The sequence below is a fragment of the Hydrotalea sp. GW822-HT8A01 genome (assembly GCF_058798575.1).
The window spans coordinates 1,945,172-2,002,842 of record NZ_CM179506.1; the positions used below are offsets into that span (position 1 = coordinate 1,945,172).

The 57,671-nt window shown below is 36.4% G+C and carries 59 protein-coding genes and 1 pseudogene (2 of these 60 running past the window's edge); 19 read left to right on the top strand and 41 right to left on the bottom strand.

Features of this window, described 5'->3' with window-relative positions:
• The 7 genes and pseudogenes from AC3QLY_RS08460 to AC3QLY_RS08490 form a co-directional block, all read right to left on the bottom strand.
• On the bottom strand, window positions 1-610 hold the 5' portion of the coding sequence (locus tag AC3QLY_RS08460) for a hypothetical protein (protein ID WP_492991281.1). 62 nt of this gene lie to the left of the window's left edge; only the first 610 of its 672 coding nucleotides appear in the window; it begins with the start codon at window positions 608-610; its stop codon lies off the left edge, out of view.
• A 13-nt stretch (window positions 611-623) separates the two neighbouring features.
• Window positions 624-824: pseudogene (locus AC3QLY_RS08465) on the bottom strand (ORF6N domain-containing protein); the annotation flags it as partial.
• The gene (locus tag AC3QLY_RS08470) at window positions 821-2,902 is read right to left on the bottom strand and encodes a type IA DNA topoisomerase (protein WP_492989657.1); all 2,082 of its coding nucleotides are present in this window, start codon (window positions 2,900-2,902) and stop codon (window positions 821-823) included. The pseudogene AC3QLY_RS08465 and the gene AC3QLY_RS08470, both read right to left, overlap by 4 nt.
• Before the next feature lie 19 nt (window positions 2,903-2,921).
• Complete coding sequence (locus tag AC3QLY_RS08475) at window positions 2,922-4,433, bottom strand: DUF3945 domain-containing protein (protein ID WP_492989658.1); 1,512 nt, start codon at window positions 4,431-4,433, stop codon at window positions 2,922-2,924.
• Window positions 4,434-4,518: 85 nt separating this feature from the next.
• Window positions 4,519-4,827: a helix-turn-helix domain-containing protein gene (locus AC3QLY_RS08480; protein WP_026769692.1), complete on the bottom strand. Its 309-nt coding sequence runs from the start codon at window positions 4,825-4,827 to the stop codon at window positions 4,519-4,521.
• A 15-nt stretch (window positions 4,828-4,842) separates the two neighbouring features.
• Window positions 4,843-5,193 carry a helix-turn-helix domain-containing protein gene (locus AC3QLY_RS08485; RefSeq protein ID WP_492989659.1) on the bottom strand — a complete coding sequence of 117 codons (351 nt, stop codon included), beginning with the start codon at window positions 5,191-5,193 and terminating at the stop codon, window positions 4,843-4,845.
• A gap of 261 nt (window positions 5,194-5,454) precedes the next feature.
• On the bottom strand, window positions 5,455-6,303 hold the full coding sequence (locus AC3QLY_RS08490) for an RteC domain-containing protein (protein ID WP_492989660.1): 849 nt from the start codon (window positions 6,301-6,303) through the stop codon (window positions 5,455-5,457).
• Between the two features lie 325 nt (window positions 6,304-6,628).
• Here AC3QLY_RS08490 and AC3QLY_RS08495 point away from each other — a divergent pair, with 325 nt between their 5' ends.
• From AC3QLY_RS08495 to AC3QLY_RS08520, 6 genes are all read left to right on the top strand, one after another.
• Entirely contained in the window at window positions 6,629-7,510 is an 882-nt protein-coding gene (locus AC3QLY_RS08495) for a hydroxypyruvate isomerase family protein (RefSeq protein WP_492989661.1), read from the top strand.
• A 130-nt stretch (window positions 7,511-7,640) separates the two neighbouring features.
• The gene (locus AC3QLY_RS08500) at window positions 7,641-9,320 is read left to right on the top strand and encodes a GMC oxidoreductase (RefSeq protein WP_218331524.1); all 1,680 of its coding nucleotides are present in this window, start codon (window positions 7,641-7,643) and stop codon (window positions 9,318-9,320) included.
• A 45-nt stretch (window positions 9,321-9,365) separates the two neighbouring features.
• Window positions 9,366-11,084 carry a GMC oxidoreductase gene (locus AC3QLY_RS08505; protein WP_218331522.1) on the top strand — a complete coding sequence of 573 codons (1,719 nt, stop codon included), beginning with the start codon at window positions 9,366-9,368 and terminating at the stop codon, window positions 11,082-11,084.
• 101 nt (window positions 11,085-11,185) lie between these two features.
• Entirely contained in the window at window positions 11,186-12,907 is a 1,722-nt protein-coding gene (locus AC3QLY_RS08510) for a GMC oxidoreductase (RefSeq protein WP_492989662.1), read from the top strand.
• Window positions 12,908-12,929: 22 nt separating this feature from the next.
• Entirely contained in the window at window positions 12,930-13,547 is a 618-nt protein-coding gene (locus AC3QLY_RS08515) for a gluconate 2-dehydrogenase subunit 3 family protein (RefSeq protein ID WP_075051622.1), read from the top strand.
• A 70-nt stretch (window positions 13,548-13,617) separates the two neighbouring features.
• Entirely contained in the window at window positions 13,618-14,502 is an 885-nt protein-coding gene (locus tag AC3QLY_RS08520; protein ID WP_075051623.1) for a sugar phosphate isomerase/epimerase family protein, read from the top strand.
• 124 nt (window positions 14,503-14,626) lie between these two features.
• Here the strand turns inward: AC3QLY_RS08520 and AC3QLY_RS08525 are convergent, their stop codons facing one another.
• Window positions 14,627-16,120: an IS1634 family transposase gene (locus tag AC3QLY_RS08525; protein WP_074419367.1), complete on the bottom strand. Its 1,494-nt coding sequence runs from the start codon at window positions 16,118-16,120 to the stop codon at window positions 14,627-14,629.
• Between the two features lie 69 nt (window positions 16,121-16,189).
• Between AC3QLY_RS08525 and AC3QLY_RS08530 the strand changes: the two genes are divergently transcribed.
• Both AC3QLY_RS08530 and AC3QLY_RS08535 read left to right on the top strand, forming a co-directional pair.
• Complete coding sequence (locus tag AC3QLY_RS08530) at window positions 16,190-16,405, top strand: hypothetical protein (protein WP_492989663.1); 216 nt, start codon at window positions 16,190-16,192, stop codon at window positions 16,403-16,405.
• Window positions 16,406-17,316: 911 nt separating this feature from the next.
• Window positions 17,317-17,622: a YtxH domain-containing protein gene (locus tag AC3QLY_RS08535; protein ID WP_074419310.1), complete on the top strand. Its 306-nt coding sequence runs from the start codon at window positions 17,317-17,319 to the stop codon at window positions 17,620-17,622.
• A gap of 98 nt (window positions 17,623-17,720) precedes the next feature.
• Here AC3QLY_RS08535 and AC3QLY_RS08540 read toward each other — a convergent pair whose 3' ends face one another.
• The 4 genes from AC3QLY_RS08540 to AC3QLY_RS08555 are packed head-to-tail and all read right to left on the bottom strand — an operon-like array spanning window position 17,721 to window position 20,756.
• Window positions 17,721-18,710 (bottom strand): potassium channel beta subunit family protein, encoded by a 990-nt coding sequence (locus AC3QLY_RS08540; protein WP_074419311.1) that lies wholly within the window; start codon window positions 18,708-18,710, stop codon window positions 17,721-17,723.
• 32 nt (window positions 18,711-18,742) lie between these two features.
• Window positions 18,743-19,321, bottom strand: a complete 579-nt coding sequence (gene lptC, locus AC3QLY_RS08545) for an LPS export ABC transporter periplasmic protein LptC (protein WP_074419312.1) — start codon at window positions 19,319-19,321, stop codon at window positions 18,743-18,745.
• A gap of 52 nt (window positions 19,322-19,373) precedes the next feature.
• Entirely contained in the window at window positions 19,374-20,102 is a 729-nt protein-coding gene (locus AC3QLY_RS08550; protein WP_074419313.1) for a type III pantothenate kinase, read from the bottom strand.
• A gap of 18 nt (window positions 20,103-20,120) precedes the next feature.
• On the bottom strand, window positions 20,121-20,756 hold the full coding sequence (locus AC3QLY_RS08555; RefSeq protein ID WP_074419314.1) for an LON peptidase substrate-binding domain-containing protein: 636 nt from the start codon (window positions 20,754-20,756) through the stop codon (window positions 20,121-20,123).
• A gap of 155 nt (window positions 20,757-20,911) precedes the next feature.
• Here AC3QLY_RS08555 and AC3QLY_RS08560 point away from each other — a divergent pair, with 155 nt between their 5' ends.
• A complete protein-coding gene (locus AC3QLY_RS08560) occupies window positions 20,912-21,784 on the top strand; it encodes a glycosyltransferase family protein (protein ID WP_492989664.1) in 873 nt (290 codons plus the stop codon).
• Here the strand turns inward: AC3QLY_RS08560 and AC3QLY_RS08565 are convergent.
• Window positions 21,766-22,971 carry an O-antigen ligase family protein gene (locus AC3QLY_RS08565; protein WP_143439116.1) on the bottom strand — a complete coding sequence of 402 codons (1,206 nt, stop codon included), beginning with the start codon at window positions 22,969-22,971 and terminating at the stop codon, window positions 21,766-21,768. The two genes, AC3QLY_RS08560 and AC3QLY_RS08565, sit on opposite strands and share 19 nt — an antisense overlap.
• Before the next feature lie 45 nt (window positions 22,972-23,016).
• Here AC3QLY_RS08565 and meaB point away from each other — a divergent pair, with 45 nt between their 5' ends.
• Both meaB and AC3QLY_RS08575 read left to right on the top strand, forming a co-directional pair.
• Entirely contained in the window at window positions 23,017-23,919 is a 903-nt protein-coding gene (meaB, locus tag AC3QLY_RS08570; RefSeq protein ID WP_074417668.1) for a methylmalonyl Co-A mutase-associated GTPase MeaB, read from the top strand.
• 19 nt (window positions 23,920-23,938) lie between these two features.
• Window positions 23,939-24,955 (top strand): glycosyltransferase family 9 protein, encoded by a 1,017-nt coding sequence (locus AC3QLY_RS08575; protein WP_074417667.1) that lies wholly within the window; start codon window positions 23,939-23,941, stop codon window positions 24,953-24,955.
• Between the two features lie 3 nt (window positions 24,956-24,958).
• Here the strand turns inward: AC3QLY_RS08575 and AC3QLY_RS08580 are convergent, their stop codons facing one another.
• On the bottom strand, window positions 24,959-25,795 hold the full coding sequence (locus tag AC3QLY_RS08580; protein ID WP_074417666.1) for an FkbM family methyltransferase: 837 nt from the start codon (window positions 25,793-25,795) through the stop codon (window positions 24,959-24,961).
• A gap of 55 nt (window positions 25,796-25,850) precedes the next feature.
• Here AC3QLY_RS08580 and AC3QLY_RS08585 point away from each other — a divergent pair, with 55 nt between their 5' ends.
• Complete coding sequence (locus AC3QLY_RS08585; RefSeq protein ID WP_074417665.1) at window positions 25,851-26,933, top strand: hypothetical protein; 1,083 nt, start codon at window positions 25,851-25,853, stop codon at window positions 26,931-26,933.
• Between the two features lie 89 nt (window positions 26,934-27,022).
• Window positions 27,023-27,277 carry a CDGSH iron-sulfur domain-containing protein gene (locus AC3QLY_RS08590; protein ID WP_074417664.1) on the top strand — a complete coding sequence of 85 codons (255 nt, stop codon included), beginning with the start codon at window positions 27,023-27,025 and terminating at the stop codon, window positions 27,275-27,277.
• Between the two features lie 2 nt (window positions 27,278-27,279).
• On the opposite strand, the gene AC3QLY_RS08595 is transcribed toward AC3QLY_RS08590, so the two are convergent.
• Window positions 27,280-27,546: a hypothetical protein gene (locus tag AC3QLY_RS08595; RefSeq protein ID WP_492989665.1), complete on the bottom strand. Its 267-nt coding sequence runs from the start codon at window positions 27,544-27,546 to the stop codon at window positions 27,280-27,282.
• Window positions 27,547-27,741: 195 nt separating this feature from the next.
• Here AC3QLY_RS08595 and AC3QLY_RS08600 point away from each other — a divergent pair, with 195 nt between their 5' ends.
• Window positions 27,742-28,632 (top strand): UDP-2,3-diacylglucosamine diphosphatase, encoded by an 891-nt coding sequence (locus AC3QLY_RS08600; RefSeq protein ID WP_492989666.1) that lies wholly within the window; start codon window positions 27,742-27,744, stop codon window positions 28,630-28,632.
• Window positions 28,633-28,648: 16 nt separating this feature from the next.
• Window positions 28,649-29,704, top strand: a complete 1,056-nt coding sequence (locus tag AC3QLY_RS08605; RefSeq protein WP_492989667.1) for a glycosyltransferase family protein — start codon at window positions 28,649-28,651, stop codon at window positions 29,702-29,704.
• Window positions 29,705-29,719: 15 nt separating this feature from the next.
• Here AC3QLY_RS08605 and AC3QLY_RS08610 read toward each other — a convergent pair whose 3' ends face one another.
• Genes AC3QLY_RS08610 through AC3QLY_RS08625 form a run of 4 tightly spaced genes read right to left on the bottom strand, consistent with a single transcriptional unit; the run spans window position 29,720 to window position 32,853 of the window.
• The gene (locus tag AC3QLY_RS08610) at window positions 29,720-30,640 is read right to left on the bottom strand and encodes a flavin reductase family protein (RefSeq protein ID WP_492989668.1); all 921 of its coding nucleotides are present in this window, start codon (window positions 30,638-30,640) and stop codon (window positions 29,720-29,722) included.
• Between the two features lie 40 nt (window positions 30,641-30,680).
• Window positions 30,681-31,697 (bottom strand): fumarylacetoacetate hydrolase family protein, encoded by a 1,017-nt coding sequence (locus AC3QLY_RS08615; protein WP_492989669.1) that lies wholly within the window; start codon window positions 31,695-31,697, stop codon window positions 30,681-30,683.
• 49 nt (window positions 31,698-31,746) lie between these two features.
• Window positions 31,747-32,064 (bottom strand): hypothetical protein, encoded by a 318-nt coding sequence (locus tag AC3QLY_RS08620; protein ID WP_074417660.1) that lies wholly within the window; start codon window positions 32,062-32,064, stop codon window positions 31,747-31,749.
• An 18-nt stretch (window positions 32,065-32,082) separates the two neighbouring features.
• Entirely contained in the window at window positions 32,083-32,853 is a 771-nt protein-coding gene (locus tag AC3QLY_RS08625; RefSeq protein WP_492989670.1) for a TIGR02757 family protein, read from the bottom strand.
• Window positions 32,854-33,078: 225 nt separating this feature from the next.
• On the opposite strand from AC3QLY_RS08625, the gene bglX reads away from it, so the two are divergent.
• Window positions 33,079-35,322: a beta-glucosidase BglX gene (gene bglX, locus AC3QLY_RS08630; protein ID WP_492989671.1), complete on the top strand. Its 2,244-nt coding sequence runs from the start codon at window positions 33,079-33,081 to the stop codon at window positions 35,320-35,322.
• 24 nt (window positions 35,323-35,346) lie between these two features.
• Here bglX and AC3QLY_RS08635 read toward each other — a convergent pair whose 3' ends face one another.
• The 6 genes from AC3QLY_RS08635 to AC3QLY_RS08660 all read right to left on the bottom strand — a co-directional run bounded on the left by AC3QLY_RS08635 (window position 35,347) and on the right by AC3QLY_RS08660 (window position 38,908).
• Window positions 35,347-35,607 (bottom strand): CBU_0592 family membrane protein, encoded by a 261-nt coding sequence (locus AC3QLY_RS08635; protein ID WP_492989672.1) that lies wholly within the window; start codon window positions 35,605-35,607, stop codon window positions 35,347-35,349.
• A gap of 28 nt (window positions 35,608-35,635) precedes the next feature.
• Window positions 35,636-36,775: a cystathionine gamma-synthase gene (locus tag AC3QLY_RS08640; RefSeq protein ID WP_492989673.1), complete on the bottom strand. Its 1,140-nt coding sequence runs from the start codon at window positions 36,773-36,775 to the stop codon at window positions 35,636-35,638.
• Between the two features lie 164 nt (window positions 36,776-36,939).
• Window positions 36,940-37,506: a DUF2911 domain-containing protein gene (locus AC3QLY_RS08645; protein ID WP_074417656.1), complete on the bottom strand. Its 567-nt coding sequence runs from the start codon at window positions 37,504-37,506 to the stop codon at window positions 36,940-36,942.
• A gap of 125 nt (window positions 37,507-37,631) precedes the next feature.
• A complete protein-coding gene (locus AC3QLY_RS08650; RefSeq protein WP_287101474.1) occupies window positions 37,632-38,231 on the bottom strand; it encodes an acyl carrier protein phosphodiesterase in 600 nt (199 codons plus the stop codon).
• A 268-nt stretch (window positions 38,232-38,499) separates the two neighbouring features.
• Window positions 38,500-38,655, bottom strand: coding sequence for a hypothetical protein (locus AC3QLY_RS08655; protein WP_176712974.1), 156 nt, complete (start codon window positions 38,653-38,655; stop codon window positions 38,500-38,502).
• Window positions 38,636-38,908, bottom strand: a complete 273-nt coding sequence (locus tag AC3QLY_RS08660) for a hypothetical protein (RefSeq protein ID WP_074417653.1) — start codon at window positions 38,906-38,908, stop codon at window positions 38,636-38,638. Before AC3QLY_RS08660 ends, AC3QLY_RS08655 begins: the two co-directional genes overlap by 20 nt.
• Before the next feature lie 332 nt (window positions 38,909-39,240).
• On the opposite strand from AC3QLY_RS08660, the gene AC3QLY_RS08665 reads away from it, so the two are divergent.
• The gene (locus AC3QLY_RS08665) at window positions 39,241-40,845 is read left to right on the top strand and encodes an NAD(P)/FAD-dependent oxidoreductase (RefSeq protein ID WP_287101477.1); all 1,605 of its coding nucleotides are present in this window, start codon (window positions 39,241-39,243) and stop codon (window positions 40,843-40,845) included.
• A 363-nt stretch (window positions 40,846-41,208) separates the two neighbouring features.
• A complete protein-coding gene (locus tag AC3QLY_RS08670; protein WP_074417651.1) occupies window positions 41,209-41,658 on the top strand; it encodes a hypothetical protein in 450 nt (149 codons plus the stop codon).
• Between the two features lie 20 nt (window positions 41,659-41,678).
• Here the strand turns inward: AC3QLY_RS08670 and AC3QLY_RS08675 are convergent, their stop codons facing one another.
• From AC3QLY_RS08675 to AC3QLY_RS08685, 3 genes are read right to left on the bottom strand one after another with little or no spacing between them, the layout of a single operon-like run.
• Window positions 41,679-42,467, bottom strand: a complete 789-nt coding sequence (locus AC3QLY_RS08675; protein ID WP_074417650.1) for a polysaccharide deacetylase family protein — start codon at window positions 42,465-42,467, stop codon at window positions 41,679-41,681.
• The gene (locus AC3QLY_RS08680) at window positions 42,464-43,696 is read right to left on the bottom strand and encodes a glycosyltransferase family 87 protein (protein ID WP_218332146.1); all 1,233 of its coding nucleotides are present in this window, start codon (window positions 43,694-43,696) and stop codon (window positions 42,464-42,466) included. Before AC3QLY_RS08680 ends, AC3QLY_RS08675 begins: the two co-directional genes overlap by 4 nt.
• A gap of 2 nt (window positions 43,697-43,698) precedes the next feature.
• Window positions 43,699-44,628, bottom strand: a complete 930-nt coding sequence (locus tag AC3QLY_RS08685) for a glycosyltransferase family 2 protein (RefSeq protein WP_074421178.1) — start codon at window positions 44,626-44,628, stop codon at window positions 43,699-43,701.
• A gap of 114 nt (window positions 44,629-44,742) precedes the next feature.
• Here AC3QLY_RS08685 and AC3QLY_RS08690 point away from each other — a divergent pair, with 114 nt between their 5' ends.
• Window positions 44,743-45,717 carry a deoxyhypusine synthase family protein gene (locus tag AC3QLY_RS08690; RefSeq protein WP_074421179.1) on the top strand — a complete coding sequence of 325 codons (975 nt, stop codon included), beginning with the start codon at window positions 44,743-44,745 and terminating at the stop codon, window positions 45,715-45,717.
• Window positions 45,718-45,923: 206 nt separating this feature from the next.
• Here the strand turns inward: AC3QLY_RS08690 and AC3QLY_RS08695 are convergent, their stop codons facing one another.
• From AC3QLY_RS08695 to AC3QLY_RS08755, 13 genes are all read right to left on the bottom strand, one after another.
• Window positions 45,924-47,156 (bottom strand): TlpA family protein disulfide reductase, encoded by a 1,233-nt coding sequence (locus AC3QLY_RS08695; RefSeq protein ID WP_074417647.1) that lies wholly within the window; start codon window positions 47,154-47,156, stop codon window positions 45,924-45,926.
• A gap of 214 nt (window positions 47,157-47,370) precedes the next feature.
• A complete protein-coding gene (locus AC3QLY_RS08700; RefSeq protein ID WP_141676732.1) occupies window positions 47,371-47,502 on the bottom strand; it encodes a bacteriocin in 132 nt (43 codons plus the stop codon).
• 310 nt (window positions 47,503-47,812) lie between these two features.
• Window positions 47,813-48,931 (bottom strand): TlpA family protein disulfide reductase, encoded by a 1,119-nt coding sequence (locus AC3QLY_RS08705; protein WP_179855950.1) that lies wholly within the window; start codon window positions 48,929-48,931, stop codon window positions 47,813-47,815.
• Window positions 48,932-49,167: 236 nt separating this feature from the next.
• A complete protein-coding gene (locus AC3QLY_RS08710; RefSeq protein ID WP_353744842.1) occupies window positions 49,168-49,314 on the bottom strand; it encodes a TIGR04149 family rSAM-modified RiPP in 147 nt (48 codons plus the stop codon).
• Window positions 49,315-49,431: 117 nt separating this feature from the next.
• Window positions 49,432-49,737, bottom strand: coding sequence for a beta-barrel domain-containing protein (locus tag AC3QLY_RS08715; RefSeq protein ID WP_081299090.1), 306 nt, complete (start codon window positions 49,735-49,737; stop codon window positions 49,432-49,434).
• Between the two features lie 235 nt (window positions 49,738-49,972).
• Entirely contained in the window at window positions 49,973-50,155 is a 183-nt protein-coding gene (locus AC3QLY_RS08720; protein WP_074417644.1) for a hypothetical protein, read from the bottom strand.
• Between the two features lie 27 nt (window positions 50,156-50,182).
• Complete coding sequence (locus AC3QLY_RS08725; RefSeq protein ID WP_074417643.1) at window positions 50,183-51,307, bottom strand: TlpA family protein disulfide reductase; 1,125 nt, start codon at window positions 51,305-51,307, stop codon at window positions 50,183-50,185.
• A 559-nt stretch (window positions 51,308-51,866) separates the two neighbouring features.
• Window positions 51,867-53,210, bottom strand: a complete 1,344-nt coding sequence (locus tag AC3QLY_RS08730; protein ID WP_287101475.1) for an HlyD family secretion protein — start codon at window positions 53,208-53,210, stop codon at window positions 51,867-51,869.
• Window positions 53,200-55,410 carry a peptidase domain-containing ABC transporter gene (locus tag AC3QLY_RS08735; RefSeq protein WP_074419587.1) on the bottom strand — a complete coding sequence of 737 codons (2,211 nt, stop codon included), beginning with the start codon at window positions 55,408-55,410 and terminating at the stop codon, window positions 53,200-53,202. Before AC3QLY_RS08735 ends, AC3QLY_RS08730 begins: the two co-directional genes overlap by 11 nt.
• A gap of 6 nt (window positions 55,411-55,416) precedes the next feature.
• On the bottom strand, window positions 55,417-55,929 hold the full coding sequence (locus AC3QLY_RS08740) for a hypothetical protein (RefSeq protein ID WP_143439162.1): 513 nt from the start codon (window positions 55,927-55,929) through the stop codon (window positions 55,417-55,419).
• Window positions 55,930-56,071: 142 nt separating this feature from the next.
• On the bottom strand, window positions 56,072-57,064 hold the full coding sequence (locus AC3QLY_RS08745) for a DUF6734 family protein (RefSeq protein ID WP_074419589.1): 993 nt from the start codon (window positions 57,062-57,064) through the stop codon (window positions 56,072-56,074).
• An 11-nt stretch (window positions 57,065-57,075) separates the two neighbouring features.
• A complete protein-coding gene (locus tag AC3QLY_RS08750) occupies window positions 57,076-57,444 on the bottom strand; it encodes a DUF4369 domain-containing protein (RefSeq protein WP_081298696.1) in 369 nt (122 codons plus the stop codon).
• A gap of 37 nt (window positions 57,445-57,481) precedes the next feature.
• A protein-coding gene (locus AC3QLY_RS08755) for a TlpA disulfide reductase family protein (RefSeq protein WP_081298697.1) crosses the window boundary here: on the bottom strand, window positions 57,482-57,671 show its 3' portion. Its footprint extends 962 nt past the window's final position; 190 of the gene's 1,152 nt are visible here — the last part of the coding sequence; the start codon falls outside the window, past its right edge; its stop codon occupies window positions 57,482-57,484.

The window sequence follows — 57,671 nt, forward strand, 5'->3', positions numbered from 1 at the left end:
ACCATTTTTTACCCAAATCTTTTAATGATGCTCCGATGTGATACAACTCTGTACTATCAACAATAAGAAAACGGTCGTGAGCATGGGCAAATGTATGAATTGATATAGCTGGGTATTGGCTGTTGTAGAGTTGCACATCGAGTTGTAACTGACTACTGATACTTTTGGTGTAGATAGTGGCTGATACGGTCAGCCCACGTTTTCCCAGCAGTGTAAGCACTGTATCGTCCACATAATTGTCAATAAGGATAATTGACCTTTGTGCGCTCCGTATAATATCCGAAACAAAAGTATAGGCATCAAATATTTGCCCGTCATAAAATACGCCCTTTTCGCTGTGTAGCTTCCCGCTTTCCAGTGCTTTAAATATTTCCTCAAACCTGCCGTCTGCCTCAATCTGTTTCAGTTCAATTTTATCCATGCGGGAAAACAGCCCGGCATTATCCAGTAATAGTTTTCGCATTTCAACAAAGGCGTTCATTATCTCAATGCTTACTTTTACGGCTGTATCGCTCCGTAATACTGCCGACAACATGGCTACGCCTTGTTCGGTAAACACGTAGGGCAAATAACGCCGTCCGCCAGCCACGTCCAGTGTTTGAGGTTCCAATTTGGAACCTCAAAGTTTCGCTTTCCTCATCGCTCAACTGAAAACAAAATGTTTCGGGAAAACGCTCAATATTCCTTTTCACGGCTTTGTTCAGTATTTTGGTTTCCACCTGATACAGTTGAGCCAGGTCTTTGTCAAACATGACCTGTTTGCCCCGAACCGCATAGATAAGGCTTTCTATATCCTTTTGGCTTATGATTATATTGTTGTTCATTTCTTTTTGCTTGTGGTATTATCAAATTCAAAAGAACTTTCGCCGTTATCTTTCAGTATGATGAAGGCATCGAATTTTTTGCCCGCTTTGCTTTTCATCCCTTTGATAAGACTGGTCTTTCGTTTGTTCACAAGATTTTCGATTTCGGTAATGCTCAATTGAACCCCGCACACATTACGGAATTGAAGCCAGTTGCAAGCCTCATCGGGGCATTTGACAACCTTATCCCGAATGAGCAGCTTACGGGCTTTGCATTTGGGGCAGGTCAGTTCAGGGTGATTATGGCTTGCAATGCTCATGCTCAACAATTCCTGTGTTACGGATGAAGCATAGGCTTGCATTGATTGATGAAAGCCCATTGCATCGGCTTCGTTATTCTCAATCTTTTGCAAAGCCAATTCCCATTCGGCAGTCATGGCAACATCGGCAATCCTTTTATCCTTTACGGCTTCGTAAACCTGCAATCCCTTTTCTGTGGGGACGAGGGATTTTTTATCACGCCTGATATAATCCCTTTTAAAAAGGGTTTCTATAATGGCAGCTCTTGTGGCTGGTGTACCAATGCCGATACCTTGCAGGGCTTTACGCTCATCTTCGTTCGCTATTTCCTTTCCTGCATTTTCCATTGCAGACAGCAAGTCCGCTTCCGTATAGAGTGCGGGCGGCTTGGTCTTTTTCTCCAACACTTCGGCACTTTTGATTTTCAGTTCATCGCCTGTTTTTAGTTCCGGCAATTCCTGTACTGGCTCGCTATCTTCATCACTAAAATTTCTTTTGATGCCACGCCAGCCTGCTTCAATAATTTTACTGCCTTTCACCAGAAAATCATAGTGCAACGCCTGTAATGTAACGTCTGTTATTTCTTTGGTACAGGCTTGCGATAAGGCTTCCACCAAACGCAGGGCAATCATATCATAGATAGCTTCTTCATTCAAAGGCAATGTTGAGGGGATTGTTTCGGTGATGAGTAACCCGTGATGGTCGGTCACTTTTACATCATTCACGATGCGCTTATTGAAACGACCCCATTTCAATTTTCCAACCGCTTCTTTACAGGATGCCCTTGTTTCCAATGACCTTACCAAAGCGGGGATTTCTGCCCAAATATCTTCGGGAATATATTTGCTCCCGGTACGAGGGTAGGTAATCAATTTCTTTTCGTACAGGCTCTGGGCAATGTTCAGTGTTTCTTCGGCAGTTAGAAACAATCTTTTGTTCGCTTCCTTTTGCAGTCCCGTTAAGTCGAAAAGTAAGGGCGGTTGCTCTGTAACGGTTTTTGTTTCTACCGCGGTAACGGTAGCAGTTCCGGCACGCTCTATGGATTTGAGTGTATCGTCTGCCAGTTTCTTATCTTCCCATTTGGTTTTGGAAAGGCTCTTGAAGTCCGTAAACTCTTTGCGGTGTTCTAACTGTATTTGCCAATACTTTTTGACAGTAAAGTTTTTGTTTTCCAAATAACGTTTACAGATAAGCGCAAGCGTGGGTGTTTGCACACGCCCCAGCGAATACACACCATGCCCTGCAATACTCAATGCCTGCGAAGCATTGATACCCACCAACCAATCGGCTTGGCTTCGCCCTTGTCCGGCACGGTACAGCCCGTCAAAATCGCTTCCGGGTTTCAGATTGTCGAAACCCTGCTTAATGGCTTTTTCGGTCAATGAACTTATCCATAAACGCTGAAAGGGCTTGCTGCATTTCAGGTACTCATAAATGTACCTGAAGATGAGTTCGCCCTCACGTCCGGCATCGGTAGCAACGATAATACTATCCGAGCGACCAATAACCTGTTCAATAACTTTCAACTGCTTTACCGCTCCGCTATCGGGAACGTATGTCTTTTCCTTTCTTACTTTCCGTACCGTCAGTAAAAAAGGATTGGGCAATATGGGTAGGGCTTCCCTTTGGAAGCCCGATAACCCATAGTCTTCCGGCATTGCCAGTCCGACCAAATGCCCGAATGCCCACGTAACCTGATAACCATTGCCTGTTATGTAGCCATCCTTTTTATCGGTGGCTCCCAACAGGGCAGCTATTTCACGGGCTACGCTTGGTTTTTCTGCAATAATTGCTTTCATATCTTTTTCTTTTGAGTGATTACCTTCTTACACCTCTGGATTTATTTTCTTTCGGTGGCTGTTGCTGTTCCTGCTGCTGTTTGTTAACAGGAGCGTTCTGTTGGGATTTTAAAGGCTCGTTGATGTTCTTGGTAGCCTCGTTGGTTTTCCCCTCGGAATTGACGGCTACCTGCGTTTTGTGGGTATCTGCGGGAACAATCTTGTCTTTTAGTTTGTCCGGGTTTCTGAAATTGAAATCATACTTGCCCGTTTCGGCATTCAGTGTAACGTAGCCCTTATAAGGCTGTCCTTTTCCATCAATGAAATCAGAAACATAAATTGTCTTGCCCTCCGTGAGCTTTTTGTACTGCTCATCGTTAAATTCCTTGCCTCTGTATAGTCGTGGATTGTCCTGCGATTGTGCCTGCTGCCGGTTTTGGGATAGCTTGTAGTTTTCGCCTCTTTCAAAAAGGTATTCAGGGAAACGCTTGTCGGCATTGTATTGAATATCGCTGCTGAACGTTTTTCCTTTTTGCGAAACCATGCCCTCTATGTAAATGGATTTGCCCTCATATAAAGTTTGCTTTTGTTCAGCACTAAGTTTTACCCCTCCAATGTCGTCAGGTACTTTTATCCAATCCTGTCGCAAGGCGATAACTTCCTTTGTCAGTTTATCAATGCTGATAATGGACGGTATCTTTTCTCCGGTCTTGGGATAGGTCAGTTCTACCACACGCCCCATGTTCCCGGTTTTGAGCAGGTTATCTTTATCCTCTTTGGTAAATTCATGTCCGAAAAAAGGCGTGTGCAGGTTGGATTCGTGACGAACACCGTACATCACAAATACAGGCATCCCGTTTTCTCCGCTTTGAAGTCCCAACCTTGCTTCCGAACGGATGACGGCAGAACCGAAATTGATGCTCACGGGATATACCTTATTGGTCTTATAGCCCTTTAACAGCATTTCCAGCGTATTGTCTTTTTCCAAACGCTCTTTGGTAATACCGATTTGCGCCAGCGTTTTCCAATCAATATCATCTGCTTTAAAACGATGGTCGTTTGTTTGAGGCGTCGCCTGTGTCGCTTCGGGTTTTGCCTGCGGTGTTTGTGTTGTTTCCATATCTTTTTTGTTTTCTTGCTGTGGTTCCTTTGGCTCTTTCACTTCATGCTTTGCCATGATTGCCTCGCCCTCTTTGGTAGGGGCATTCACCTGTTGCTGCATTTTCTGCGCTGTTTCAACGGCATCCTGTGCGGGAACTTTGAAAAATGAAAAACGGGTGGGGTCTTTGAGCTGTCGCCAAAAGTTGGAGAAGAAGTTGGAAAAAAAATCGCCGCTCTTATCAACCCGCATAAATGCGTTTTGATTTTTCTTGTTGGCATCAATGGTTTTCAATTCGCCGTTTTCGTCAACACCAGTAACCGCTTGGATGGTCTTTTTTTCTTTGTCCATCACCAGCAAAACATCCGAAAGCTGTTCAGGGGATTGCTGTGGATTTTGTTGTGTGCTTTGCTGCGGTTCTTGCCCGGCTGTTTCTGTTATTTGCTCACTCATAATATTGATATTTTAAATGTTACCGTCCGAAAATAATTGAAGCGGGTACGGCTACGCCGTACCTGTCTTTCCATGGCACTGTTTGTCACTCGTTGTCCTTTGTGCGTTGGAGGGGAGCATTCACGCTATCCCTTATAAATTGGTGTACGTCAGATAATTTGTAGTACAATTTTCCGCTGATAGTATAGTACGGCAACTTGCCGGATGAGCGGTAACGCTGTAAAGAGCGGTGGCTGATTTTCAGCATTTGCAAGAGGTCTTGGTTATCCAAAAGTTCTTCGCCGTCTATGGTATTGCGTTGCTTCTGTATATCTATGATGTGTTGTTTCAAAATATCGAAACGTTCCATGATACGCTCCATCCACGCAAAAAATTCCATTCTGTCTATGTTCATACTGGCACGTTTTAATTATTTCCCCGACTTTATCGTTCTTCCTTTTTCGATGTAGCTTTTGCCCTTAGCCATGAGTTCCTGCATATATTCCTCGCTGGTCTGTACGGCATGGGCGTTGAGCATATCCTTTATTGCTCCTATGGTATAGTAGTATTGCCCGTACATTTTGGAATAGGCTATTTCACCTTTGGTACGCATACGCCAAAGGGTCTTTTCACTGATGTGGAGGTATTGGCAGACTTCGTGGTTATTGAGCCAAAGACTATCATAACTGGTATTATCCATTTTCAGGATGTACTCGCTAATGGATTTGATGCGCTCGTTCAGCTGCTTCCATGTTTCTTCTTCTATGGTAATTATATTCATTGCACAGTTGTTTAATATTCACTGTACAAAATTGGAGCGTTTGGCTGGGGCTGTCTTCCGATACGTGTCTATCAAAAAGGCACTTTTTTCATTTTTTTTGCAATTGCAGTAAAGTGCTGATGTGTAACGGTTTCTTGCTTTTTACTATGTACGTTGGGCATTTCAAAGGGTGAATTTGTCTATACACACATATAGGAAAACGGGCAAAAAAAAGACAGCACCCATGATGCTGTCCTTATTCCTTAAATTAAAAACAGAAGATTAAGCGGTATCTTCTTTATCCATATATTCCTCTAAACTGTATTTCAGTTGGTCTAAAAATAAAGTACGTGAGCCTGCACGGGTCTTCATACGATGGAAGCTATTATGAATGTCGCTAAGTGAAACACGGAACAGGATTTGAAACACCATACTGATTTTGCGAATGCCCAATTTGCCATGTGAAACAGCATCGGCAGCATGAAGTGCATAAATCAATTCAATGAGGGCATTCTTTGGCTGTGTCCAAAAAATATCCTTTGTATCGCTGTTCTGCAATAGTACATCCGGGCTTTGTTCAGGGCTTAGTTTTGTCGTGAGGTAGTTATAGATTAATTCATTGGCTACGATTTTTGCCACCTTGTAATCAAAGTACGTTGAGAACTGCGGGTCAATTTCAAAAACAAAACTGTTCAATCCATCATTGTAATTGATATTCCCCAGCATATAATAATTTTCGTCCCGGTCAGTCCTGCCAGAGCGATAATACCTGTAAAAATCCGAATTGCATATATGCTCTTTATATTCCTGTTTTAGTTCCCGGAGCTGCAAGGCAAAATAGCATTGATGCAAATTCCCGTTATCTGCGGGGCAAGCTGTTTCAATACGGTAAACCTTGTTATAGTAAATCAGTTTTCCGAGAATGTTCGGCTTAATCAATTTGAAAAAATGGATTTCTTCGGCTTTACTGGCAAAGCCCTCTTTCAATACATCTTCTTTGACGGTACGCAGTAGTTCCTGAAGATAGATTGTCATTCTATAAGCCTCATCAATAAAGCTGGATGCTTCAGCAGATAATTTTCTTTCCTGCTTCTGAATTTCGGCAACGATGGTTTGTAATGGATGTTTCATAGTTACGTTCGTTTTATCAGGCTGTATTTATCCAAATACAAATGTTAGCCTTAACTATGAATTTATTCCATGAGATATGCCGAAGTCAGGTGAAATTTTTTATATTTGCTATTGATTTACAAGGAAATTGAAAGAAAATGAATGCAATAAGCACCATTACTAAATCGTTACCAGCAACGATTTCCCGCCTCGTAAACTACTCATTATAAGCAATCTTTTACTTTTCTAAGTTTTTTCTATAAAAAAAATCAAAAAAATAAAACAATGATCGTCGCACAATCATAGTAGCACTTCTCATTTTTTCCTTATCCCTTAAAATAGCAGCATGTATAACAGGCGCAAAGCAATTCAAACATTATTTACCGGAACGGCAACTGTTGCCGCTGCTCCTTTTTTATTACAAATGAAATCAAATACTGCTTTTGATATTGCTTCCTCATCATTAAAAGGCAATATCAATCATGCCGTGTGCAGGTGGACGTATCAATACTTGCCTTTAGATACTTTGTGTACTACTGCCAAACAAATTGGTATTAAAGGCATTGATTTGGTGGGGCCTGCCGATTGGCCGGTTTTAAAAAAGTATGGCCTTACTTCTTCTATGTGTAATGGCGCAGAACTTAACCTTACCGATGGATGGGCCGATACTAAATTTCATGCAGCTTTAATTTCCCGTTATAAAGAACATATTGCACTGGTTGCTAAAGCTGGATATAAAAATTTAATTTGTTTTAGTGGTAGCAGAAGAGGTATGGATGATGAAACAGGCTGGAACAATTGTGTACAGGGTTTGAAACAAATTATGGGCGATGCAGAGAAAAACAATGTAACCATTGTAATGGAATTGCTGAACAGCAAAATAGATCATAAGGATTATATGTGCGACCACACCAAATGGGGGGTAGAATTGTGTAAAAGAATAGGTTCTCCTAATTTTAAATTGCTGTACGATATCTATCACATGCAGATAGATGAAGGCGATGTGATAAGAACCATTCAGGAGTATCATCCCTACATTGCACACTACCATACCGGCGGTGTTCCGGGCAGGCACGAAATTAATGACACACAGGAATTGTATTATCCGGCTATTATGAAAGCCATTGTTGCCACAGGCTTTAACGATTTTGTGGCACAGGAGTTTATACCTACCGGTAATGATCAAATTGAATCACTAAAAAAAGCCGTTGTTATTTGCGATGTGTAAACGTTTGCATTAAAATATTGGTAAAAAGGAACAACGGTTCACATAGGGCGCAGAAAAAGAATAGCTTTAGCAATAAATGAATTTGGACAAATAATATTGATTTTTCACATTATAATTTATACATTTTATTATGGCTGACAATTATTTTGATGCAATTGTAATCGGATCGGGTATTAGTGGCGGATGGGCTGCTAAAGAATTAACCGAAAAAGGTTTAAAAGTGTTGATGTTGGAACGTGGCAAAAACATTGAGCACATTAAAGATTATGTAAACGCTAATAAAGATCCCTGGGAGTTTCCGCACCGGGGAAGGCCTACTCAGCAAATGATTAAAGATCATCCTGTTTTAAAACGCGATTATGTACTGAATGAATTTAATGTTGACTGGTGGGTAAATGAACAGGAATCACCCTATACAGAAGTGAAGCGTTTTGACTGGTTCAGAGGCTATCATGTAGGCGGTCGTTCCTTATTGTGGGGCCGACAAAGCTATCGCTGGAGCGATTTTGATTATGAAGCCAATGCCAAAGATGGGATTGCGATTGACTGGCCGGTGCGTTATAAAGAAATTGCCCCCTGGTATGATTATGTTGAAAAATTTGCAGGCATTAGTGGCAACAGAGACGGTCTTGCGCAGTTGCCGGATGGGGAATTTATGCCCCCCATGGAAATGACCTGTGTAGAAAAAGATGTTGCTGCCCGCATTAAAGACCATTACAAAGGTGCTCGTAATATGATTATTGGGCGCACGGCCAATATTACCGTGCCACATGAAGGCAGAACCAATTGCCAATACAGAAACAAATGCTGGCTGGGATGCCCATTCGGCGCCTATTTCAGTACACAGTCGGCCACCTTGCCGGCTGCGCAAAAAACAGGCAACCTCACATTAAGACCCTGGAGTATTGTTACAAAAATTCTATACGATAAAGATACCAAAAAAGCCACCGGTGTTGAAGTATTAGATGCAGTGAACAATCAAACCTATGAATATAAATCTAAAATTGTATTTCTGAATGCCTCTACCTTAAACAGCGCCTGGGTACTCATGAATTCTGCAACCGATATTTGGCCCGATGGTTTGGGTAGCAGTAGTGGAGAACTGGGTCATAATTTAATGGATCACCATTTAGGCGTAGGTGCATCGGGTATTGTAGAAGGGTATGAAGATAAATACATCTATGGCCGAAGAGCCAATGGCATTTACATACCTCGTTACAGAAATTTATTTGGTGATAAACGTGATTATTTAAGAGGTTTTGGTTACCAGGGCGGCGGAAGCCGTGAAGGCTGGAGCCGTAATATTCCGGAATTAAGTATTGGTGCTGCTTTTAAAGAGGCATTAACTGAACCCGGTACATGGACAATGGGCATGGGTGGCTTCGGTGAAATTTTACCTTACCATGAAAACAAAGTAACATTAGATAAAAATAAAAAAGATAAATGGGGTTTACCGGTATTGGCTATTGATTGCGAATTGAAAGAGAATGAATTGAAGATGCGTAAAGACATGCTGAATGATGCAGTTGAAATGTTAGAAGCTGCCGGCGTTAAAAATGTACAGGGCTGGGATGGTGATGGCACACCCGGAAGAGGCATCCATGAGATGGGTACCGCCCGTATGGGTAACGATCCTAAAACTTCTGTGTTGAACAAATACAACCAGGTTTGGGATGCGAAAAATGTATTTGTTACCGATGGTTCTTTTATGGTATCTGCAGCTTGTGTAAATCCTTCTTTGTCGTACATGGCATTTACAGCTCGTGCTGCCAATTATGCAGTAGAAGAATTGAAAAAAGGAAATATTTAATAATCTGTTGAAGTTATATTTTTCAACTTTTTAAACAGTTATCACATGCCGGGCAATCAACCCAATATCGCAACAAAAGCAACAGAGGCCAATACATATGATGCCATTGTAATTGGCTCAGGTATTAGTGGTGGATGGGCTGCTAAAGAGTTAACTGAAAAAGGATTGAAAATCATTATGCTGGAACGTGGCCGCAATTTTGAGCATATTAAAGATTATAAAACTGCGCAATGGGATCCTTGGGATTTTCCGCATCGCGGAAGGACCACCGAAGCACAACGTAACGCCTACCCCGTTATACATCGCGGATGGGCAGCTAATGAAGCAGTGATGGATTATTGGGCCAATGAACAGGATTGCCCCTATACCGAAATAAAACCATTTACCTGGTGGCGTTCTTACCAGTTAGGTGGTCGCTCCATATTGTGGGGCCGCCAAAGCTATCGCTGGAGTGATTTTGATTTTGAAGCCAATGCCAAAGACGGGATTGCGATTGACTGGCCGGTTCGTTACAAAGAAATTGCACCCTGGTACGATTATGTTGAAAAATTTACCGGCATCAGTGGTTCTTTGGAAGGGCTTCAGCAATTACCCGATGGGCAATATTTACCTCCTATACCGCTAAACTGTGTAGAAAAAGAAGTGGCTGCCCGTTTAAAAAAACAATACAACAATCAACGCCATTTATTTATAGGCAGGGTGGCCAATATTACAAAGCCTATTCAAAGCCGCACCAATTGCCAGTTTAGAAATCGTTGTTGGGAAGGATGCCCTTTTGGCGGATACTTTAGTACACAATCATCTACTCTTCCGGCAGCTATGGCAACCGGCAAACTAACGGTACGCCCTTTTAGTATTGTTACCCGGATTATTTACGATAAAAATACCCAAAAAGCCACCGGTGTAGAAGTATTAGATGCCGAAACCAATCAAACCTATACCTATTATGCAAAAATTGTGTTTCTCAATGCATCTGCCTTAAATTCTGCCTGGGTATTAATGAATTCTGCAGCCGATATCTGGCCCGATGGCTTAGGTAGTAGTAGTGGCGAATTAGGGCATAATATCATGGATCATCATTACAACTGCGGCGCATCGGGTGTTATGCCGGGATTTGAAGATGTTTATTATGATGGGGGCAGAAGGCCTACCGGTTTCTATATTCCCCGTTTTGCAAATTTGTTTAATGACAAACGAAACTACCTGCGTGGTTTTGGATACCAGGGTGGTGCCAGCCGCGAAGGCTGGAGCCGGGAAGTGGCTGAATTAAACATCGGTGCCAATTTTAAAGAGGCATTAACACAACCGGGTACCTGGACTATTGGCGCTACTGCTTTTGGTGAAATTTTACCCTATCATGAAAATAAAATAACCTTAGATCCCAACAAAAAAGACAAATGGGGTTTACCTGTTTTAGCAATGGATGCTGAAATTAAAGACAATGAAAAAGCCATGCGAAAAGATATGGTAAACGAAATGGCACAAATGTTAACAGCAGTAGGTGCTACGCAGGTAACTACCTGGGACAATGGCCATGCCATGGGCCACGGTATACATGAAATGGGTACTGCCCGTATGGGTAACGATCCTAAAACTTCAGTATTAAATAAATACAATCAGGTTTGGGATGCCAAAAACGTATTTGTTACCGATGGTTCTTTCATGGTTTCTTCTGCCTGTGTTAATCCATCGCTAACGTATATGGCCTTTACGGCAAGGGCTGTTGATTTTGCTGTAAATGAACTTAAAAAAAACAATATTTAAATTCGGGAATGAATGGTGCTGAATAATGATAAGAACGTACAAGTGAGTGACACAACCGGTGTTGCACAAAGTATTAATAGCCGGTAACAAAAAAATAAAATATGCCACAGGATACATCAAATATTCATTTGAATACAACAGGTAAACAAAACAATACCTACGATGCTATTGTAATTGGCTCTGGTATTAGTGGTGGATGGGCTGCTAAAGAATTAACAGAAAAAGGATTGAAAACACTTTTGTTAGAAAGAGGTAGAGATGTGGTACATATTAAAGATTATCCCACCGCTACATTAAATCCATGGGATTTTACGCACCGGGGTCGCATGCCTTTAAATGTAACCACTGAAAATCCGGTAGTTGCCCGCTGTTATGCATTTGGGGAAGCTTCGCAACATTTTTTTGTAAAAGATACCGAACATCCTTATGTTCAGGAAAAACCATTTGATTGGATTAGAGGGTATCAGGTAGGTGGAAAAAGTTTATTGTGGGCAAGGCAAACCCAACGTTGGAGCCGATTCGATTTTGAAGGTCCGGAGCGGGATGCTTTTGCCGTTCCCTGGCCTTTTACTTATAATGAAATTGCGCCATGGTATTCGCATGTAGAAAAATTTGCCGGTATCAGTGGTAATAAAGATGGGCTGGAAACATTGCCGGATGGAGAGTTTTTGCCACCCTGGGATTTGAACTGTGTGGAGAAAACCATTCAACAGCGCATTATGCAGCAATATAAAAATCGCTATGTAGTGCAAGGCAGGTGTGCGCATTTAACCAAACCCAATCCCATTCATGTGGAACAGGGGCGTACGCAATGCCAGGCCCGTAGTTTGTGTGAACGTGGTTGTCCGTTTGGCGGTTATTTCAGTTCAAATGCTAGTACCATTCCCTGGGCACAAAAAACAGGTAATCTTACATTAATGCCCGAAAGTGTTGTTCACTCTATTATTTATGATGAAAAACTACAGAAAGCCACCGGCGTTAGAGTAATTAATGCTGTTACAAAAGAAGCAACGGAATATTATGCCAAAATTATTTTTGTAAATGCATCTACCATCAATACCAATTTAATTTTATTGAATTCTGTTTCCAATCGTTTTCCAAATGGATTGGGTAACGATAGTGGATTGCTGGGCAAATTTATTGCCTTTCACAATTACAGAGGGCACGTTACAGCTTCGTTTGATGGACCGCAGGATAAATATTATTATGGGCGCAGGCCAACACAAGCCATGATGCCTAATTTTAGAAATGTATACCATCAGGAAACTGATTTTTTAAGAGGCTATATGGTGCACTACAGTGCAGGCCGGGCAAGGGCTTCAGCCGATGGTATCGGCGCTGCATTCAAAGATGCCATTACCGAAGCCGGTAACTGGTATGTAAGCATGATGATGCAGGGTGAAACCATTCCCAAAGAAACCAATCACGTACGTTTAAGTACTACTGAAAAAGATGAATGGGGCATTCCACAATTAATTACTTCGGTTGCCTATGATGACAATGATGAAAAATTATTGAAAGATTTTCTAACTCAGGGTAGTGAAATGTTGGCAGCTGCCGGTTGTACCAATATACAAACACACGACAGCAAACAAGCCCCCGGCTTAGATATTCATGAAATGGGTGGCGTAAGAATGGGTAAAGACCCCAAAACTGCTTTGCTAAATGAATGGAATCAAATGCATCATTGTAAAAATGTATTTGTTACTGATGGGGCTTGTATGGTAAGCACCAGTACGCAAAACCCTTCATTAACTTATATGGCCATTACTGCACGGGCGGCCAATTATGCAGTTGAACAATTGAAAAAAAACAATATATAATTAAACTTTTAAAATACAAGCTATGGATAGAAGAGAACTTTTAAAAATGGTTGCACTGGCTACCGGCAGTGTAATGGTTGGTGGTGAGTTTTTACTCAGCGGCTGCAAAAATGAAAAATCCGGTGTGGTAGCCTTTAAACCGGATGATATTGCTTTCTTAGATGAAGTAGGTGAAACCATTATTCCAACTACTTCTTCTCCCGGAGCAAAAGCAGCCGGAATTGGTAATTTTATGAAAGTGATGGTGACTGACTGCTACACGGAACCCGATCAAAAAGTATTCATGGAAGGCATCAGCCAATTAAATGAATTCTGCAAAAAAGAGAACGGTATCGGCTTTATGCAGGCAACACCGCAGCAAAGAACTGCGTTGTTAGAAAAAATTGATGCTGAAGCAAAAGCCTATCAGAAAGAAAAAAATGAAAAAGAAGCGAAATTAAAAGAGGAAGCAGCAAAGGAAAGAAACAAAACCATTGCTTTGTCGCCCAACCATTATTTTACAATGATGAAGCAGCTTACCCTATTCGGGTATTTTACTTCTAAACCCGGTGCTACCCAAGCTTTGCGCTATGTGGCAGTGCCCGGTCATTATGATGGTTGTATGCCTTATAAAAAAGGCGATAAAGCCTGGGCTACTTAGTAGATGGTGCATTTATCCAACATTGTTTTAATGAAATATTATACCATCAATTACCTTTAAAAAAAACAACATGTCAACCAATCGTAGAAATTTTTTAAAAATGGGCGGCCTTTCTGCGCTGGCATTGGCAGCCCCTGTAAAAAAAATGGCCACTAATATATTAACCGATGTTTCCAACCATACTGAAGGCGATCTTTCTAAATTTGGGTTGCAATTATGGACAGTAAAAGAAGATTTAGCCAAAGATCCTAAACAAACACTCAAAGCTGTGGCATCTTATGGCTATAAGCAATTAGAAAGTTTTGAAGGAAAAATGGGCATATTTTGGGGAATGACAAATAAAGAATTCAAAAAATATTGCGACAGCGTGGGTACAAAAATTATTTCCTCGCATTGCGATATCAATACCAACTTTGAGCAAAAAGCTGCTGAAGCTGCCGAAATTGGTATGGACTATTTAATTTGCCCTTACAAAGGACCACAAAAAGATATTGACAGCTTTAAAAAAATAGCAGAGCAGTTTAATCAATGCGGTGAAATTTGTAAGAAAAACGGAATTAGGTTTGCCTATCATAATCACGATTATTCGTTTAAACCTGTAGATGGACAAGTGCCTCAGGTTGTTATGATGGATGAAACAGATCCACACTTGGTAGATTTTGAAATGGATATTTACTGGGTAGTAGCTGCCGGCGAAAATTCGCAGGAGTGGCTTAAAAAATACAGTCATCGGTTCCGTTTATGCCATGTAAAAGATTTGGCAAAAACTGCAAATGGTGGCCACGAATCCTGCATTCTAGGCAAGGGTACTATTGATTATCCTGCTATTTTAAAAACAGCCAGAGAAAATGGTATGAAATATTATATTGTTGAGCAGGAAGCCTTTACCGGTACCACGCCTTTATTGAGTGCTAAAGCAGATGCTGCTTATATGAAAGCATTTAAATTTGCATAAAATAACAGGTGGTATACTTTAGTAAAAAAGCGGTAAAAGAATGTGAAATTTTACCGCTTTTTTTATGCATTTTTTTAGATGGGTTATTGATATTTATTCCAATTTCTTTCCTGACTTGTCCGATTTAGTGCGGTCTAAGAATTTTTGTGATAATTTCTTGTAGATGATTCGGCACATGAGCTCTCATTCTTATTTCTTTTTTGGTTATTTTATTTATTAATCGGGCATCTGTGATCTTTTTACAATGGGTTAAAAATGCTCTTATGGACAATGTTGCTGTTATTTCAATATGTTTTGATATAGCTAATGCCATAAAGCAAATAAGTATATGTAATTGTATGGGCTCTTCTTTAAAATGGAAAATTGGGCGAGTTTGTAAATCGTTTTTTGAGACCCTAAATGCTTGTTCTACTTTATATAAATCATGATAGCGACTTATTATGGTTGCATTATCGGCAACAGCTTCTTTAATGTCTGTATAATATCCTTTAATCCCCAGTAGCTTTGTGGTTTTTTCAATAAGCTTTTCGTTCAGCATCATATTACTATCGCCTGATTTGAGGTATTTTACCCTCTTCATTTTTGAGGGTTGAGTCAGCATCAATTTTGCTCTCTCTATTTGCCTGTTCATCTCAAATTTATCTTTATTATAGCGCTTTTTAGAGAAGCTACAAATTAGATAGCCATTTTCTGTTTTAAGCCGAATCACGCTCCCATCTATTTTTGGAAGTTTCGCATCTATTGTTTCCAACAAGTGGGCCGACACATTACCTAGCCTTGCACCTACTATATAGTTGATTTTTTCTACTCTCAATGCCTCCACATTTTCGGTACTTATCATGGCTGCATCAGCAACGACCGTAAAGTTTTCTACTTTATGTTTTTTGATAAAAGATTTAATGACAGGAATCAACGTATGACCCTCAAATGTATTACCTGAAAACACCTCATAACTTACAGGAAAGCCTTCGGGTGTAACCATGAGTGCCACCACAATTTGTGGTTGTTGCGACTTGTTGTCTTTAGAAAATCCATTCTTGCGAAGTTCGTCCTCCGTAAATGTTTCGAAATACAGGGTCGTAACATCATAGAACAATAAAGAAAAATCAAATCCATATTGTTTTCTGGCAAAATCAAGCGTTTTTTTCTCTATTCTTTCCTTTAAAACAAGCCATTTATGTGCTGATTCATAAAACTGTTGCCTGCGGTGTTTAATGCCAAAATAAGATTCTATTAACTCAATAGAACGAAGTTTGGAACCAGGCTCAACGATTCGAATCACTACAAAATCATTCAACAAAGCATCCGCTTCTAAAGTATAACCAATTTGGTGCTGCACGGCTCTCAATACATCGTACAAATAAGTAAGGTAAATCCCTATGAATTCACATTGACTAACCAATACTGCCTCCTCGCCAGGTTTGGAATCTTCAAATAGATATAATTGTTTGGTATAATCAGCAATAAATAGCCTGGCCATTTCTTCCAGGGCAAATATTTCTTCGTTAGTAGTTCCTGAACCAATATGTTTGATGATAACCCGTTTACTGTTTTGATAATGATAAACTTGTACAGAACGAGAATTTCCCTTTGTTTTTACAATTCTAATGTGTAGCATTTGACCTGGTTAGTGCGGTCAAAATAGATAAAAAGTATCATAAGTAGTTGATTATCAGAAACTATTTGTTTGGATTATGGAAAGGCGGACAAGTCAGGTGCAAATGGTGGCCACGAATCCTGCATTCTAGGCAAGGGTACTATTGATTATCCTGCTATTTTAAAAACAGCCAGAGAAAATGGTATGAAATATTATATTGTTGAGCAGGAAGCCTTTACCGGTACCACGCCTTTATTGAGTGCTAAAGCAGATGCTGCTTATATGAAAGCATTTAAATTTGCATAAAATAACAGGTGGTATACTTTAGTAAAAAAGCGGTAAAAGAATGTGAAATTTTACCGCTTTTTTTATGCATTTTTTTAGATGGGTTATTGATATTTATTCCAATTTCTTTTCTGCAACTGATTGTTATTGAACACTGTTTTTAGTAACGAGATAATTGTAAAAAACAGCAAGCACTATAATAGCAGCATAGGTCACTATATTAAACCAGGTATGGTGCTCCAATCCAAATGGCAATGACCAATGCTCTAAACCCGATAATAAAACCAAACAAACCCGTGCAATATTGCAGGCAATGATGATAGCCAAACTAAGTTATAGCCCAAATTATTTTAAACTATCAACGGCCATGATGCGTAATAACAAATGCCAGCCAAAAACTGATAACCGCAAAACCAAAATAGGAGTAATTTAAAATAATGCCATATTCACCGCTAATGGTTAACACATCCGGCTGCGGACTGTATATATAATATCCCGAAGCTTCTAAAATTTTTCTGCTACTTTCTAAAACAACAGTTCTATTCAGTTGAATATAATTAATTGAAATAATGATAGGGTGTAGTAAGTCTCCATATCATTTTTGTACCCCAGTAAAATAAACCACCCTAAAAATTGTAGCGCATACTTCCAAACGCCAGGGGAAGCAATGGGTACATGTTCTATATTTTTTTTGCGATGGGTAGCATGTATTCAAAAATAAGCGCAATTCAGAACTATTGTATAAAATATTCGGTAAACTTTTTGTGTGTAGTAATTATCCGCTCATTATTTGGTGGTATGGAATGTTAAAATTTAAAAGTATGTAGTGTTAAAATATATTAATTATTTGTTGTTTAACTTTCTTTTTAGGCCATCTGTTGGTAACTTGTATAGCTACTAAAAATGATTTCTTCACAATAAAAATATAGTTTATGAGTGCACAAAAATTTTTAATTGGCGTTTTATCCGGGTTAGTGGCTGGTGTTGCCATTGGGTTATTAACTGCTCCCGCCAAGGGCAGTGATACCCGTAAAAAAATTGCAGATACTGCAGATGATATGAAACGAAAACTTCGGCATTTACGCGGACAGGCGAATAACGAATTGGATGAATTAAAAGCCGTGCTTGAAAATGAAACCAGCGGTTTGCGTGATGACGTAAGGGAAAGAATTTTAAAATTAGTGGAAGCCAGTAAAAATTCGTATCACAGAATGGCAGAAGATGCTAAAATGAGTTAAACATTCACTGTTTGGATAAATTGCTGAATGGCAATCCCTTACATGAAAAGAGGCTGTTTCAATAATGAAGCAGCCTCTGTCTATTATAAAAGGAATGATTAGAATTCAGGAACAACAGGTTTGGTTTGCATAATGTTGTCAATTTTTTCCATTACCTCATTTGTTAACAAAGGCAATACGTCCAATGCTTTTAAATTGTCTGTTAATTGTTCGGTTTTGGTGGCACCTAAAATAGCTGTGGTTACATGCGGATTTTTAATGGTCCATGCAATACTGAGTGCAGCTACTGAAACGCCTAATTCTGTAGCAAATGCGGTGAGTTGCTTTACTCTTTCTATTTTTTCAGTAACCATTAATCGGTCTTTTAACCATTCAAAACCTTCAATGCTTAAGCGGCTGCCTTCGGGTATGCCATTGTTGTATTTACCGGTTAATAAGCCTGCAGCCAATGGGCTCCAGATAGTAGTACCCAAACCTACATTTTTAAAGATTTCAAGATATTCGTTTTCTAATTTATTTCTTTCAAATAAATTGTACTGAGGTTGCTCCATGGAAGGGCCAATGAGGCGGTAATCACGTGCTATTCGATGGGCTTCCATAATTTCAACCCCACTCCATTCACTGGTACCCCAGTATAAAACTTTGCCCTGGTTAATAAGAGTATTCATGGTTAATACTACCTCTTCAATAGGAGTAGTTTTATCGGGGCGGTGACAGAAATATAAATCGAGATAATCTGTTTGCAGTCGGTGCAATGCTTCATGGCAAGCTTCGGTTAAATGTTTTCTGCTTAAACCGGTTTGGTTGGGTTTGTTGTTTTTACCACGCCATCCAAAAAACGCTTTAGATGATAGGATGTAAGATGTTCTGTCCCATCCTTTATTTTTTAACACCCTGCCCATCATTTTTTCACTTTCGCCCAATGCATAGGCTTCTGCATTGTCAAAGAAATTAATGCCATTGTCGTAAGCTACACCCATTAGCTCATCGGCAATGCCATCATTAATTTGTTTGTGAAAAGTAACCCAACTGCCAAAGCTTAAAACACTTAATTGTAAGCCGGTGCGGCCCATTTTTCTGTATTCCATATATTACGTTTTTATGGTGATTGAATCTTTAATTATAAAGAACTATCCGGTACATTTAAAAAACTGCTTTGCCCGGCATTGCCATAACCTACTTTGTACACTTTTATATTGGTAAGATCCTGATTGGAAGAAAAACCTGTACCGTATAATTTTTGACGAATGGGGTTGGTTTGACTGATAATTACCGGTTTATCAGTATAATAGGTTCCTTTTAACTGATCCCAAAACAATTCATTGGTAAACAAGGTATCGCCTTTAACATTAAAAACAATGACACTATCACGCAACAACACTTTATTTTCATTTTCTAAATAAGAACCAAATCGGGCAAATAAACGACTGTCAATTTTTGCGGTGCTATCATAAAAATCTACATGTAGTGTTCGGGGAAATTCAATTTTTACAGTATCATATTGATAGCGCAGCATGTAGGGGGCCTTTAAAACAGCTTTAATGCGGCCTGCCTGGCTAAACTGGCTTACAATACCCGTACCTTCTTCAACCCCTAATTTTTTTTTTCCTAAATTTTCTACTTCATGAATATCATTTTCGCAGGAAATGGCCAATGAGCTAATGAATAAAATAGTAAACCATTTTTTGATGTAAAACATAGTGCACCTCCCTGCATAAATGAATGGCAAAATTACAATTTGATGCCCATATCTAAGGATTATTTAAACGGTTAATGTAGAATAAACCTTTAAATAACAAATCTTCATCGGTATACACCGGATTTTTTAAATAGCTTTTAAAAAAATTCATATCTCCACCTGTCATGCTCACTTTTAAATTAGAAAATTTTTCGCTGTAGGCATCAATCATACCATCAATTTCTTTTGCCAAACCCATCAGTACGCCACTTAATAAATTAGTTCTGGTATCATACCCAATCAACGGGAAATTACTGTCGGCTTGTACTAACGGTAATTTGGCTGTTTGTTCATGCATGGCTTTAAAGCGCATGTGCATACCAGGTGAAATGGCGCCACCTAAAAACTCATTGAACGGGTTAATATAATTGTACGTAACACAGGTACCCAAGCCTATTGCTAAATTGTGTTGTTGTGGAAATAAATGAACGGCTGCACTGCAAATAGCCAGCCGGTCGGCACCAATGGTAGCAGGTTTGCCTATAGGGGTGGAAATAGGCAATTTACTTTCGTGATTTAATAAATGAAATTTGGTGTAGTGGCTAAGCAAATCGTTAATAGCGGTATTATGTTGAATAACTGAGGATAAAATGCTATGTGAAGGCTGATAAGTATCCAGTAAATGTAGTATCGTTGGTACACTGTCATCGGCTAATGGAACAACAGTTGTTAAAGTATCATTTATAAAAATAGCGCCTTTTAAACGGGTATTGCCAAAATCTAAGCAGAGTATAACCGACATATGTAATGGGTTTAGTGGTTAAAAATTAAATCCTTTCAGTTCTTTAAAATGGCCGTTTAATTTTATTTTTTCTTTTAATAATTCCATGCTCTGTACCAAAGGTAAAATTTGCAATAAATGCCTGCGTAAAAATTCAATGCGTTCCAATTCTTTAAACAGGCAGAGTAAGGTTATTTCCTGCTCATGTGTAAGCCCAACATGATGGGCAACATCATAACTCAGTAGTTCTTCTTCTTTCTTTTTAAAATCTTTGGTTACCTGTAATTGTTTAAATAGTTCACGAATATTGCTGAGTACGGGTTTTAAATAGGTGTACATTGGCGTAATTTGGTTGGTTGGATAGGTAACTATGGCGCCACTATACAATTTGTCGGGTACTTGTTGAATAAATTCCAGAATTTTGAATACAGCAACGCCTTTGGTAACAATGTCCATTTTACCATCTTCATATACCGCTACAATTTCTTTTATTTCAACCAAGGTACCAGAGTCGGTAATTTTGTTATCAGCTACAACAGGTATACCAAATGGTTTATTGTCTGCATAACATTCTGTTATCAGTTGTTTGTAACGCGGTTCAAAAATTTTTAAATGCAGTATTTCATCCGGATAAACAACTATGTTTAAAGGGAAAATGGGAATAAAATTGGTCATTTTGTAAAATTGAGAAAATAATTGATAGACGCACTCATTTGTCAAAAGTAATGGTTAATGATTTTTTTCGGTTCTTTGTAATCAATTTTGAAATTGTGAATACCGGTGTTCATTAAAAGTTGTTTTATTTTATTCATTTCAATTTGCATGTATTTATGAAAATATCGGGGTTTACCATTATTAAAAATGCCATTATCAACGATTATCCCATTGTGGAAGCCATTACCTCTATTTTGCCGGTGGTAAATGAAATGATAGTATTAGTGGGCGATTGTGAGGATGATACGTTGCGTTTAATTGAATCAATACCCGATCCTAAAATCAAAATTCATCATTCTGTTTGGGATAAAACGCTACGTGCCGGCGGAACTGTGTTGGCAGTTGAAACCAATAAAGCATTTCAATTAATAGATCCGGAAAGCACCTGGGCATTTTATATTCAGGCCGATGAATGTGTACATGAAAAATACCATGCCGCTATTTTGGCAGCCTGCAAGGAACATCAATACAATATTAAAGTAGAAGGTTTATTGTTTCAATACCTGCATTTTTATGGAACTTATGATTATGTGGGCGATAGCCGCACCTGGTACGATCATGAAGTACGCATTATACGCAACGATAAAAGAATTACTGCCTACAAAGATGCGCAGGGTTTTAGAATTGGTACCGAGAAATTATGGGTAAAGCCTGCCAATGCTTATGTATATCATTATGGTTGGGTAAAAAGCCCCGAACAAATGATGCGTAAAAATAAAAATATGGCTGCTTATTGGAATCATGCCTCTATTCAGGCTATTGCCAACTCGCCACAACAGGTGTATAATTTTGAGGAGTATGATTCTATTGAAAAATTTACGGGCACACATCCGGCTGTAATGCAACAACGTATTGCTGCTAAAAACTGGCAAATCAATTTAGATATTACTAAAAAACGGTTTTCATTCAAAGATAAATTACTGTATCATTTTGAAAAATTAACCGGTATTCGTCCGTTCGATTTCAGGAATTACCGTTTATTATCCTGATGGTTGAAGGCCATTAGGGCCAGTGGCCACGCATGTAAAAAAACACCAAACTGAAAATTCAAATTGCTTTCTACCAAACAGGATGCTGTAATGGCTAAACTCCAAGCCACTACTCCTAATTGTTGTTGTTGTAATCCCCATACAATGGGGTAAAGTAACCAAATTGTCCAAAGTAATACACCCAACCATCCACTACCCAATAACCAAAACAACCACTGGTTGAAAGGCCATCCAAATTTGAGGGTTTGCCGTGGAAAATATTTTTCGCCATATTGTTGCATGGTGGGTGCAACACCGGCCCATCCAACGTTATAGGATTTATGTTGTATGGCCTCAACAGCTATATAATTTAAATTACGCCGGGCACCATCTGAATAGTTGCTGTTAAAAACAGAAGGCTTAAATTGTTGCCAGTCATATAGGGTATAAGCTATTTTTTTTTGTACTGTAGGAAAAATAAAATAACTGCAACAGGCTATTGCTATGATACCAACGGTTAACCATTTACGGTAAGGTATTATTTTTAAAAATGGAATAAACAGTAGCATAATGGCCAGTATTATCCAAGCGGTTCTTACCGATAAAAAAACAATCAATAAAAATGTAGCCACTACAACAGGTAAGCGGAATTTATTTGAAAAAGGATAATGAAATAAAAGCAAAGCAAAAGTACTGCATAAAAAAATACTATACCGAATATGGTCTTGATCCATCCAAACCGGCATGGATTGTCCGCTGCCGTATTTGATAACTGCCTCCTGAAAATGTGTGGCATACCAACTCAATGGGTAAATACTACTCAAAAATGCAACAACAATCCAAATACGAATTATTTTATTTCCATCAATAGAAGCATATAACAAGTGTACAGCAAAAAAAGCAATGGGATAGGTACATAGGTTTAACAAAAAATCGTAAGTATCTTTTTGAAAAGGAAGTTGCCAGGCTCCTACTACAAACAAGACCAAAGGTATTAGCGACCAATACAATAATGGGTGTTTTTCTTTGGGAAATGGATGTTGTAATCTAAAAGCTATGATAGTAATGAGCCACACTGCCATGCTTATGGAGAGCAATGCCCTGCTGAATAACAAACCCAATAGCATGAGTACAAATAGCCCTGTAAGCAGACAATGTATGGTGCACTGTTGCCATAAAAAATTACGATTTGTTGTTTTTTTAAACATATCAATACAGGTATACAGTAATTTTACGCACATCAACAGGGTTCTATGTGGGAAAATTTACGGAAAGATATTCAAAGCGGTGATATAAAAGCACTGGCACGGGCATTAAGTTTGATTGAAAATGAAACACCCGGCTATTTAAGTTTTATGCAATCGCTGCAATTGCAGCACAATGCCAGAGTAATTGGTATTACAGGGCCACCCGGTGCCGGTAAAAGTACATTAACGGATGCGTTAATTGGGGCATTGGTTGCATTGGAAAGAAAAGTGGCTGTATTGTGTGTTGATCCATCTTCCCCCTTTCATTTGGGGGCATTGCTGGGCGATAGAATACGCATGAACCAATGGTATGCACACCCACAGGTGTATATTCGTTCATTGGCCAGCCGTGGTAATTTAGGCGGATTGCATCCTAAAATTTTAGAGATGACTGATGTTTTAAAAGAGGCACGTTTTGATGATATTATTGTGGAAACAGTAGGTGTAGGCCAAAGTGAAATTGAAATTGCCGGTTTGGCTAATACAACGGTGGTGGTATTGGTACCCGAGGCCGGTGATGAAATACAAACCATGAAAGCGGGACTGATGGAGATTGCCGATATTTTTGTGGTGAATAAAGCCGACAGGCCCGGAGCAGCTTTGTTTGTAAAAAATTTACAACACATGCTAACTCCTGTACAAACCGATAATAGTTGGAAAACACCTGTTATCAGTACCATTGCCACCAACGGTACAGGCATTGCTGAATTGATTACATCTATTAACGCACATAGTTCTATATTACAAACACCGGAAAGAAAATTATGGCTAATGGCCGATAAAGCCTACCGCTTGTTGCAGCAAAAATGTATGAAAGGAATACAACGCCAACAATTAAAAGCACATTTGTCTAACTTTGTGCATCATCCCGGTTTTAATTTGTATCAATGGGTGGAGGAGATTTTATAGACATTTTAAATTAAAAATTTTGAAAATACCTAAAACTATTTTGATAAGCAGAACGGATAATATTGGAGACGTAGTTTTAACTCTTCCAATGGCCGGTATTATAAAAAAATACTTTCCTGATATACTTATTGGATTTTTAGGTAGGGCTTATACAAAAGATATTATTGAAAGTTGTGTGTTTGTAGACGAGTTTATCGATTTTAATGATTTTTTAAATAAAAGTGTAAGTATCTGTGGAAAACGAATTGAAGCAATCATTCATGTGTTACCCGATCCCGTAATAGCCAAAAGAGCATTCTTTCTTGCAATTCCACAGCGAATTGGGACTACGAATAGAATTTATCATTGGCTATATTGCAATAAATTAATCAGGTTAAGTAGGAAAAACTCTGATTTACATGAAGCGCAATTAAATCTCAAACTCTTAAGTTGTTTATCCATTCATCAACAATTTTCATTCCCGGAAATATATTCCTCTTATGGATTCTGTGCTTCACCAGCTTTGCCTGAAAGTTTACATGCGCAAATTAGTAAAGATAAGTTTAATGTAATTTTTCATCCAAAATCAAAGGGAAACGGAAAGGAATGGCCATTGGAGCATTATATAGCATTAGCAAAATTATTGGATAAAGACAAGTTTAATGTTTTTATTACAGGAACCAAACAGGAGGAACCAAAGCTTGAAATATTATTTAGCCAAATTGGTGATTTGGTCATCAATTTGTGTGGTAAATTAAGTTTGAAAGTGTTTGTATCGTTTATTGCCAACTGTGATGGATTAGTAGCAAGCGGAACCGGGCCTATACATGTAGCTGCTGCTCTGCGTATTCATGCTTTAGGAATTTTCCCTTCTATCAAACCCATACATCCCGGCAGATGGCAGCCTATTGGCCAGAATGCTTATACTTTTTGTAATCAAACTGAATGTAATTTATGTAAGAAACAAATTTCTTGCGAATGCATGCAGAACATTGAACCCAATGCTATTGCAAAAAAATTAGAAGAACTGTATTTGCTAAAATTTCCGGTTAAATAATGTTTATTCCATTATGGCCAATATGTTTTCTGAAACACCCTTTTGTGGCATATCTTTTTCAGATTGAATTGGAATTGGTTTTATTGTAAAGTCATTTTCAAAACTTTGTAAATTGTAAAGAACGTAATTAAATTGCTTTAAAAATTGAAATATGTTATTTCTAACTTCTGTTTCTAAATCATAAAATATTTCCATTATGATAGTTGGCCGATATTTTTCTATCAAATCAGAAATTGTTTGCAATACATAAAAGTCAAATCCTTCAATATCAATTTTTATGAATTTTAATTTCGAAACTTCTTGCGCATAGTTTGCTTCCAAAAATTGTTTCAGTTGAACCCCTTTGATTGGATGATTTAATTTGAATTTTCCGTGATGATTATCTGATAATTCTTTTATAAGCCCACCATTACTCATTGATGCTTCTGAAGAAGCATAATAAAAAAGTTCTTCGTTTTCAGTTATGGCCAGATTATATGGTATAATGTTTGAATTTTCTAAATTGATATTACTATTTTCTTTTAAAATTTTAAAAACTATTGGATTAGCTTCAAAAGCTAAAACTTTTCCTGATTTACCTGCAGCGATACCCATTGCAACAGTTAAATCTCCAATATTTGCACCAATATCTATTGCCAAACAGCTTTCTGGTATATAACGTTTAAAAAAATGGATTTCTTCATTAGTAACTACCTTTCTGCGCATTAATGGGTTTAGCCAATTTGCAAAAGCAATATCGCCAAAATCTTTGGTTTCAAAATGGTCTATTTTCGTACCATATTCCTGAAATACTCTTCTGGCTTTTTTTCTGGCAAACGACTGTTTAAGATATTGAAACATTTTTTTTGATTTTTAAATATAATTTTTAATTTTACTGAAAAAAATCCAAATTACTATGAAAAATTTATTTATTTTTCCATTTTTTGCAATTCTCTTTTTTTTAGGAAGTTGCAATAAAGATATGGGATTACAACAAGTTGCTAACAACTTTTCTACTAAAGATTCAATTCTGGCAATGAAAATAGGCACAATGTCATTTTTGCCTTATTCACCCACAAGGGTTCTTATTAGTTCAAATACAGTTAATTCTTCATCAGGTATTACCGATAATGGAGGAGTATTTTATCCTTCTGTTAAAATGGAGGTAAATATTTGGGGTGATTATGTTGATGGGCATATTAATAGTGCTACCACGAATGTAGATTCAGATTATATTCTAGTTGGTGGCGGTGCCAGAGTTTCAGATTTAAGTAATAATAGTTCAAATGTTAATGCATTATTGACAGCTGCATATCCGGTTAATGATAATTCTTTTTATTTTTATAATGCAGCATCAAAAGATCACATTCAATTTTATAATCATCGTTTGTGGGTGTATGCTATTGGCATTAAATTTTATCTTTATAGTTTGAAATCTCATGCATATTATCCTATCGATAGAAATGTATTATTACCCTATTTTTCAATTAATACTACATCCACTCCAGTAGCACAACATCCTCATGGTATAAGTTATGCGCCATCTGGTTATTCGGTTTTATCCGGTGGCGCATTATTGACCTGGCAAAATCCTTCCGGTGGTAATATGTTAGTAGAAAACGGTATTTCTGATGGTGGGGCACCCATTCATTTTACCGAGTCAACCGGAAAAGATCATATCACAGCTACTCCCGCTGTTTTACAAACTTTTACTTTGTCGGTTAATAATAATTTAATATATATTGGTCCATTAGATATTCAACAAAAAATAACTTCTACATTTAATGTACAACATTTGCAAACCTTAACTCAATCTACTGATCCAGGTTACTTATTAGCCGGAATTGGAGCTTATACTACCTATAGTGGTTCAGGTAGAATGCTTTATGCCATGTATCCATTGAATGGGCAAACCACTTTTATTGGAGGAAAAGATCATGTATGGTCAGATATTTCAGGTGGTCTAGTATCTGAGATATATGAAATAAAATTGCCTTAAAGTCAAAATTGTCATTTGTGTGAAATGCCAAACTTAGCATCTTGGAATATATCTTTGTATGAATATATTTTAAATTTTAAATTATTTTCATGCAAGAACCACATGTTTTTAAAGCAGAACCAACTGCAGTAATGGTTGAAAAAGGGAAAACCTATGCCTGGTGTACCTGCGGATTAAGTCAAAAAAATCCTTTTTGCGATGGGCACCATAAAACTATTGAGGGTATGCCCTTTAAACCGTTAAGATTTACGGCCGAAGAAGATGCGGAAGTATGGTTGTGCAATTGTAAGCATACAAAAAATCCGCCTTATTGCGATAGTACGCATCAGCAATTTCAAAAGTAACGTTATAGTTGGCTCTGCTCACTTTGTTGCGCATCCAACTTGTTTTTTTCTTTTTCAGATTGAAACCAGCGGTAACCAATATAGCCGATAATTAAAAATGGTGTTGCTGCTAAGTATAAAATTCCCGCATTCAAACCTTTAGCAGGTCCTTCTCCTAATTGTTCGGCAGTTTTGGTACAAATAGAACATTGCGCTACAGCTGTTGCTGTGCACACTATGATAAATACAAGCCCTAAAAATATTTTGCTACGCCACATTTTCATATTCATGCATTTAAGTGGTAAAGATATACCAAATCAATGCTTTACTTCATTTTGTAACAACAAAAGCGGCGTTAAAAAGCAAATTTTCCAACACCAAAAAAGCGGGTTAAGTAAACTTAAATTAAATTAAAGTAACAATAAATTCATATTCCATTCATATTCAGGTAATACTACTGTTTGAATTTTGGTAAACCAATTGATATGAACAGAAGACCTGTAGATGTTGTTGTGATGAGTGATTTGCACCTGGGTACTACCGGCTGCCATGCTCAGGAACTGGTTAATTACCTGACAAGCATTTCACCCCAAATTCTAATTTTAAATGGCGATATTATTGACGTTTGGCAATTTCGGAAACGTTTTTTTCCGCTTACCCACATGCAGGTGATTAAAGAAATTCTAAGCTTAGCTACCAAAGGCACCAGGGTTATTTATATTACCGGCAATCATGATGAGGCCTTGCGCCGCTATACTCACTTTGATGTAGGCAATATTCAGTTGGTAGATAAAATGGTGATGGAAATTAATGGGCACCTTTGCTGGATTTTTCATGGCGATGTGTTTGATAATACCACCAAAGGCAGTGCCAAATTACTGGCAAAATGGGGTAGCCACGGCTATAATCTGCTGATTCGTTTTAATAGGTTGCTTAATCATTTTTTACAGATGATGGGCCGCGAAAAAATGAGCTTTTCTAAAACTGTAATGAACCGTGTAAATAAAGCAGTCATTAAAATCAACAATTTTGAACAAACAGCTGCCGAAATAGCTATTGAAAAAAAATATGAATATGTTATTTGCGGGCATATTCACGAACCACAAATGCGGGTGGTGGAAAATGAAAATGGAAAGGTTACCTATTTAAATAGCGGCGATTGGGTTGAACATTTGACGGCATTAGAATTTTATAACAATGCCTGGCACATGTATACCTACGATGATAAAGCATTTGAAAGTGCGAAAGTGGTTGATATGCATAAGAAAGTGGCCAGTCCGGATGTGGTAACCGATGAAATTGCCTTATTTGTTCATTCCGTATCGCAATCTTTTCACACTGTACCCGGACAAATAGCTTTATCAAAACCTTTTTAAACCTATTTCATTCATCATGAAAATATTTTACGCCATACAAGCTACCGGTAACGGCCATATCAGCAGGGCCGTAGAGTTGTTGCCCTATTTACAGCAATATGGACAGGTAGATGTTTTTTTAAGCGGTAGTAATAGTCATTTAAACGCTAATCTTCCCGTAAAATTTACCAGTAAGGGTATGAGTTTGTTTTATGGAAATAAAGGTGGATTAGATTATGTAAAAATGTTACAATATTGCTCGCCGATTCGTGCATACAAAGAAGCAAATGCACTACCGTTAGATGATTATGATGTGATACTGAACGATTTTGAAAGTATTACTGCATTGAGCTGCTATCTCAAAAATATACCCAGTGTTAATTTTGGTCATCAGGCCGCTTTCATTTCACCCAATACTCCACGGCCGCAAAAACGAAATTTTGCCGGAGAATTGGTTTTAAAAAAGTATGCACCTGCCAATGCTTATGTAGGGTTGCATTTTCAATCATATGATCATTTTATTTATCCGCCGGTTATTAAAAACGATATTTTAAATGGTATTTCGGAAGATAAAGGCCATGTTACGGTATACCTTTCTCATTATAGTGATGCAGTAGTAGCTAATGCTTTAAGTCAGCTACCCGATATACGGTTTGAAGTGTTTTCAAAATTGGTAAAACAAAGAGAACAGAAAGGGAATATTACTTTTATTCCGATTGATAATGCTTCATTTACCAAAAGCATGTTGCAATCACATGGTGTAATTACCGGTGCCGGTTTTGAAACACCTGCCGAAACTTTATACTTAGGTAAACGCCTGCTGTGTTTGCCCATTAGAGGGCAATATGAGCAGTTGTGTAATGCTGCAGCACTGCAACATTTTAATGTGCCTGTTATTGAAAAAATAGATGATCATTTTGCTGAAAATGTTCAGGCATGGCTGAATGGATTACCACAACAACAACTTACGCTTTCGCATGATACTTATGCCATTGTTCAGCAGGTAATGGAAACCGCCAAAGCAGCCAAACTGTTGCATCAAAACACTTTATCGAACATATTGAATGAAGAAGATGTTTGGGCTATTGGTTAAATTGTTGTAAAGTGTTTAAATAGTATTTTCGGTTTTATCTGAATATCGAACATCTGTTCCGGTTAGCAGAATTTGCCAGGCTTTTTCTATTTCGTTTTTTTGAATGTATTGAATGGCATAGCGGTGTAATTCTTCTTCCATTTCTGCAGGGCTGTTGGCGTAATATTGTATAATCTGTTTCAGTTGCATATCTTCAAAAGCCGCATCAATAGCCGGAATACTGCTTACATTGGCCAATTGTGCCAAATGGTTGCCCGTTAAAATACGGCTATTTTTTATTGCTAAAGGCAGGGCATCTATTCCAATTCCTAAATGTGCATTGGGTTTGGCAACCGTAAATAAATTTTGTTCATTGATAACGGCATACCAATCGCCACCCAATCTGGCAACGTGATGCACTTTACGTTGGTCAATCATAGTCCCTGCATCATTCAAAACATTTTCAGAAACATGCATGCAAATTACTTCGGCTATTACCAATTGCCCGGCACCGGGCCCTTTGCCCAAACTTTTTATTTCCAATACTTTGCATTCTATTTGAATGGGCGATTCTTTTACTAATGGCGGTTGTATGTAAGTGGCTTTTTCTTTGTTGAAGCCGGCTTTCATGAATTCATCTACCCCTTTTGGATAATTGCAACTACTTAAACTAACCTGTTGTACCATGGCTTCAGTACAAATATTGATGCTTACTTCCGGTACTTCCTGTATGTTTAATAAGGTATGTTTTACTTTATTTTCCCGCACACTTCGGGTGGGAGAAAAAATAACAATGGCAGGATTCGTAGAAAATAAATTGAAAAAACTAAAGGGGCTAAGGTTTACATTGCCCGCAGTATCTATGGTACTGGCAAAGGCAATGGGCCGCGGCGCAATGGCATGTTGCAACCAACCCTGCCTTTCTAACCCTGATAATTCCTGAATGGGTATTAACATGTTTCAGTAGTTGTAAGGGTTATTCATTTAATAATTGCAATTATGCAGTTGTATGTTTCTTTTGTGCCAACAAACTAAAATGGCTCTCTTCCTTTACAATAGTATTGCTGATTTTACCTATGTATTCAATTTCCATTTCAACCACATCGCCTTCTTTTAACCATTGTGGTTCATAATTGGGATTGTTCAGTTTACCGGTTCCATTGAGTTCTAAAAAGCAGCCGGTACCAACGGTGCCTGAGCCTATAACATCGCCGGCATACAGGTTGGCGCCATAGCTAGCACGTTCTATAATTTCAGCAAAGGTCCAGTCCATATCACCCAAATTGCCATTGCTCACTTCAACCCCATTTACCCAGCATTTCATACCTAAATTCCAGCTTTTACCGGTATGGCCCGGCTTGGGTGGAATTTCAAAAGCGGTTAATTCATCTAAGGTTACCAAACAAGGGCCAATTACAGTAGAAAAATCTTTTCCTTTGGCAGGGCCCAGATTCAACAGCATTTCTTCCATTTGCAGTTTGCGGGCACTCATATCATTCATCACCATTAAACCGCCAATATATTCATCGGCCACTTCTGCTGCAATATTTCTTCCATTTCTGCAAATTACAATCGCCGCTTCTAATTCAAAATCCAATTGCTCAAAATGGTCGGGCATGCAATAAATGGGGCCGGGGCCTTGTATGCTGTGGTGATTGGTAAAATAAAAAATTGGATACTGATCAAACTCTGGTATCATGGGTACATTTCTATTGCGTCGTGCAGCCGCCACGTGCTGACGAAAAGCATACCCATCTCTGCAACTGGTGGGGAAGGGTATCGGTGCTAATAAATGAATGCCTTCTAACGGTACCCCATTGTTGGCACCCATGGTTCCCATGGTTAAAGCCTGATTTACTTTTTGAGCAATGGGGTACATATCATCCCAGTAATTCAGAAACATATTCATACTGCCCGGTAATTCCGGATGTACTGCATCGCAATCATATAAAAAATTATGCACTATAAATGCCAATTGGTCCTGTCCATCCCGTAAGTACGATATTAATTTCATGTGTATTGTTTTTGTATAGCCACCGGTTTATTCAATGCATTGTTGCAAACTACCATTTCTCATCTTCACTAATATTTTTGTTTTGGTTCATTTTTTTTCTCCAGGCAATTTTTTGAGCCTGCCGTTCGATCAATAATTGGGTAATCAGTTCAGCAGCATCATTTTCCTGATGTTCATGCAGGGTTTGCCTTAATAATTTTTCATCTACATCTATTCTATATAATAATTGCACTAAGGCATAAAAATCAGATTCAATTAAAAATTGAATGGCATCTCGCAGTTGCTGAAAGGCGGGGGTATGCTGCTCAACTGCAATGCTGTTATTTTGCAAAAATCGGGTAACAATATTTTGTGGACTTTCCTGCATAAAATGCTGCAATTTACATCAATATTTTTCAATGATACCCAGACCAAAGAGTGCAAAATCATATTTTACCGGATCGGTGGCATCTAAATTGCGTAAATAATCCGTTAGCTCAATCGCGGTTAACCAGTCGGTTTGTTTGCGGTGTATCATGTTCAGTCTTTTTGCAACCCTGGCTACATGCAAGTCTAATGGGCAAATGAGTTGTGCAGACTGCAATTCTTTCCAAATGCCAAAATCAACGCTCATATTATCTTTCCTTACCATCCAGCGTAAATACATATTTAGCCGTTTACAGGCCGATTTGTTTTCGGGTGCTGCAATGTGTTTTCGGGTTCGGGTAGGAGCATCTTCCATCGAAAAAAAATAATGATGAAATCCATTCAACATGTCTGCAACAGTTGGTCCCCATTGGCTAAAAGCAGGTTCTAAACTTTGGTATTGTTGGTAATGCTGTTGTAAAAATGAAATAGTGTACAATAAATCGGTAGTATTAAATGTGCGGTATTGAAATTGCATTAATTTTTTTAAATCAGCGGGTTGATGGTTGAAGATAAAATCATAAGGGGCATCATCCATCAATTGCATCAATGTTATTGATTTTTGAATAATGGTGGTTCGGTTACCCCATGAAAATAATGCGGCAAACAAACCTGCAATTTCTATATCCTGCTTTTGGGTATATCTGTGTGGAATCGAAATGGGATCGCCTGGAATAAAATCGGGACGGTTGTATATCGCCACTTTGCTATCCAGAAAATCTTTCAAATAATATGTTGACTTTTTCGACATAATTCAGGTATTATTTTATCCAATTAACCCATTGCAGTTTGTAAACACAGAAAGCATTGTAACTTTAAGGCCACAAACCTAATTCAATCGGCATAGCTGCCAAAAGCTTTTTATAAAGTGTTGTAGAAAAATTTAAATCTATTTTTCATTTATTTAAAAAATGCTATTTGTACTGATGCGGCTGTTTGTATAAAAATGTATCTATCATTCCATAAATATACACATATGAAAAAAACAACCATACTAACGATAGCGCTATTTGTGGCGTTAATAGTACAGGCACAACAGCCTTTATATAAAAATGCAAAAGCACCCATTGAAGACCGGATCAATGATTTGTTGAAACGGATGACACCCTTAGAGAAAGCCGGCCAGTTGAATCAGTTGAATGGCGGCATCTTTACCGGTCCGGCAGCCAACGATCCCGGCCAACAGGCTAAAATTGAAATGGCAAAGCAAGGTAAAGTAGGTTCGTTCTTAAATGTTACCGGAGCTAATGAAACAAGGGATTTGCAAAAAATTGCTGTAGAGCAAAGTAGGTTGGGTATACCCCTTTTATTTGCGTTTGATGTTATACATGGTTATAAAACTATTTTCCCCATTCCTTTAGCAGAAGCTTGCAGTTGGGATGTGGCACAAATTGAAAAAGATGCAGCTGTTGCCGCCAAAGAATCTGCTGCAGCCGGTTTGCATTGGACCTTTGCACCGATGTGTGATATTAGTAACGATCCCAGATGGGGGCGTGTGATGGAGGGAGCAGGCGAAGACCCTTACTATGGAAGTGTGGTTGCAGCCGCCAGGGTAAAGGGGTTGCAGGGCAATTTGAACGATGCAGAACATATTATGGCCTGTGTGAAACATTTTGCTGCTTATGGTGCAGTGCAGGGTGGAAGAGAATACAATACAGTTGATGTTTCAAGAGTGGCATTATGGAATAAATACCTGCCGCCTTACCATGCAGGTGTAAATGCCGGTGCTGCTACCCTAATGAATGCATTTAATATTTTTGATGGGGTACCTGCCAGTGGTAATAAATATTTGGTACACGATATTTTAGAAAAGAAATGGGGTTTTAAAGGATTTGTGGTGAGCGATTGGAACTCGTTTGATGAAATGATTACCCATGGCTATGCGGCCAATAGAAAAGATGCTGCTTACAAAGCATTGAGCGCTGGTAGTATGATGGATATGGAATCGAAAGTGGTGGTAGATTATTTACCTGAATTATTAAAAGAAGGAAAAATCACCATGCAACAAGTAGATGATGATGTGCGCAGAGTTTTATACTATAAGTTTAAATTGGGTTTGTTTGATGACCCCTATAAATTTTCTGATGCGGCCAGAGAACAGGCAACAGAATTTACAGAAGCCCATCGCAATGAAGCCAGAAAAGCAGCCGATGCCTCAATTGTATTGTTGAAAAATGAAAACAACGTATTACCCATTGACGCTACTGCTCATTCTTCCATTGCATTAATTGGCTACTATGCTAAAAGCAAAGCCGATTTGTTTGATTTTTGGATTGCCAATGGAAAAGCTGCTGATGCAGTAAGTATTTATGAAGGCATTACTGAAAGGTATCAGCATAGCAATATAGCTTACAGCGATGGTTATTTGCCGGATGGCAGCAGCAATGAACAATTAATCAACGAAGCGGTTGCAACATCTAAAAATGCGGCCGTAATTGTAGTAAATATAGGATTGTCAGGAAAATTAGCCGGTGAAGACCGCTCACTTGCTAACCCTGCTATTTCAGACGGGCAGGTAGCATTGTTAAAAGCATTGCATGCAACGGGTAAACCGGTAATAGCATTGGTTTCAGCAGGACGCCCATTGGTATTAACTGCCATTCAGCCTTATGTAACTGCCATTGTATATTGCTGGATTCTGGGAACAGAAACCGGACATGCCGTTGCCGATGTGTTGAGTGGCGATTATAATCCATCCGGTAAAACCGTGATGAGCTTTCCTTATGCCGTGGGGCAAATTCCGGTGTATTACGATCATTTTAATACCGGTAGGCCTTTACCCGATTCAGGTGATCAGAGTTGGAAGAGCCGCTACCGCGATATTCCCAATACACCATTGTATCCTTTTGGCTTTGGTTTAAGCTATACTAATTTTGCTTACAGTAATTTGGAATTGAATAACAACACTATCCAAAAAGATAGTCCGTTGCAGGTATCAGTGCAGGTAGCCAATACCGGCAACAAAGCCGGATATGAGGTTGCACAATTATACATTCGTGAAATGAGCGCTTCTATTGTACAGCCGGTTAAAGCATTAAAAGCTTTTCAACGGGTGTATTTACGACCCGGCGAGAAAAAATTGCTGCATTTTACCTTAACTGATAAAGATTTGGCTTTTTATGATGGTGAAGGAAATGTGCATATAGAAGCAGGCGCCTTTAAAGTATTTGTTGGCGGTAATTCCAGAGATGTGCTGGAAAAAGATTTTATGTTGAAATAATTTTTTTATTTGAAGAAGGGGGCATCATTTACCAACGGTGCCCCTTTTTTGTTGCTGTGCTTTAATAAGTGCCACAATGGCAATGCCAATCCAAATAATATTCACCATTACAGATGGAAAGGCATGGTGGTAAGATGAATTGATGATAAAACAAATGCCACCCACAATATTGCTCCAGATGTACAATGGAGATGCGGCAGCCAGTTTGCCATTCATATTCATATAATAAGAGCCCAATAACAGTAAAGCACCGAGCCATCCAAGTACTTCTATAAGAATTTGCATATTGTATTTATTGTATGAACCAAAAAAATTAGCCAATAGCCTTATTTAAATCTTCTATTAAATCTTTTACATCTTCAATACCCACGCTTAAACGGATTAATGAATCGGTTAAACCGTTTTTTAAGCGCTCTTCACGTGGTATGGAAGCATGCGTCATAGATGCGGGATGGTTGATTAAACTTTCTACTCCTCCTAAACTTTCGGCCAATGAAAATAGATGGGTAGAAGAAAGAACCCGTTTGGCATTTTCAATACGATCATCTTTCAAAGTAAAACTCATCATACCACCAAAACCACGCATTTGTTTTTGGGCAATAGCATAACCGGCATGGTCTTCAAATCCACACCAATATACCAGGGCTACTTTGGGGTGGTTGCGTAAAAAATGGGCAATGGCTTGTCCGTTTTCACAATGCCTTTGCATACGTACATGTAAAGTCTTTATGCCGCGTAATACCAAAAAACAATCCATGGGTCCGGGAACGGCACCGCATGATTTTTGGATGAAATAAAGCTGTTCCCTCAGGGTTTCATCATTCATGACCAAACAACCCTGAATAACATCGCTATGGCCGCTTAAATATTTGGTGGCTGAGTGCATTACAATATCAGCCCCTAAAGTAAGCGGGTTTTGTAAATAAGGTGATGCAAACGTATTGTCAACACACAATAAAATATTTGCTTTTTTGGCAATAGAAGCAATGGCAGCAATATCGGTAATGTTCATTAATGGATTAGTGGGTGTTTCTATCCATATTAATTTAGTTTTATCGGTAATGGCTTGCTGTACGTTTTCAGGAACAGTAGTATCGGTAAACAAAAAACGAATGCCGAATTTCTGGTATATTTTAGTGAATAACCGGTAAGTACCTCCATACATATCATTGGCTGCAATTACTTCGTCGCCAGGTTGTAATAATTTTAAAACAGCATCGGTTGCAGCAACACCACTACCAAAGGCAAGCCCATATTTGCCCTGCTCAATGGCAGCAAATGCACTTTCTAAAGCAAAGCGAGTGGGGTTTTGGCTTCGGGCATATTCAAAACCTTTGTGTACACCGGGTGCTTCCTGCACAAAGGTAGAGGTTTGGTAAATAGGTGTCATAATAGCGCCGGTAGAAGGATCGGGTTCTGCCCCGGCATGAATAAAAGTGGTAGCTAATTCCATACAATATGCATTTTTGAATAATAAAATACAGGCTTCATGCCTTTTATTAGGCCGCAATTTAACAAAGATGCAAAATGTTGGCGAATGCGTATTTAAAATCGGGATAATAAAAAAATACCCCAACCTGTTTGGGTTGAGGTAAGTGTTCAATAAACAAATTTTTTTTATGGAGCTAAGGTAATGGGCAATGCTGCTTTTACATCATCCCATTCCATAATTAAATTGGCACCATTCTTTGCATCTTCAAAGTAAATGGTAAAATTTTCAATAGGGCTGCTTAATTTTTCTACTGGAATGGTGGTACGAACTACGTCTTTCTTGATATCGTAAGTATAGTTGCCCCAACTGTAATTGTCTTTATTTACAATTAATGTCCATTTATCGGCTTCTGGTATGCAGTATAAAGTGTAACGACCTTTGGACACTACTTTTCCGCCAATTTTTACATTCTTAAAAAATTCAATTTCAGTGGCTTCATTAGCGCCTAAACGCCACATTTCACCATATTTTACGATGCCGTTAAAAATGGTACGGTTGTTTTTTTGTGGGCGACTGAAAATAATTCTTGCAACGGGCAGGTCTTTTACTTTGCCATTCATTTTTAATAAAGGATAACTATCCGGCCAATAGCTCATGTCCATAGGGCTTTTGTCTAAATCTGTGGGCTTTTGTTGTGCCCAAATTGGTAACGATAATAGCATGCAGGCAAAAAAAACAATGAACCGATTCATACTGTTTTGTTTTTATGTGTGGATGAATAATTTTTTATAGCACGAAGATGCAGGGTTTTGTTGAATGAACAAAGATTATGCCGTAAGGTAAATTGAATGATGGAGGGCAATAATACAGTATTACTTTATAACTCATTTAAAAGTATGGCCAATTGTTTAGATGCGAATTGAATTACATCGGGAAAAAACTGTTGATAGGCTTCCTGGAAAAATGCCTTATTGTTTTCCAATACAGGTAATAAAGCAATGGGTGGTTGTAAATATTGTGCCCGATGCACCAATCCTTCAAAGGTTCTTTCAATACCCTGTTTATTTCTGTAATGCAATAGCCAGTTATGCGTTCGCATGTGTTGAAAGGCCGGTGTAAATTTTTCAGGAAACACCGATTCATACTGTTGCAAGACGGTATAAACAGTTTCACTAAAATGCGCTAATTGCTGTTCTGCTGCAAATACCTGTTCATCATTGGCCAAAAAATAATCATACACCACATCCATAAATGAGCCGGCATACAAGCCTACCTGCGGTTTAAACAATTGTTTGGCAGCCAGCGTAGCGGGGTGTTCATCCGTATACTGATCAATTAAACGATGTAACCTAATACCCTGTTGTATCAGTATAGGGAAATTATTTTTTTTATTTCCTTTAATAAAATCACTCATCATATTGCCCGCCAATATATCCGGATGGCCAAATGATAAATATGCATGTGCCAGATAATTCATTTGGCTAAAGTTACAGTAATATTGTATTGTGCAATGAACGATCAACCGGGCTCAATCGTTTAAAACCTCGCTGTTTTGCATTTTTTGTACAACAGCTTCAAATTGTTTGGCAGAAATATTTCTTTTACGTGCCTCAGTAATAGCAGTATTTTCCCAGGTAATAGCTTTTTAGTTTTGCCTAATTTGTATAAAATATGAGCATGGGTATCTGCATTTTCAGGCGATAATGCTGCGGCAATGGATTGCTGACTCCACTTCAGCGCTTTTTTCAAAAAAAATAAGGATCGTTGCTAAACCGGTAAACCTGCCACGCTCCATTGTTTAATTCGTTGGCAATACGCTGGCCACCCGGTGCTGTTTGAATGGTTTGTTTTACAAAGAAAGCTCCATTCTTTTTCGCTTCATCACTTAAAATTTTTGCCATTGTTCAGTGTGTTGTTTAAAACTTTATAAGCGAGTAAAGTATAATAACCATCGGTATTGCGGGTGCCATGATTTACGGTTATGATGTTGCCGGCATTATTTAAAATAATCATTCCAAAAAATGATTTAGGAAAATAAAACACATTGGTATCGGGTTGAATGTAGGATGGAATGGAAGTAGTAGGATAAAAAACACATTTTTCTTCTAATATATTTTTTATTTCATTATTTTTTATTAAGCCAGCTATTCCCACTTCATTGCAAATGCCGCAATCTTTCGATTGTACAAAAATCCGAATCGGTTTTTTTGTAGCTTTGGCTTGTAATGGTATTTTTCAAAGTCAGATGATCTTTGTGCTACCAGAATATGGCTAACAAACAATAATAGCGCACATAGTTTTATTGACATCTTTTTCATATCAGCAGGTATTTATATGGTAAAATAATATATTTTTAATAACAGAAAAATTAATTTTTCTATCTGTTAAGTAATATTTTTTTATTAAGAATGAAGTGCTTTGTACTGTGATGACATTTTATACGCAATTTTGAATTTCGGGAAAATTGTAATCATATTAATGAATTTATTGTAACCTATATGCCTAAAATAGCAATCATTATCGGAGCAGGTCCGGCAGGCTTAACAGCCGCTTATGAACTGGTTACCAAAACAGATATTCAACCCATCATTTTAGAAAAGTCGACCGATATGGGTGGTATTTCTAAAACTGTTGTGTACAAAGGAAACAGAATGGATATTGGCGGGCATCGGTTCTTTTCAAAATCAGATGTAGTGATGCAATGGTGGCAAAATATTTTACCCATTCAGGGGGCTGCGGCAAAAGATGATATACAAAAAGATATTTTTTATCAGCGTAAAAAAACTACGGTTATGCTTTCGCCCAATGGGCCCGATCCGGAACAAACAGATCGAGTAATGCTGATTAGAAAACGCTTATCCCGCATTTTTTTTCTGCGTAAGTTTTTCGATTATCCTATTACGCTCAGTGCAAAAACGCTCTCTAATTTAGGTATTATCCGCATCATTAAAATTGGTTTTAGTTATGTAAAAATTCGCTTGTTTCCACTGAAAGAGGTACATACACTGGAAGATTTTTTTATCAGCAGGTTTGGCACGGAGTTGTATCAAACATTTTTTAAAGATTATACAGAAAAAGTTTGGGGTGTGCCTTGCAGTGCAATTGCAGCCGATTGGGGTGCACAACGCATCAAAGAATTATCTGTTTCACAAGCCATATTGCATGCCATAAAATCGATATTTCAAAAACAGCAATCTATTGAACAAAAAAATGTTTCTACCAGTTTAATCGAACAATTCATGTATCCCAAACTCGGGCCCGGACAAATGTGGGAAATCGTTGCTGCTTTAGTGCAGGAAAAAGGCGGTATTATTATGAAGAACACCAATGTTGTTGCTATACATACCGAAAATAGTTTAGTAAAATCTGTTGCTTATACTGATGCAGTAAGCGGCGAAACAAAAACAATTACCGGTGATTATTTTTTCTCTACCATGCCGGTGAAAGAACTGATTACCGGTATTGGTAACGTAGTACCCGCTGACGTTAAAAAGATTAGTGATGGATTACAGTACCGTGATTTTATTACCGTTGGCTTATTATTGAACCGGTTAAAAATTAAAAACGAAACAGGCATTCTTACCATTAACAATGTAGTGCCTGATAATTGGATTTATATTCAGGAAAGAGATGTAAAAATTGGCCGTCTGCAAATTTTTAATAACTGGTCGCCTTACATGGTCGCCGATGAAACTAAAGTATGGATAGGCTTAGAATATTTTTGTAATGAAGGCGATAAACTTTGGCAAATGGATGATGCCAGCTTTATTCAATTTGCTATTGAAGAGTTACATAAAATTGATATTATTGATCGGAATGATGTAATTGACAGTACCATTATTCGTATGCCGAAAACTTATCCTGCTTATTTTGGTACCTATCATCAATTCAATACTATTCGGCAGTTTACCGATACTTTTTCTAACTTATTTTTAATTGGGCGGAATGGAATGCACAAATACAATAATCAGGATCACTCTATGCTAACGGCCATTACTGCTGTAGAAAATATTAGAAATGGTATTACTACGAAAGACAATATTTGGGCCATTAATACCGAAGGCGATTATCATGAAAGCAATGAAAAATAAGCATTTCTTTTTATATATATACAAGTTTTTTAATGTTTTCTGAATTGTATACTTCTTTAGTATGATAGCTGTTGCATGTGCATTTTTTTCATTTCATTCATCCATCTCCTTATCATTTCTTTTACACTTTCATCACAGTAAAATAATGCTTTTCAAAAAAAATTATGTTGGCTGAAACATTTATGAATACAGTGTTTTGTGTAATTAAAGTATTTCATTTAAAAATAGCGGCATTACCGTTCATACAAAACAGCAGGTGTTTACTGTAACCAATCACAAACTATTTCGTTTCATTTTCGGGGCAGCGTAGGTTTGCCCTATCAAACAAAAATATTTTTTTAGAAACCTTAAAATTGTATTACAATGAAAAAAATAATTTCTCTGGCACTGATAACTGTATCCATCGCAGCTACAGCCGCCACCGATCCTGCCTCTAAAGTAAGCTTTACTGTGCTGAACCATTTTACGGATAAATTTTTAAAAGCTGAAAATGTTGATTGGAAAGTGACTGATCAGTTTGTAAAAGCCAGCTTTATTTTAAATGGCAAAGAAATGAATGCTTTTTACGATAACTACGGCGAATTAACCGCTGTAACTGCAAAATTGCAGTTCGACAAATTACCGCAACGTGCCATTATGGCTATTGGGTTAAAATACCCTTTCCCACTTTACAAATTAACCGATTGTATTGAGATGCAAACACCCAATGGGAAAACAAATTACTATGTTTCTTTATTAACTGATAGAGAAAATATTGTTTTAGAAATTTCTCCTAACGGAAATGTAAGTGAGTTTAAAAGGTTATCTTTATAGTGTTTATGAAAGCAGGCTGATTATAGTTTTGGCCTGCATTTTTTATCCATAAATTGTTGCATTGTTATAAACTGACCTTCCTGTTTCATTGTTTCTATGAACTGATGTAATCTGTCTTCGAGCCTTTTGCCTGAATATCTTTTGGTGTAGTTCGGAATTTGATAGTTGGATAGTTCTGTAAATTCCCAGGGATGCAGGTATAAAGAAACGTACCCGTCTTGCCGCAAGGTTTGTAAGGTAAATTTTACAAACAATGATAGCGGCATGTTTTTAAATGCCAACCAAAATAAAGGAATTCGTAAGTTGGGTGTAACTGATGCAGGAATACGCACTATGTGTTGTTCTGTATACCATGTTCTCGGTAAATGGCGGTTGTTGTATCTTCCCGGAATCCAGGTGGGGTTTACAGAAGCATCGTACAGGTAACCTGCAGCTTTTAACGCAGCTATATTTACCTGCTGCATTCTAGGCATTCTTAATCCGGCAATGGTTTGCCCGGAAATGACTGCTAATCTTTGTTTCGATAATAATAAATCTGCCTCTTCAAAACGACTATGGTAAAAAGTATGCGAAGCAATTTCTTGTGTACCGGCTAATTGTTGTATTTGTTTCGGAAAATGGATGGCATAATTTGCAGTGGTAAATAATGTACAGGAAATATTGTGTTGCTGCAATATGGTTTCGAGCACATCGGTCCCTTTTTTACCAACATTCATTTGTTCTTCCGGTGATATAGGCTGTCCGTATTCCAGGGGCATATCAAACTCTTCCACATCAAAACTTAATAAAATAAATTTTTCATCCCTCATACTGCAAAGTTATTAGGTTGCCACAATTTGGAAGTAGATACTTTTAAAAATTGTCGGGTCAATATTTGTGCTACAATCACACACCAAATGATAACGTTGGGCAATGCCTTAATGGCATAAGGTCTTGCAATATGATCACGAAACCATGGTGTTAGTATATCAGAATAGGAGAAACTGGTAATTAGGAATGCGGTAATGAATAATACATGAATGAAAATATTTTTGGGTTGTAACCAATACCAAAGGCAAACTGCCGGAAATGCAATGATGTAAGTTGGCGATTCAGAGCCGGTACTAAAAATAACCGGAAACAACAATACCGAACACAATAAGTACAAACCAAATCGTGCATCTTTAAAATAACGGTATGGCAGGTATTGCGATACAAACAATAGGGCCGCCGGTACCAATACCCATATATCTTTCAAATATTTCAATCCAAATAAGCGGCGTAAAATACCCATTGCAGAAATGTCCTGATAATCATTATGAATATCTAACCGAATATTTTTAGCCGATTTTTTCTGCAAACCATGATACCAGTCGGCATAACTTTTTATAATAAAATGTGGTGGTGCAATCAACATGGGTGCTATAAAAAATATTACTGACCAAATTACACTCCAAAGTATAAACCGCATTTTATTTTTACTGAAAAAGAAGAAAGCAAAACCAACAATGCCATAAATTTTGATAAATACGGCAATTAAAATAAAAAATAATCCCCATTTGTCTTTCCCTTCCCAAATAAAAGAAAAACCAAAAATAATGCAGGCAGCTATCAAAGCATTACTTTGTACCCATGATGATGCATTCAACATTTCAACGGAAGAAAAAATTAGTATTAAATTCTGACCCGTTTTTTGAATGGGCAATTTTCTAATGGCAACATATAAAATTCCTGTATTAAATAATACCCATGTAATAGCACCCCAGATTTTGGGTAATACTGCAAAAGGCGCAATTACAATGCTGAAAAAAGGGCCATATAAATTAACATCGGCATAGGTTTGTGGATATTCAAGGTATAAATTAGTTTGTTGCAGGGTATGAAAAAATACATAACGAAAAATAACAAAGTTATTAAATCGGTCATGGCCTATGGCCTGAATAATAACGGAGGTGAGCGATAATCCAAACCAAAGCACTATGGATACCTTTGTATCAGTTAGCCATTGATAGGGTTTCCCAAAATATGGATGTTTATTTTTTTGTATTTCTGCCTGCATATTTATCGAATATTCGTTTCATCTACAATATATTTAGGCCTTTGTTTACTTTGTATAAACAGTTTACCCAAATAAATTCCCATAATTCCTAAAATCATTAATTGTAAGCCGCCAAAAAAAACAATGGTTACAATAGTAGAAGCCCAGCCCGATATGGCTTTGCCGTACCATAAACTATATACTACATAGGGTACATAACAAATAGACAAAGCAGAAAAACTAAAACCCAAATAAATGGCAATGTTTAAGGGTTTTACACTAAACGAGGTTAAGCCTTGTAAGGCCAAACGTACCAATGCTTTATGGTTGTATTTGGTGGTGCCTGCTGCTCTGGCATGCGGGGTATAGGGTATTCCGGTTTGTTGAAAGCCCACCCATTTTATCAACCCCCTGAAAAAAGGCCTGTCTTCGTGCAGGTTATTTAAAATGGCTACTACTTTTTTATCGAGCAAACGATAATCTGCTATGCCATCTTCTAATTCCACATCCGATAAATGATTGATTAACCGGTAAAACAGGGTTGAAGAGAGCTGATTCATTTTTTGGGCATGTTCATTTTTTTCTTCCCGGTAAGTGTATACAACGGCATTGCCTTGCTGCCAAAGTTCAATTAATTTCGGAATCAATTCAGGCGGGTGCTGCATATCGGCATCCATTGTAATAACCGCATCTCCTTTGGCATAATCAAAACCGGCCAATAAGGCATTATCTTTCCCGAAGTTTCTGGAAAACGAAATATAGAAAATATTTTTGTTTGTTTTTTCTGCCTCCTTCAGTGCTTGTAAACTATTATCCGCACTGCCATCATTTACAAAAATAATCTCATATTCAAAAGGGAGCTGTTCAAAAATAGCAGCAATGCTGTTGCTGATAATGGGAATATTCAATTCCTCATTAAACACCGGGATAATAACACTAATCAACATATTCATGTAGGGTAAGGGTTACCAAAAGTATATGATTTTATTACACACTGCAACACCGGGTAAATTATCGCAGTTAAAACCACCCAAAAAATTTATTTTTGCCGCTCAAAATAACAAATCATGCAAAAAGGACCCGTTTCTCAGTTTATAGAACACCATTACCGGCATTTTAATGCTGCCGCTTTAATGGATGCAGCCAAAGCATACGAAGCGCACATGTTAGAAGGCGGTAAAATGATGATTACTTTAGCCGGCGCCATGAGTACTGCCGAATTGGGCATTTCATTGGCCGAAATGATTCGGCAGGATAAAGTGCAGATAATTAGTTGCACCGGCGCTAATTTAGAGGAAGATATTATGAACTTGGTGGCACACAGCCATTACAAACGGGTACCCAACTACCGCGATTTAAGTCCGCAGGAAGAATGGGATTTACTTGAAAACCATTACAACCGCGTTACCGATACCTGCATACCGGAAGAAGAAGCCTTCCGCCGTTTACAACAACATATTTTTAAACTATGGAAAGATGCCGATGCAAAAGGCGAACGTTATTTTCCGCACGAATACATGTATCAAATGCTGCTCAGTGGCGTATTAGAGCAGTATTATGAAATTGATCCGAAAGACAGTTGGATGCTGGCAGCCGCACAAAAAAATATTCCCATTGTTGTGCCCGGTTGGGAAGATAGTACCATGGGCAATATTTTTGCCAGTTATGTAATAAAAGGCGAACTAAAGGCAGCTACTATGAAAACCGGTATTGAGTACATGGTAACATTAAGCCAATGGTATCGCGTAAACAGTAGCGGCAAAGGGGTAGGGTTCTTTCAAATTGGCGGGGGTATTGCAGGCGATTTCCCTATTTGTGTGGTACCCATGATGTACCAGGATTTAGCATGGCACGATGTGCCCTTCTGGAGCTATTTCTGCCAAATCAGCGATTCTACTACCTCTTACGGTTCTTATTCCGGTGCCGTTCCCAACGAAAAAATTACATGGGGTAAATTAGATATACATACGCCTAAGTTTATTGTAGAAAGTGATGCCACTATCGTAGCCCCATTGATGTTTGCCTGGATATTGGGCTGGTAATGTTTTTGTACCCGGCTGCATTACTACTATATAGCTTCCGTTGCGTCGCACACTTGTACGGCAACCATTCTATTCAACAAGGGCGAAGTGCCGAAATGGTGCTTTGCCCTTATTTATTGTTATTGCATTTGTAGGGATGGCTTTTTTTGATATTACTCCATTTATATACGCTGAAAAATATTTAGCAATGAAATACTGCAATAGCATTATTCATTTTTTGTTTCAATACTATCGGTTTCAGCGGCTTTTAAAAGCAAGGGTAAAATTGTTCCCATCATATTTTTCTCTGCATAAATTGGCATGGTTGAACCTCCACGCTTTAAATAAATTTCTTCACCTTTTTTATTGTAAATAATATTGGTTGGATAAACGGGCATACCTTTTAATAAAATATCCGTTTGAGTACTATCAATAGCATACACAGGAAATTGTATGTGGTATCTTTTAATAAATGCTTTTATGGTATCTACTGATTCGCTGGCAAATGAAAAAAACTGAATGTTTTTATTGCCCTGTAGGGTAGCATATAATTTGTTCAATGCCGGAAATTCTGCAATACAAGGGGGACAATTAGCAAACCAATAATTGGCAAAAATAACTTTGTCTTTGGTATCTTTTGCGGAAACCTGCTGCATGGTGTGAAAAATGGAGCCATCTGCTATTTTGTTTTGAGGTACACTATCTTGTTGTATCTCAGTGTTATTATTGACTTTACCTCGTAATAGTTTTAATTTTATTTCGGGTTTATTGTCATTAAATGATTTCACTAAAAAATGCCTATGGCCAAGTAATAGCGTATCGCCAATAAAATGGTTGGTAAAAGATTTTTTATTGTTGATATAGATGGTAGTATAACCTGTATTTAAAAAGCTGTCAGTGCAACAACCTCTCACAAATAATAAATTCAAATTTTCTTTTTTATATTTAAATATGCCACTATAGCCCATTCCGAAGCCCAATGAAATAATGGTATGTAGCAAATTCCGATCATACATTTTTATATTAACAGCACCATAAATTGGATGAAGGTTGGGGATGTTTGTTGTTTGCGTTATTATTTTTTGTATGGTAAAATAATTTACATTGTTATTGAGTGGGCTTGTATAGTTTTCTGATAAGTCAATTATTCTGTCATCTGTAAATTGCTGGTTGTTGTTGGCGTCAATTACTAAAATATAATTTCCATTTATTTTTTTCCCTAATAAGATATGTAACTTTTCAAAAGTGGTTGAGTCATTTTTTTCTATTTCATATTTAATCTGCTTTTGTAAATGCTGATTCCAATTTTTATTAATAGTTAATTTAGGAAAAAAATTATATACTTCTGTAAAAATAATGGCAGAGTCAATACCTAATTCATTTAATAAAAGTTTATCCTTGCATGGGTTGCCTCTATGATAAATTGTTTGAATGTTATACTGATTAAAGGGTATTTGCACTTGTTTTAGTGCGACAGCGTAGTTGACCTTCCACAAACTGCAACTATAAATTAAAAAGCAATTTATGCATAACATTATCCATTTTTGATGATACAAGTTCATGTTCTTAAAATTTAAATGTAAATAGGTTATTTAATGTTGACTTAAATCACCTATTTAAAATAGTACTACTTGATACCTGGACAAGGAATTAAATTGCCATTACAAGTTAATCCTACGTTGTTTTCTGCGGTGCAGTTTTTGCTCGATCCGCAAATACTCGGATTAGTTGGTCCGGTACATACGGGCAAACAGTTTCATAACCACCCACAATTTGTTTCATTTCATCTTTAGTTAATGGTTTCATTTGTTTATATTTTTAATGTGATTGAATATTCCTTTTTTCTCCGGTAAGAAAATATTACATCGGTTCAATGGCCATTGAATGCATTACTATTTACCTTCCGGACGATCAATAAATAATGCAGTACAATAATATACGTTTTTTATGGAAACGGCAATTAGGGAATCCTTAGAATTTTTGCTATTTACTTCGTGTATGAATTAGCCGATGTGCACCCAATTCATGTTCAAAAGCAAAACATTCGTTGAGCGATTCCATTGTATAATTTTTTACATTTACTTTAAATATAATTTGTTAATTGAATACCGTTACTTTACTGAACCACTGCTTTTTGATACCATTCCAGCTTTGATTCATAAGTATGTAAAACAGCAGGTGAAAAATCAGGATGCTCTTTTAAAGATGTAATGGCTTTCTCTGCTGACGCTATGGACTTTGTTTTATTTTTTGCCCGCCAATACCATTCTGCCATCTCTTCATAATATTTGGGTAGGGACGCTAATTCCGGATAAGGAAACTGATGAACGTATAATTGATAGGCCTCTGCCCCCAATGCATACATGGCTGTTGGCAATTTTTTCGGCGTTTTGTAATTTTTAATATTGTACACAATACTACTTGCAATAGCAGCTGCATTTGCACTTTGTAATGCTTTTTTCCCATACTCTAAGGCAGCCGGAACATTGGTTTGTAGCAGTACATACAATGTGTAATCTACCACCAACGGTTCATATTTTAATTGCGGTTCTTTCTCAATGAAATGATTGATATAAGCAAGTATAGAGTCGGGCTGTTCTTTCCTGAGTGGAATATTCAAATCTTTATTTTCATTCACTATATCTTCATTGCCCATAAAATTTCTTAATTCATGGTAAAGAGAATCGGTTAGTCTTTTTATATGAAAGGATATATTTCTTTCATATAGAGCCTGATGAATATTCCATTGTTGGTGGATGATTTTAGTAGCCACCTGCTCAAAATATTGCGGATCTCCAATCCAGGCAATTGCTCCTCTTCCGTTCACCACCATAATTTTAGGAATACTGCCATCACCACATGCTTTTAGCCATTTATTTTCAATTTGTGCATCTTCATCTACAGCTACCGAATAATCCATACGGTTACCCATGCTATCCACAATTTTTTTTATTTTTTCTATAGGTGTTTTGGCTTCATAAACAGCAATGGATACAATTTCTATATCACCCCTGTGTTTTCTGGCAAATGCAGTTAATTTTGGCATAGCAGCTATACAAGGTTTACACCAAGTTGCCCAAAATTCAATGGCATATAGCTTACCGGTTTCAAAAGTTTGAAACGGAGTTCCTTTTAGCCATGTACTTACTTGAAGTGGCGGTGCAGGGTCGCCAATATTCAGGGTAACTGAATCCATATTTTGTGCCCTGCTGTTCACACTTATGAACCACAGCATGATGAATAATATAATTGTTGATAGGTAATTAAACTTCAGTTGCATAATTCATGGGTTAGTTGTATAACTGATTTGAGAAAATATCAGTTACTGATTCAAACAACTTGGGAAAAATACACTTACCTTTTACAAAGGTATATAATGCCACAGTATCAATTTGTTGCATACTATGGCAAATATTTAAATCATTAATATACTGAAACACAATAGCATTTTCCGGTAGACGGACTTGAGTGTCAAGTGCCTGCAAGCTTTCCAATCATGCAACTACCCATGCAATTTGCTGCACAACCTGATGCATCATTGCTTCCACCTTTAATTTGTTTCATTTCATTTTTTGAAAGTTTACCTTTCAGATCTGTGAGACTCATTTTTTTTATAATTTTAAATTTTTGAAGTTAAAAATATGCCTGTTAGTTCTACAGGCAACCCTTGCGCAATAGGTAACATAAAAATATAAACAATTTTTGAATAGTATGTGTAGGGGAAGCCCTACAATTTTAATTTCTATTGATAATTTTTAAAAAATTTTCATAAAAACGTTGTAACAAGCGTTTGTCAGCTGTTATAATAGAAGCTTGTGCAGTTAAACCTTCTCTATACTGCAAGGCCTCATAGTAATTCGTTGCTAAGCCATTTACTAAATTTACTTTCGCCATATAGCCACTATCGGTTGGAATGGCTGAAATAAAAGAGATTCTACCCTCTACATAACCATATTCCTGATAGGGATAAGCATTTAACTTCAATAAAACCTTTTGCCGGGTTTTTACTTTCCCAAAATTTGTTTGTGGAATATTAATAATGGCATATACAGGGGCATGTTTTCCTGCATATTATAAATGCTAGGTATAGAAATTGTATTGTTGGGACGATATGTTTGTCTTATTTTTTATATATATGGTTAAAGAATCACCGGGCATAATGAAACAGTAATGCCCCTTACCATCAAAAATATACCCACTGCATGTGTCAGTACAAGTATAACTGCAAGTAGTGGCAGCTATGCTATCGATGGTAACATATTGTGTAATAGTCTTTCTAAAAATATTGATCAGGTGTGGTCATTAAACCTGAATAGGCCGGTTTTAAAATATCAAATGCCATAGAGTCTTTTAGTTCAGGCGATAAGGTATATATATACCGAATGGTAAATGCTTTTTGGGCAATGTTTGTTTGAAAGCAGCATAAAGCATTCAATAAAGTTATAATAAATTGTTTCATTGAATATAATTGGTGATGTATTCGAAATTATTCCAAATAATTATTGATAAATTTCTTAACTTCTTCTAAGTTTCCTGAATTTCTAAAAAGTATATTTCCATCTCTATCAATCAAAAAATGTAATGGATAACTGGTGGCATTCATTTTATTTCGAAAATTTTTGTTGTAGTCAAAATAATTTGGCCATTTTGCATTATTTTTAATTAAAATATTTTTTGCTAATTTTATTCTTTCCGGTTTATTTTCGTCAGTAACTGAAATGAAATGTATACCCTTGTCTTTATATTGATGATACATAGCAACAATTGTTGGCATTGCTTTAATACATGGCAGGCAGGTGGTAGACCAATAATCTATGAATGTTAATAGATAGTTGTTAAAATATTTTTTTGTTAAAATATTTTTTCCGTCAAAATTTATATTAGGAAACTTTTTGCCAATCAACGTTGAATCTTCGTTTCTAAGCTTTTTTTCGAATGCTTTAAAAAGTTCGGTTTTTTTGAAATTATCAGAGAATAATGATAAGTTATCTAAATAGATGTGGTTAAAATTATATAGCGTATAATCATAAACTATTTCCCAAAATGCAACATATGAGTTGGTATTATATTTTATATAATTGCCAATTATCTCTTCTTTTTTTTGTAAATCTGTTAAACTGTCAAGGTTATTTCTGTTTATGTGAATATATAAATCTGAAAATAATTTTTTAAAATGGGCATATTCATCGTTAATCGATGAATGCATATTCACTTCATAGGCATTAAAGCAATCTGGTAATTGTATTTTATGGAAACCACTATCTAAAAAAAATGTAGAAGTTACATATACCTGTTTTGTTTTGGTGTTAAAATATTGAAATGATAATGGGATAGGGTATTGAAATTCACCTTCCAGTAAATTTTTGTTTTTTATGATGATTTGATAGGCAGACTGTTCAAAGCCAAATTGTTTTCCAAAATCCTTAATGTATTGATTGGTATCTAAATGGTATTTATAAAAATCTTCATACCCCTTTCTGATAATTTGAGGTGAAATGATTAATTTATCATTTATAAATGTTGGCGCTTCAAGCTCAATTTTGAATTTTACTTGTGCAAACAAAAACGTAGGGTTAATCAATATCAATAAAATATAATAAAAAATTTTCATTTTATGTTAATTTGTTATCTGTATTTTTTGATTAAAAATCATTCTTGTCCGGCAAAACTTAAAATAAAAATTGCTGTAAAGAATTACAGGCTAAAAAATGATTGTTTCAAAATTTGAGGGAGTACCCCTTTTTTGAAATCGACTGAAATATGGTTCTTTAAAGGGTTTAAACAATTAGTTTACAATTTTAGACGGACAATATTGAAAAATAGTATACAAATACAGGTAGCTTAACTATTTCGCTACCTGTATTGTATTTCATTAATTGCTGCAGCATCTACCCGCGCTATCATAGCAGCAATTGTTTGTTGAATAGCAACAAGCTACCATATAACCATAACAAACATCACATTTTCTAGGTCCGCTTCCAGCTTTAATTTGTTTCATTTCATTTTTTGAGAGTTTACCTCTGAGATCTGTGAGACTCAATTTTTTCATAATTTTAAAATTTTTGAAGTTAACAATATACCTGATAGTTCTACAGGCAACCCTTGCGCAATAGGTAACATAAAAATATAAACAATTTTTGAATAGTATGTGTAGGGGAAGCCCTACAATTTTAATTTCTACTGATTATTTTAAAAAAATTTTCATAAAAACGTTGTAACAAGCGTTTGTCAGCTGTTATAATAGAAGCTTGTGCAGTTAAACCTTCTCTATACTGCAAGGCCTCATGGTAATTCGTTGCTAAGCCATTTACTAAATTTACTTTCGCCATATAGCCACTATCGGTTGGAATGGCTGAAATAAAAGAGATTCTACCCTCTACATAACCATATTCCTGATAGGGATAAGCATTTAACTTCAATAAAACCTTTTGCCGGGTTTTTACTTTCCCAAAATTTGTTTGTGGAATATTAATAATGGCATAATACTTGCTATTATTGTGGTTAATGTAACAAATTACTTGTCCGGCTTGTATTTGCTGATTTTCTTCAGTCAATGATGCAAAAGATAAGATACCATTTTCAGAAGCAACTAAAATATATTTCTTTATCCAATCATCAACCTGGCTTTTAAGCGTATTTAATGTTTGTAGGTATAAAATTTTTTGTTGCTGAATTGTATTGCTTAATTCTGCTAACTCTTTTTGTTTATCAATTTTTAAAGACTCATTTGAAACAATAGCTGAATTTATTTGAGGTAGTGTTAGTTGTTTATTTATTAATTTACTAGATTCAGTACGATAGTCAAAATCAGAAATTACTTTTTCTTTTTTCAGGGATTCATTTGCATGAAAAGTTTTTTCGGAGAGTTGTAAATCTTGTTCCATTAATTTTTTTTGGTCTAATAAGATATTGTGTAAACGTTCTATATTAATCAGGTCTTTTTCCAACATTTCATATTTTTTTGTATAAAATCCATTAGGTAAATAGGCTTTAAAACTCAAATTTGACTGCACAAAATTTTGATAACTAATTTGTAATTCACCAAGATTTTCCATATCAATTTTAAAGGATTGAACTGCTTTGGTAAATTCATTTGAATTAATTGCAGTAAGTGCCTCTTCTATTTCATTTTTCACATACAAAACTTCCTCGTGTTTCCCTATTGCTTCAATATAAGCTATTATGTCTCCCTTTTTAACATAGTTTTCCTCTTTTTTTAGTAGTTTAATCAGTTTTCCACTGCTTAAACTAACAATAGTTTTAGGTGCATTGATTGATGTTAGCTTTGCTGGTGTTGTTATAACATCTGGATATTGGATAAACCAACAAATAATAAAAAATATAATTAACATGAAAAGAAATAAAAGTGTTCCCCATCTAACTAAAAATGATGGTTTTTCTGATATAATTTCATCGATTAATGAATTATTTTCTTCAATAGCCAAAAGCTTATTGTTGTAAGCTTCAATTTTGTTTCCGTTATTTTGGAAAGAATTTGATTGATTATTTTCCAAGTTCTAACTGATTTTTTACAAGTTCAAAATAGTAGCCTTTCAAAGCTGATAATGCTTCGTGATTCCCTTCTTCAACAATTTCACCTTTATTTAATACGATAATTTTATCTGCATTTTTAACTGTGCTTAGCCTATGTGCAACAATAATTACAGTTTTGTTTTTAAAAAATCTTTGCAGGTTTTCTAAAATTTCTTTTTCGTTATTGGCATCTAAGGCATTAGTCGCTTCATCAAAAAAAATAATTTTTGGATCTTTATATATAACACGGGCTATAGCAATTCTTTGTCTTTGTCCTCCACTAATATTAGTACCTTCTGCCCCTAATTTCGTATAAAATCCTAATGGAAGAGATTCTATAAAAGAGAGAATATTGGCCGATTTACAGGCTTGCGTTAATTGATTGAATTGTATATTTTCATCGGTGATAGTTATGTTTTTTCTGATAGTATCATTAAATAAAAAATTTTCTTGCATTACTGCACCACAATTCCTCCTCCATAATTTAGCACTAATATTTTTAAAATTCATATCCCCCAGATATATATCCCCATTATAATTCTCATAAAATTTAAGTAATAATTTTATTAAGGTGGTTTTTCCGCTGCCACTCATTCCCACAATAGCTGTAATTTTTCCTTTTGGAATGGTTTGTGAAATGTTTTTCAATACAGGTTCGTTCCCAGCTCCTGGATAAGTGAAGGATAAATTTTTTAAAATTATATCATGATTTACAGGTAAGTAATTAATATAATTTTTTTGTGTAGGTTCTTCATCTTCCAATTGATGGATATCATTCAATCTTTCTAGTGAAATTTTAGCATCCTGAGCCTGTTGTGTAAATCCTATTAATTGTTCAACAGGACTGTTTAGCTGGCCAAGAATATATTGTATTGCCAACATAGCACCCAATGTTAAATTGCCTTCAATAACTAATTTTGCAACTAAAAATGTTATAATGATGTTTTTACCCTGATTAATTAAAAATGCACCTATTTGCTGTGTTTGGTTTAGCGATAGTGATTTAAAATTAATTTTAAATAAACCCGCTTGTAAACCTTCCCATGCCCATCTAAAATTATGTTCTGCATTGTTAAGTTTTATTTCCTGCATACCATATACCAATTGCATAGTTGCATTGTTTTCTTTAGCTGCAATAGCAAACCTTTTGTAATCTAATGATCTTCTAATTTTTAAGAAAAGCTTGATCCATAGCAAATACAATACACTACTCAAACCAAACACCACAAATACACTTGTATTGTATGTGAGTAAAACAATTGAAAATATAAATAAATTAATAATACTAAAAAGCGTATTTAATGCACTTCCTGTTAAAAAACTTTCAATTCTATGATGGTCATTAATTCTTTGTAAAATATCGCCCGGATGTTTGCTGTCAAAAAATGACATTGGTAATTTCAATAATTTAGCCCAATAGGCAGAAAGTAAAATTACATTTATATTTGTACTAATGTATAATAAAATTTTATTTCTAATAAATTCAACAATTGTTTGTGAAAAGAGCAACATAAGTTGTGCACCTAAAACAATTTGAATAAAATTAAGATTTCTTGTATTGATGCCTGTATCTACAATGCTTTGGGTTAAGTATGGGAATATCAGTTGTATCAAACTTCCCATGAATAACCCAATGAATAACTGAATGAACGATGCTTGATGTTTTTTTGTATATTGTAAAAGTGTGTACCAACTAATTATTTTCTCTTTTGATTTTTCATTTTCATTTTCTGATATATTATCCCATTGCTCTGTAGGTGTTAAAATGAGTGCAATTCCTTTTTCATTACTTGCTTCATTTGTAGACAACCAGGCATTTAAAAACTCTTCTTTCTTTAAACTAATAATACCTTTAGCCGGGTCAGCAATATATATTTTATTTTTTTTTGGTTTTGGTATTAACACCACAAAATGGACCTGCTCCCAATACAATATTGCCGGTAAGGTAATGTCTTCCATTATTTGTTGAAAGCTTAATTTTGCACCAACGGCTCTGAATCCGATAGATTCTGCTGCCTCTGCTAAGCCCAATAAAGAAGCGCCCTCTTTGCCATATTGTGTTTTCTTTCTAAAGTAATCTAAGCTGATGTTTTTTCCGTAATATTTTGCAATCATTCTAAGGCAGGTAGGCCCACAATCCATAGCATCTAATTGTTTGTAAAATGGAAAACTTTTTTTCATATTCGGTTAAAATGGCCTAATTGCCTTTTTTATAATCAGCTGTTTGATGTTTGTTATAATTAGTTCTTCGTATAATTTATAATATTCATTTACTACTTGTTCATTAAAGTATTTCATACATTTATAAAGAATATAATTAATTGATTTTTTTGTTTTCAATAATTTATAAATCCTGTATTCAATTTCATCTATATCATATAATGAAATGATATTATTATCTATTTCTTGAACTACAAGATTTAAAAACTTTCCACTTTTAAGTTTAATATTTTCATAATAACTGATTCCAAATCGTACCTGTGCATTATAAATTTCTGCCCAGTTAAATTTATTTTTAAAAATAAAACTTGAATTTGTAGTAATTAATTGTTTACAATAAAAATTATCATAATCTGAAAATAATGTACAATACCATTTTTGAGCATTTAAATCACGTATATACAAATCCTTTACAGAACAGTTAGATTTATTAAGTCTATTAAGAATATAATTTGAGAAATATTCAAAATCGTTTTTCATAATAATGGATTTTCCGACTTTGCTTTTGATCGTTTCTGAAATATAATTTTTTAGAAACTTGAAGCAGGAGATTTGATCGATTGTATAAATTGGGTGTATTAAATAATCTGTATTTTGAGTGCTACATGAGTAATTAATGTTTTTACTTTTTAAAAAAAAAATTTTTCGTTTCATGCAATAATTTTGAATAAGGGTGGTTTAAATGATTGTCATGAAAATATCTTATTATCTTACAAAAATAGTCAGGGTATAACTCCTGTAATTTCAAAGTCATAGATAAACAGGTTTTTTCATCTCGTTTGAAATGTCCTAATAGATGTATATAATTTTGATGGCAAGGAACTTCATGAATATTCCCAATTTTTTGATATTCATTATCGTTTATCTTTTCATTAAATAAGTATGAAATTTTTTTGTTTTTTTCTTTCGCCATTGTTAGAAATAAATGTTGCTCAAAGAAAACATTAAATCGTTCTGTATTTATTTTGTTTAAGTGCATTATGTTTCTTTTAACGTATTCAAAAGCCGTTTTTGAAAATTGATGAATAAATTCAACATCTTTGCCGCCAATAATGCCGGCATTTATTGCTCTTATAGGAATTTTTTTATTGAAGTCATTTTCTACTGATATTGGGAAATAGCTGAAATGTTTTATTAAATCATTTTGTGTAGATGTATAATATTCAGTTGCTTCTTCTATGTTTTGTGCCATCAAATTTTTGTTGAGAAAAGAATCACTGAAAGGTTTAAAAATAATCACATCTCCATCTAAATGTAAAAATGGACCCTTTTGTAATAAATAGGTATATATTTTGGGTAATGCCCATAAATCATGATGGCACATAATAAAATCATCATGCGATGTGTAAATATTTTTATAGGGTAGTTGCAGTATATCATTAAAAAACTTTGCTGAACTTGTGTTTGTATGGAGTAATATATTATCATAATATTTATGCAATTGTAAACAGCTTAATGTCCAACTAATTACATTATAAAAGGGTAATTTCCACCCCATAGATGTTTTTGTGATATTGTTGGAAGGGTCTAAATAAAAGGTTTGTATCATTTTCATTGATTCATTTTTTTTACTACTGGATATTTTAATAGAATAGCTTCTTTTTTTTGATTCCATTGTTGTAATTCTTATGCAATGTTTCTACCGGTTAAACTGTAATTATTAAAATTCGTGTCATATAATTCTACTGATTGTGTTCCTTTCTCTATATAAATATAAATATCTGCATAGTTACAAGCAATATTCGGTCGTATTAAATGACAAAAGGTGGGTTGATTCAACATTCCGGTAAACAGGAATTGGCCATTGCTTATTTGGCAGGTATCACGCTTCCATTGGTTATTTGTGGTTGGATATAGTAATACAATATTCCCGGTATCTCTTCCAATTATTTTACCATATAAGTGAAATGTTTGTGCAATTTCTACATCTTTTTGTGCAACTGCACAATAACTCACCAAATTATAACATAGTAAAATTAATATCGTCTTATTCATTTAAATTTATTAAAACTATGAAGCTATTTTTAAAACTTTATTCAGAAATAATCTTCCTCAAAACGGTGTCAATTTTTTCTTTTTCATCAGTGCCTTCTATTCTCAATATAATTTTTCCATTTTTGTCAATAATAAATAGACATGGTATTGCGCTTACGCCGTATAAATTACCTATATCATTTCTTGTGCCAACCTGCTGCAATATTTGCGGCCATTGGTTTACCTTG

Excerpts from the sequence above, each read along its gene's own strand:
- AC3QLY_RS08615 (WP_492989669.1), bottom strand. The coding sequence starts at position 31,697 with ATGAAATTAATATCGTACTTACGGGATGGACAGGACCAATTGGCATTT.
- AC3QLY_RS08480 (WP_026769692.1), bottom strand. The coding sequence starts at position 4,827 with ATGAACATAGACAGAATGGAATTTTTTGCGTGGATGGAGCGTATCATG.
- AC3QLY_RS08580 (WP_074417666.1), bottom strand. The coding sequence starts at position 25,795 with ATGTTTCAATATCTTAAACAGTCGTTTGCCAGAAAAAAAGCCAGAAGA.
- AC3QLY_RS08600 (WP_492989666.1), top strand. The coding sequence starts at position 27,742 with ATGAACAGAAGACCTGTAGATGTTGTTGTGATGAGTGATTTGCACCTG.
- AC3QLY_RS08745 (WP_074419589.1), bottom strand. The coding sequence starts at position 57,064 with ATGGAATCAAAAAAAAGAAGCTATTCTATTAAAATATCCAGTAGTAAA.
- AC3QLY_RS08675 (WP_074417650.1), bottom strand. The coding sequence starts at position 42,467 with ATGAGGGATGAAAAATTTATTTTATTAAGTTTTGATGTGGAAGAGTTT.
- AC3QLY_RS08520 (WP_075051623.1), top strand. The coding sequence starts at position 13,618 with ATGTCAACCAATCGTAGAAATTTTTTAAAAATGGGCGGCCTTTCTGCG.
- AC3QLY_RS08535 (WP_074419310.1), top strand. The coding sequence starts at position 17,317 with ATGAGTGCACAAAAATTTTTAATTGGCGTTTTATCCGGGTTAGTGGCT.
- AC3QLY_RS08590 (WP_074417664.1), top strand. The coding sequence starts at position 27,023 with ATGCAAGAACCACATGTTTTTAAAGCAGAACCAACTGCAGTAATGGTT.
- AC3QLY_RS08565 (WP_143439116.1), bottom strand. The coding sequence starts at position 22,971 with ATGTTTAAAAAAACAACAAATCGTAATTTTTTATGGCAACAGTGCACC.
- AC3QLY_RS08735 (WP_074419587.1), bottom strand. The coding sequence starts at position 55,410 with ATGAAAAAAAGTTTTCCATTTTACAAACAATTAGATGCTATGGATTGT.
- AC3QLY_RS08670 (WP_074417651.1), top strand. The coding sequence starts at position 41,209 with ATGAAAAAAATAATTTCTCTGGCACTGATAACTGTATCCATCGCAGCT.
- AC3QLY_RS08625 (WP_492989670.1), bottom strand. The coding sequence starts at position 32,853 with ATGTCGAAAAAGTCAACATATTATTTGAAAGATTTTCTGGATAGCAAA.
- AC3QLY_RS08720 (WP_074417644.1), bottom strand. The coding sequence starts at position 50,155 with ATGAAACAATTTATTATAACTTTATTGAATGCTTTATGCTGCTTTCAA.
- bglX (WP_492989671.1), top strand. The coding sequence starts at position 33,079 with ATGAAAAAAACAACCATACTAACGATAGCGCTATTTGTGGCGTTAATA.
- AC3QLY_RS08690 (WP_074421179.1), top strand. The coding sequence starts at position 44,743 with ATGCAAAAAGGACCCGTTTCTCAGTTTATAGAACACCATTACCGGCAT.
- AC3QLY_RS08475 (WP_492989658.1), bottom strand. The coding sequence starts at position 4,433 with ATGAGTGAGCAAATAACAGAAACAGCCGGGCAAGAACCGCAGCAAAGC.
- AC3QLY_RS08510 (WP_492989662.1), top strand. The coding sequence starts at position 11,186 with ATGCCACAGGATACATCAAATATTCATTTGAATACAACAGGTAAACAA.
- AC3QLY_RS08495 (WP_492989661.1), top strand. The coding sequence starts at position 6,629 with ATGTATAACAGGCGCAAAGCAATTCAAACATTATTTACCGGAACGGCA.
- AC3QLY_RS08540 (WP_074419311.1), bottom strand. The coding sequence starts at position 18,710 with ATGGAATACAGAAAAATGGGCCGCACCGGCTTACAATTAAGTGTTTTA.
- AC3QLY_RS08640 (WP_492989673.1), bottom strand. The coding sequence starts at position 36,775 with ATGGAATTAGCTACCACTTTTATTCATGCCGGGGCAGAACCCGATCCT.
- AC3QLY_RS08685 (WP_074421178.1), bottom strand. The coding sequence starts at position 44,628 with ATGAATATGTTGATTAGTGTTATTATCCCGGTGTTTAATGAGGAATTG.
- AC3QLY_RS08655 (WP_176712974.1), bottom strand. The coding sequence starts at position 38,655 with ATGGCAAAAATTTTAAGTGATGAAGCGAAAAAGAATGGAGCTTTCTTT.
- AC3QLY_RS08500 (WP_218331524.1), top strand. The coding sequence starts at position 7,641 with ATGGCTGACAATTATTTTGATGCAATTGTAATCGGATCGGGTATTAGT.
- AC3QLY_RS08750 (WP_081298696.1), bottom strand. The coding sequence starts at position 57,444 with ATGAATAAGACGATATTAATTTTACTATGTTATAATTTGGTGAGTTAT.
- AC3QLY_RS08560 (WP_492989664.1), top strand. The coding sequence starts at position 20,912 with ATGAAAATATCGGGGTTTACCATTATTAAAAATGCCATTATCAACGAT.
- AC3QLY_RS08645 (WP_074417656.1), bottom strand. The coding sequence starts at position 37,506 with ATGAATCGGTTCATTGTTTTTTTTGCCTGCATGCTATTATCGTTACCA.
- meaB (WP_074417668.1), top strand. The coding sequence starts at position 23,017 with ATGTGGGAAAATTTACGGAAAGATATTCAAAGCGGTGATATAAAAGCA.
- AC3QLY_RS08705 (WP_179855950.1), bottom strand. The coding sequence starts at position 48,931 with ATGCTGTGGTTCATAAGTGTGAACAGCAGGGCACAAAATATGGATTCA.
- AC3QLY_RS08505 (WP_218331522.1), top strand. The coding sequence starts at position 9,366 with ATGCCGGGCAATCAACCCAATATCGCAACAAAAGCAACAGAGGCCAAT.
- AC3QLY_RS08610 (WP_492989668.1), bottom strand. The coding sequence starts at position 30,640 with ATGTTAATACCCATTCAGGAATTATCAGGGTTAGAAAGGCAGGGTTGG.
- AC3QLY_RS08485 (WP_492989659.1), bottom strand. The coding sequence starts at position 5,193 with ATGAATATAATTACCATAGAAGAAGAAACATGGAAGCAGCTGAACGAG.
- AC3QLY_RS08605 (WP_492989667.1), top strand. The coding sequence starts at position 28,649 with ATGAAAATATTTTACGCCATACAAGCTACCGGTAACGGCCATATCAGC.
- AC3QLY_RS08585 (WP_074417665.1), top strand. The coding sequence starts at position 25,851 with ATGAAAAATTTATTTATTTTTCCATTTTTTGCAATTCTCTTTTTTTTA.
- AC3QLY_RS08470 (WP_492989657.1), bottom strand. The coding sequence starts at position 2,902 with ATGAAAGCAATTATTGCAGAAAAACCAAGCGTAGCCCGTGAAATAGCT.
- AC3QLY_RS08515 (WP_075051622.1), top strand. The coding sequence starts at position 12,930 with ATGGATAGAAGAGAACTTTTAAAAATGGTTGCACTGGCTACCGGCAGT.
- AC3QLY_RS08700 (WP_141676732.1), bottom strand. The coding sequence starts at position 47,502 with ATGAAACCATTAACTAAAGATGAAATGAAACAAATTGTGGGTGGTTAT.
- AC3QLY_RS08650 (WP_287101474.1), bottom strand. The coding sequence starts at position 38,231 with ATGAATTATCTGGCACATGCATATTTATCATTTGGCCATCCGGATATA.
- AC3QLY_RS08680 (WP_218332146.1), bottom strand. The coding sequence starts at position 43,696 with ATGCAGGCAGAAATACAAAAAAATAAACATCCATATTTTGGGAAACCC.
- AC3QLY_RS08740 (WP_143439162.1), bottom strand. The coding sequence starts at position 55,929 with ATGAAAAACGATTTTGAATATTTCTCAAATTATATTCTTAATAGACTT.
- AC3QLY_RS08725 (WP_074417643.1), bottom strand. The coding sequence starts at position 51,307 with ATGAAAATTTTTTATTATATTTTATTGATATTGATTAACCCTACGTTT.
- AC3QLY_RS08490 (WP_492989660.1), bottom strand. The coding sequence starts at position 6,303 with ATGAAACATCCATTACAAACCATCGTTGCCGAAATTCAGAAGCAGGAA.
- AC3QLY_RS08525 (WP_074419367.1), bottom strand. The coding sequence starts at position 16,120 with ATGCTACACATTAGAATTGTAAAAACAAAGGGAAATTCTCGTTCTGTA.
- AC3QLY_RS08550 (WP_074419313.1), bottom strand. The coding sequence starts at position 20,102 with ATGTCGGTTATACTCTGCTTAGATTTTGGCAATACCCGTTTAAAAGGC.
- AC3QLY_RS08620 (WP_074417660.1), bottom strand. The coding sequence starts at position 32,064 with ATGCAGGAAAGTCCACAAAATATTGTTACCCGATTTTTGCAAAATAAC.
- AC3QLY_RS08555 (WP_074419314.1), bottom strand. The coding sequence starts at position 20,756 with ATGACCAATTTTATTCCCATTTTCCCTTTAAACATAGTTGTTTATCCG.
- lptC (WP_074419312.1), bottom strand. The coding sequence starts at position 19,321 with ATGTTTTACATCAAAAAATGGTTTACTATTTTATTCATTAGCTCATTG.
- AC3QLY_RS08595 (WP_492989665.1), bottom strand. The coding sequence starts at position 27,546 with ATGAATATGAAAATGTGGCGTAGCAAAATATTTTTAGGGCTTGTATTT.
- AC3QLY_RS08635 (WP_492989672.1), bottom strand. The coding sequence starts at position 35,607 with ATGCAAATTCTTATAGAAGTACTTGGATGGCTCGGTGCTTTACTGTTA.